At 33.7% G+C, this 41,679-nt stretch carries 37 protein-coding genes; 14 read left to right on the top strand and 23 right to left on the bottom strand.

The features are described 5' to 3' along the window. Window positions 1-378: 378 nt before the first annotated feature. The 7 genes from rimO to DWB61_RS16650 form a co-directional block, all read right to left on the bottom strand. Window positions 379-1,680, bottom strand: a complete 1,302-nt coding sequence (gene rimO / locus DWB61_RS16680; protein ID WP_125032075.1) for a 30S ribosomal protein S12 methylthiotransferase RimO — start codon at window positions 1,678-1,680, stop codon at window positions 379-381. A gap of 274 nt (window positions 1,681-1,954) precedes the next feature. Beyond that, complete coding sequence (gene ftsY, locus DWB61_RS16675; RefSeq protein WP_125032074.1) at window positions 1,955-2,905, bottom strand: signal recognition particle-docking protein FtsY; 951 nt, start codon at window positions 2,903-2,905, stop codon at window positions 1,955-1,957. A 214-nt stretch (window positions 2,906-3,119) separates the two neighbouring features. Continuing rightward, a complete protein-coding gene (locus DWB61_RS16670) occupies window positions 3,120-3,272 on the bottom strand; it encodes a DUF4295 domain-containing protein (protein ID WP_125032073.1) in 153 nt (50 codons plus the stop codon). A gap of 9 nt (window positions 3,273-3,281) precedes the next feature. Then, the gene (gene rpmG, locus DWB61_RS16665; protein ID WP_125032072.1) at window positions 3,282-3,464 is read right to left on the bottom strand and encodes a 50S ribosomal protein L33; all 183 of its coding nucleotides are present in this window, start codon (window positions 3,462-3,464) and stop codon (window positions 3,282-3,284) included. 12 nt (window positions 3,465-3,476) lie between these two features. Then, the gene (rpmB, locus tag DWB61_RS16660; RefSeq protein WP_125032071.1) at window positions 3,477-3,719 is read right to left on the bottom strand and encodes a 50S ribosomal protein L28; all 243 of its coding nucleotides are present in this window, start codon (window positions 3,717-3,719) and stop codon (window positions 3,477-3,479) included. A gap of 254 nt (window positions 3,720-3,973) precedes the next feature. Further along, window positions 3,974-4,579: a MarC family protein gene (locus DWB61_RS16655; protein ID WP_125032070.1), complete on the bottom strand. Its 606-nt coding sequence runs from the start codon at window positions 4,577-4,579 to the stop codon at window positions 3,974-3,976. A gap of 178 nt (window positions 4,580-4,757) precedes the next feature. Continuing rightward, on the bottom strand, window positions 4,758-5,264 hold the full coding sequence (locus tag DWB61_RS16650; protein ID WP_125032069.1) for a hypothetical protein: 507 nt from the start codon (window positions 5,262-5,264) through the stop codon (window positions 4,758-4,760). A gap of 106 nt (window positions 5,265-5,370) precedes the next feature. On the opposite strand from DWB61_RS16650, the gene DWB61_RS16645 reads away from it, so the two are divergent. Both DWB61_RS16645 and DWB61_RS16640 read left to right on the top strand, forming a co-directional pair. After that, complete coding sequence (locus tag DWB61_RS16645) at window positions 5,371-5,889, top strand: DUF6155 family protein (RefSeq protein ID WP_125032068.1); 519 nt, start codon at window positions 5,371-5,373, stop codon at window positions 5,887-5,889. Between the two features lie 835 nt (window positions 5,890-6,724). After that, the gene (locus tag DWB61_RS16640) at window positions 6,725-8,383 is read left to right on the top strand and encodes a phosphoenolpyruvate carboxykinase (ATP) (protein WP_197091215.1); all 1,659 of its coding nucleotides are present in this window, start codon (window positions 6,725-6,727) and stop codon (window positions 8,381-8,383) included. 100 nt (window positions 8,384-8,483) lie between these two features. On the opposite strand, the gene DWB61_RS16635 is transcribed toward DWB61_RS16640, so the two are convergent. After that, complete coding sequence (locus DWB61_RS16635; protein WP_125032067.1) at window positions 8,484-9,191, bottom strand: NRDE family protein; 708 nt, start codon at window positions 9,189-9,191, stop codon at window positions 8,484-8,486. Beyond that, window positions 9,179-9,691 (bottom strand): DinB family protein, encoded by a 513-nt coding sequence (locus DWB61_RS16630; RefSeq protein ID WP_125032066.1) that lies wholly within the window; start codon window positions 9,689-9,691, stop codon window positions 9,179-9,181. The genes DWB61_RS16635 and DWB61_RS16630 overlap by 13 nt, the downstream gene beginning before the upstream one ends. A 169-nt stretch (window positions 9,692-9,860) precedes the next feature. On the opposite strand from DWB61_RS16630, the gene DWB61_RS16625 reads away from it, so the two are divergent. From DWB61_RS16625 to DWB61_RS16615, 3 genes are all read left to right on the top strand, one after another. After that, complete coding sequence (locus tag DWB61_RS16625) at window positions 9,861-10,901, top strand: ATP-grasp domain-containing protein (protein ID WP_125032065.1); 1,041 nt, start codon at window positions 9,861-9,863, stop codon at window positions 10,899-10,901. 145 nt (window positions 10,902-11,046) lie between these two features. Then, window positions 11,047-12,216: a DUF819 family protein gene (locus tag DWB61_RS16620; protein WP_125032064.1), complete on the top strand. Its 1,170-nt coding sequence runs from the start codon at window positions 11,047-11,049 to the stop codon at window positions 12,214-12,216. Between the two features lie 18 nt (window positions 12,217-12,234). Then, the gene (locus DWB61_RS16615; RefSeq protein ID WP_125032063.1) at window positions 12,235-12,636 is read left to right on the top strand and encodes a (deoxy)nucleoside triphosphate pyrophosphohydrolase; all 402 of its coding nucleotides are present in this window, start codon (window positions 12,235-12,237) and stop codon (window positions 12,634-12,636) included. 16 nt (window positions 12,637-12,652) lie between these two features. Here DWB61_RS16615 and DWB61_RS16610 read toward each other — a convergent pair whose 3' ends face one another. Next, the gene (locus DWB61_RS16610) at window positions 12,653-13,375 is read right to left on the bottom strand and encodes an SDR family oxidoreductase (protein WP_125032062.1); all 723 of its coding nucleotides are present in this window, start codon (window positions 13,373-13,375) and stop codon (window positions 12,653-12,655) included. A 961-nt stretch (window positions 13,376-14,336) separates the two neighbouring features. Between DWB61_RS16610 and DWB61_RS16605 the strand changes: the two genes are divergently transcribed. Next, window positions 14,337-14,999: a B3/B4 domain-containing protein gene (locus tag DWB61_RS16605; RefSeq protein ID WP_125032061.1), complete on the top strand. Its 663-nt coding sequence runs from the start codon at window positions 14,337-14,339 to the stop codon at window positions 14,997-14,999. 58 nt (window positions 15,000-15,057) lie between these two features. On the opposite strand, the gene DWB61_RS16600 is transcribed toward DWB61_RS16605, so the two are convergent. Together DWB61_RS16600 and DWB61_RS16595 are read right to left on the bottom strand one after the other, a co-directional pair. Next, window positions 15,058-15,840, bottom strand: a complete 783-nt coding sequence (locus DWB61_RS16600) for an amidohydrolase (protein WP_125032060.1) — start codon at window positions 15,838-15,840, stop codon at window positions 15,058-15,060. Window positions 15,841-15,872: 32 nt separating this feature from the next. Then, complete coding sequence (locus DWB61_RS16595; RefSeq protein WP_125032059.1) at window positions 15,873-16,421, bottom strand: lysophospholipid acyltransferase family protein; 549 nt, start codon at window positions 16,419-16,421, stop codon at window positions 15,873-15,875. 171 nt (window positions 16,422-16,592) lie between these two features. Between DWB61_RS16595 and nadA the strand changes: the two genes are divergently transcribed. The 4 genes from nadA (at window position 16,593) to DWB61_RS16575 (ending at window position 20,639) form a co-directional block, all read left to right on the top strand. Then, window positions 16,593-17,510, top strand: coding sequence for a quinolinate synthase NadA (gene nadA / locus DWB61_RS16590; protein ID WP_231602283.1), 918 nt, complete (start codon window positions 16,593-16,595; stop codon window positions 17,508-17,510). Between the two features lie 164 nt (window positions 17,511-17,674). Then, window positions 17,675-18,490, top strand: a complete 816-nt coding sequence (locus DWB61_RS16585) for a mechanosensitive ion channel family protein (RefSeq protein ID WP_125032057.1) — start codon at window positions 17,675-17,677, stop codon at window positions 18,488-18,490. 211 nt (window positions 18,491-18,701) lie between these two features. Then, window positions 18,702-20,000 carry a cobyrinate a,c-diamide synthase gene (locus tag DWB61_RS16580; RefSeq protein WP_125032056.1) on the top strand — a complete coding sequence of 433 codons (1,299 nt, stop codon included), beginning with the start codon at window positions 18,702-18,704 and terminating at the stop codon, window positions 19,998-20,000. A gap of 33 nt (window positions 20,001-20,033) precedes the next feature. Then, complete coding sequence (locus tag DWB61_RS16575) at window positions 20,034-20,639, top strand: flavin reductase family protein (RefSeq protein ID WP_125032055.1); 606 nt, start codon at window positions 20,034-20,036, stop codon at window positions 20,637-20,639. A 24-nt stretch (window positions 20,640-20,663) separates the two neighbouring features. Here the strand turns inward: DWB61_RS16575 and DWB61_RS16570 are convergent, their stop codons facing one another. The 5 genes from DWB61_RS16570 to DWB61_RS16550 form a co-directional block, all read right to left on the bottom strand. Then, complete coding sequence (locus tag DWB61_RS16570; protein ID WP_125032054.1) at window positions 20,664-21,680, bottom strand: sensor histidine kinase; 1,017 nt, start codon at window positions 21,678-21,680, stop codon at window positions 20,664-20,666. Beyond that, window positions 21,681-24,011: an ABC transporter substrate binding protein gene (locus tag DWB61_RS16565; RefSeq protein WP_125032053.1), complete on the bottom strand. Its 2,331-nt coding sequence runs from the start codon at window positions 24,009-24,011 to the stop codon at window positions 21,681-21,683. Window positions 24,012-24,249: 238 nt separating this feature from the next. Next, window positions 24,250-24,711 carry a DUF4293 domain-containing protein gene (locus DWB61_RS16560; protein ID WP_125032052.1) on the bottom strand — a complete coding sequence of 154 codons (462 nt, stop codon included), beginning with the start codon at window positions 24,709-24,711 and terminating at the stop codon, window positions 24,250-24,252. A gap of 160 nt (window positions 24,712-24,871) precedes the next feature. Next, window positions 24,872-27,352, bottom strand: coding sequence for a DUF5916 domain-containing protein (locus tag DWB61_RS16555; RefSeq protein ID WP_158614453.1), 2,481 nt, complete (start codon window positions 27,350-27,352; stop codon window positions 24,872-24,874). Between the two features lie 171 nt (window positions 27,353-27,523). Continuing rightward, on the bottom strand, window positions 27,524-28,336 hold the full coding sequence (locus DWB61_RS16550) for a prohibitin family protein (RefSeq protein ID WP_125032050.1): 813 nt from the start codon (window positions 28,334-28,336) through the stop codon (window positions 27,524-27,526). Window positions 28,337-28,775: 439 nt separating this feature from the next. On the opposite strand from DWB61_RS16550, the gene DWB61_RS16545 reads away from it, so the two are divergent. Together DWB61_RS16545 and DWB61_RS16540 are read left to right on the top strand one after the other, a co-directional pair. Next, on the top strand, window positions 28,776-29,651 hold the full coding sequence (locus DWB61_RS16545) for a nucleoside phosphorylase (RefSeq protein WP_125032049.1): 876 nt from the start codon (window positions 28,776-28,778) through the stop codon (window positions 29,649-29,651). Between the two features lie 131 nt (window positions 29,652-29,782). After that, window positions 29,783-30,643 (top strand): transglutaminase family protein, encoded by an 861-nt coding sequence (locus tag DWB61_RS16540; RefSeq protein WP_125032048.1) that lies wholly within the window; start codon window positions 29,783-29,785, stop codon window positions 30,641-30,643. A gap of 67 nt (window positions 30,644-30,710) precedes the next feature. Here DWB61_RS16540 and rny read toward each other — a convergent pair whose 3' ends face one another. The 3 genes from rny to DWB61_RS16525 all read right to left on the bottom strand — a co-directional run bounded on the left by rny (window position 30,711) and on the right by DWB61_RS16525 (window position 33,016). Further along, window positions 30,711-32,243 carry a ribonuclease Y gene (gene rny, locus DWB61_RS16535; RefSeq protein WP_125032047.1) on the bottom strand — a complete coding sequence of 511 codons (1,533 nt, stop codon included), beginning with the start codon at window positions 32,241-32,243 and terminating at the stop codon, window positions 30,711-30,713. Between the two features lie 176 nt (window positions 32,244-32,419). Continuing rightward, window positions 32,420-32,713 (bottom strand): cell division protein ZapA, encoded by a 294-nt coding sequence (locus DWB61_RS16530; protein ID WP_125032046.1) that lies wholly within the window; start codon window positions 32,711-32,713, stop codon window positions 32,420-32,422. A 9-nt stretch (window positions 32,714-32,722) separates the two neighbouring features. Then, a complete protein-coding gene (locus tag DWB61_RS16525; RefSeq protein ID WP_125032045.1) occupies window positions 32,723-33,016 on the bottom strand; it encodes a hypothetical protein in 294 nt (97 codons plus the stop codon). Window positions 33,017-33,159: 143 nt separating this feature from the next. On the opposite strand from DWB61_RS16525, the gene DWB61_RS16520 reads away from it, so the two are divergent. Continuing rightward, window positions 33,160-34,905 (top strand): M23 family metallopeptidase, encoded by a 1,746-nt coding sequence (locus DWB61_RS16520; RefSeq protein ID WP_125032044.1) that lies wholly within the window; start codon window positions 33,160-33,162, stop codon window positions 34,903-34,905. Between the two features lie 99 nt (window positions 34,906-35,004). On the opposite strand, the gene DWB61_RS16515 is transcribed toward DWB61_RS16520, so the two are convergent. The 3 genes from DWB61_RS16515 to DWB61_RS16505 all read right to left on the bottom strand — a co-directional run bounded on the left by DWB61_RS16515 (window position 35,005) and on the right by DWB61_RS16505 (window position 40,125). Continuing rightward, window positions 35,005-37,830: a PAS domain-containing hybrid sensor histidine kinase/response regulator gene (locus DWB61_RS16515; protein ID WP_125032043.1), complete on the bottom strand. Its 2,826-nt coding sequence runs from the start codon at window positions 37,828-37,830 to the stop codon at window positions 35,005-35,007. A 427-nt stretch (window positions 37,831-38,257) separates the two neighbouring features. Then, entirely contained in the window at window positions 38,258-39,571 is a 1,314-nt protein-coding gene (locus DWB61_RS16510; protein ID WP_125032042.1) for an outer membrane beta-barrel protein, read from the bottom strand. Continuing rightward, a complete protein-coding gene (locus tag DWB61_RS16505; protein WP_225423412.1) occupies window positions 39,565-40,125 on the bottom strand; it encodes an RNA polymerase sigma factor in 561 nt (186 codons plus the stop codon). Before DWB61_RS16505 ends, DWB61_RS16510 begins: the two co-directional genes overlap by 7 nt. 508 nt (window positions 40,126-40,633) lie before the next feature. On the opposite strand from DWB61_RS16505, the gene DWB61_RS16500 reads away from it, so the two are divergent. Continuing rightward, the gene (locus DWB61_RS16500; protein ID WP_125032041.1) at window positions 40,634-41,344 is read left to right on the top strand and encodes a hypothetical protein; all 711 of its coding nucleotides are present in this window, start codon (window positions 40,634-40,636) and stop codon (window positions 41,342-41,344) included. Window positions 41,345-41,679 lie beyond the last annotated feature (335 nt).

Genomic DNA, 41,679 nt, shown 5'->3' with positions numbered 1-41,679 from the left:
CTTAACTCAACAGCATTTAATTTAAACTCTCTACTAAATTTTCGTCTCTCTTTTTCCATTTTCTAAGATATAAATTATTAAGATAATTATACCTTAACTCACTGTCCAAGTAAATGTAGCAACTCCACCCCGATGGTTTTCCGTCTTCCCCTAGTCTACTTCCACATTCCCCCAGAGGTTTTCCGCATTCCCCCGATGGTTTTCTGTCTTCCCTTGGTCAACTTACACATTCCCTTTTATCATTTTCGAAAAATCTTAAGCAACTGAACTGTGAAAAAGAAAAAACTCCAATCGAGTTTCTAACAAGAAACCCAATTGGAGTTGTATATCTGTTTTACAATCGCCATCAGCAAGTGTAATCTTATCGGTAATTGCTTTTTATGCCACTACAATGGCGAACAAATCGTAATCCTCAACATCGGTAACCTCAACATCGTACATCTCACCTATTTTAAGCTTGAAGTTTTCACTAGAAATTAAAACCTCAGGATCAACTTCATAAGAATCGAACTCAGTACGTCCGAAGTAGAAATCTTCATCCTTGCGGTCGATAATTACTCTCATTCTCTCGCCTATTCGTGCTTGATTAGATTGACGTGAAATCTCTTGCTGAAGTTCCATAATCTCATCTTTACGAGCTTCTTTTACTTCTTGAGGAATATCATCGGTATAATTAATCGCGGCATAAGTATCATCCTCATTAGAATATGGAAAAACACCTAAACGCTCAAATTTCATTTCCTTTACAAAAGCTTTCAAATCTTCCATATCAGCCTCAGTTTCGCCAGGATGCCCAACCAACATGGTGGTACGCAAAGTGATACCTGGAACTTCTTCTCTAATACGGTTGATTAGCTCAACAGTTTGCTCTCGATTAATACCACGACGCATTAAACCAAGCACATTGTCACTCGAATGCTGAAGAGCAATATCCAAATAACGACAAACCTTTGGGTTCTCGCGCATGACCTTAAGTATATCGTAAGGGAATTGTGTTGGATACGCATAATGAAGCTTAATCCACTCTAAACCTTCAACTTCTGAAAGCTTCTCAACAAGTTCTGCCAACATCGATTTGCCATACAAATCGTGACCATAGTACGATAAATCCTGAGCAATAACCAAAAATTCTTTCACCCCTGTAGCTGCCAAATTCGTAGCTTCCTCAACAATCTCCTCAACAGGACGAGAAATATGCTTACCCGTAATTATCGGAATAGCACAATAAGAACAACCACGATTACAGCCCTCTGATACTTTCAAATAAGCAAAATGCTTAGGCGTGGTAATCATTCTCATGTTCGAGAAATCAGGTTTATATTCCTTATTCAGTTCTTTAACAATAGATTTCCACTCAAATTTTCCAAAAAACTTATCAACCTCAGGGATTTCAATAGCTAAATCGTCGCGGTAACGCTCCGACAGACAGCCCATCACAAAAAGGGTATCAATAAGGCCTTCTTTCTTAGCATCTGCAAACTGCAAAATCATATCGATAGATTCTTCCTTAGCATCGCCGATAAATCCGCAAGTATTAATAATAATTGTACGGGCATCGCTATTGTCTTCGTCACAGCTCACCTCAAATTGGTTAGCATCCAACTGCTTCATCAAAAGTTCGGTATCCACAAGGTTTTTAGAACATCCTAAACTTACGATATTGATTTTATTTTGGCTCATGATTAATTGAATATGAGATAATAGATATCTGATTTGAGAAAAAGAGACGAGACGAATTATAAATCGGTCAGCTCTATTTTAGCCGACAAAAATAAGATAAAAAAAGGGCTTTCCCACCTTTTAAACGATATACAGTTTGCTTATTTGAGGAACAAGAAGGAATTTCAGACAAAAGTGTTCTTTTTTCAAATCCCATTCAATATTAGTCTCCCCTAAAAGGATAAAAAAAAGACCCTTACCTTGGTAAGAGTCTTTCCTATATATCTTCTTTTGCTTAATTAAAAAGCGAATCGACAAATTCATCACGGTTGAAAACCTGCAGATCAGTCATCGCCTCTCCTATTCCTATATACTTTACAGGAATCTTAAACTGATCGGAAACACCAATAACTACGCCACCTTTAGCAGTACCATCAAGTTTCGTAATGGCTAAAGCGTTAACTTCTGTTGCTAAAGTGAATTGCTTTGCTTGCTCAAAGGCATTCTGCCCAGTAGAACCATCTAAAACAAGAAGAATTTCATGAGGAGCATCAGGAATCACACGATCCATAACACGTTTAATCTTACTCAACTCATTCATCAAGTTAATTTTATTGTGTAAACGTCCGGCCGTATCAATAATTACCACGTCAATACCTTCTTGCTTTGCCTTAGTTAATGTCTCGAATGCTACAGAAGCAGGATCAGCACCCATACCTTGATCTACAATTGGCACCTGAACCCGATCGGCCCAAATGTGCAATTGTTGGACCGCAGCAGCACGGAAAGTATCGGCTGCACCCAACATAACCTTGCGTCCTGATTGTTTAAATTGATGAGCAAGTTTACCAATAGTTGTCGTTTTACCAACACCATTTACCCCAACAACCATTATCACGTAAGGATAATCGGATTTAGGCAATTCCCAAGTATCATATTCTCCCTTATTATTCTCTTGCAACAAAGCAGAAATCTCCTCCTTAAGAATTCTATTCAACTCCGCTGTTCCAAGAAATTTATCTTCTTCAACGCGTTTTTCAATCCTTTCAATAATTCGAACCGTTGTATCAACCCCAACATCTGATGAAATTAAAATCTCTTCCAATTCATCTAATATGTCTTCGTCAACTTTCGATTTACCTGCAACCGCTCTGGATAGCTTTTTAAATACGCTTTCCTTAGTTTTTGCAAGTCCTTTATCTAGATTTTCTTTTTTTGATTTTGAAAAAATGCCAAATAATCCCATAGTATATTATACAGTTTAGGTCGGCTAAATTACAAAAAAATACACTGCTATCTGTTTATAATTATTCTTTTATTTGGCTGTTTAATACTTTATAAGCCATTATTATAAATCAAACTAAATGTATCCCACTCCCAAGCATAATATTTACCGAACCAAAAGACATAAAAAAAGCTCCTCAAACTGAGGAGCTTTTAAACGATATAGAAACTCTTTACTATTTAGCAAAGAAATCTTTAACATTAGCATTAGGAACGATCTCTTCTTTAAAAGAATATGCTCCTGTCTTAGGTGATTTCACCATCTTGATTACTTTAGCGTAACCACGACCTTCACCTTTTTGTAGGGATGCTACTACTTTCTTAGCCATAACTTAATATTATTTAATTTCTCTGTGAAGAGTAACTTTTTTCAAAATTCTATTATACTTCTTCAACTCCATACGATCAGGAGTATTCTTTTTGTTTTTAGTAGTAATGTATCTTGAAGTTCCAGGCATTCCACTATCTTTATGCTCAGTACACTCAAGAATCACTTGTACTCTATTACCTTTTTTAGCCATTTTATATGCCTTTTAATATTTTTTAATAAATCCTTTTTCTTGAGCTTTTTTCAAAGCACCTTGAACACCTAATTTATTAATTAGACGTACTCCGGCAGCAGAAATTCTTAATTCAATCCAGCGATCTTCCTCAGGAAGATAGAACTTCTTATCGAATAGATTTGGATAAAATCTTCTCTTAGTTCTTCTTTTTGAGTGAGAAACGTTATTTCCCACCATTACGCTCTTTCCAGTAATTTGACAAACTCTTGACATAGTCCAGATTATTTTTTTTCCTTAAATGCTTTTCAAACAGTGCGCAAAATACGCAATAATTTTCGAATTATTCAAATCTATTTGTAAGTTTTTTACAGTGAAATCGCAATTTTTATTTTCTGACTGACATGTAGCATCGAGAAAGCCCAATAATAAAGTAGCACACAGCTTTTTCTTCAAATTATTTGATCGGGCAAAGTTAGCATAAATACCTATTTACAAACCAAAAATCGAAATTATTTCATGCTTATTTTCTACAAGACATCCTTAATCATAGGAATTAAGGTCTTTATTGATACCGCAACATTAGTCATGAAGAGCTTAACAGAGATTGCCAACAAGATGATTCCGAACACTTTTCGAAGAATATGTATTCCTCCTTCTCCCAAAAATCGTTCAACAATCGAAGTCGATCTTAATACCAAGTAAACAATGAATAAATTCAAAACCAAGGCTATTATGATGTTCTCAAGAGCATATTCGGCACGTAATGCTACTACAGAAGTAAAGGAACCTGCTCCTGCAACCAAAGGAAATGCAATTGGAACAATTGAAACTCCTGATGGACCGTCATATTTTATAATCTCAATCCCTAAAGCCATTTCCACTCCCATAATAAACAGGATAAAAGAACCTGCAATAGCAAAACTAGAAATATCTACACCAAACAGTCCCAAAAGTTTCTCTCCTAAAAAAGTGAATCCGATTAAAACAACAAGTGCTACAACACTTGCTTTTAAAGCTTTAATTTCGCCACCTTTTTTCTTTAAATCGACAAGAATTGGAATCGCTCCAATTATATCAATTACGGCAAACAAAACCATGAAAGCAGAAACCGCCTCTATAAAATTAAAATGCATATTATTTTTTTAAGCCCTGAATTAATCAGGATGAAACATATTTTCAACCAAAAAGGAATTATCGTTTTAAATTAAAATCAAACACCAATTGATGTTTGTTAAAAAAAACAACTCAATTCAAAAATCGCACAAATATAACACAGTTTATTTGGATTTTGTTACAAATACAACACTTCTATTAAATTAGATTTTCAACTTCAATCACAAGCTTTGCATTTATACGTAACATCAATACCTTTATTAATTCTAAAAATTTCTCAAAGAATAAATCAGATTCAACCAACTTTTCAAGATGAGACAATTCAATTTCAATTTGCCAATAGTCCTGCTCTGCTTTATTCCATACCTTTATCATTTCAATACTATGAATGGGTAAAACAATCGAAAAACCAAAGATTGGAATCAAAGTCAAATCAATAACATGATCATCAAAAATCTTATCCATCTCCTCACCTACCGCATTCAAATAGCCATTAAAAGTATCAAAGAGATTTTCAAGGAAATCTATATCATTTATATCTAGCTCATCTAATTCTTCAGCAGAATCACAATACAAGGCATGCATCAGCAATAGATACTCTTCAACTTTTTCAAGTTTCCCATCTTTATTCATTCCTGGTTGAACTTTATAAAATTCCAATATATTTTCTAAAATCTCCAAACGCGAGACACTTTCTTGATCCATCAATTCTACATTGTTAATATTACTATTACAATAATACTTATTTTTGAGCGACTGATAAACAATTGCAATGTGTAAATAAATAGCAATTGACTAAAACATGATTCCTATGAGTAAACGCGATTTAAAACTATATGTGCATGATCTTAATAAAGAACAACTACAAGATCAAGTTATAGAACTCTACAGCCGTTTTAAAGAAGTTAAAGAATATTATGACTTTGCTTTTAATCCTAAAGAGAATAAACTTATTGAAGAATGTAAATTTAAAATCTCAAAAGAATATTTTCCACAAACAAAAAGAAAAGCTAAATGTAGGCGCTCAGTCGCCCAAAACTTTATCCGTCATTTTAAGCGTTTGGGTGTTGATCCAACATTAATTGCCGACATCATGCTATTTAATATTGAAATTGCACTAACCTATTCCTCCGAGAAAGAAAACATTCAAGACGCCTTTTGCAAAAGCATATTAAAATCATTTGATGAAGCTGTAAATTACATTTACGAAAATGGCCTATCAAAAGAATACACAACTCGTTTTGAGAAGATTGTAGATGAAAGCTCAAATCAAAATTGGTTTAACCGAGAATCATTTGAAAGATTATTCAACTCAGGAAGAGATAGATAACATATATAAATATTCACATATTTACACTCAAGCATCAACAGACTAACTAGCCACAAAACACGACAAAACAAGCAAATTGCTCGACAAAAACAACCTTGAAAAATCTTAGTCCCTTTCTGAAACGATTATAAACTATAAAATAATCATATAAACCATATATATAATTCAAATATATTTCTAACTTTAGTTCGGAAATTCTATTAAAGATATAGGATTTGCAAACTAAATGATTACAAGCGAAAGCTTGGTTAGTAGGTTAATTAGTCCTTTAGAAGTACTTGCCCGTGTCCCCCCTAAGACATGGGCATTTTTTTATCTCAAATTTTCAAGCCTCTTCTGCAACTATTTTTTATACATTTTATCAAAAATGAAAGAATTACCCAAAATAATTCCAGCCTGAACAAGCTTTATTCATCGTTTGGATTACTCCTTCCTTTTAAGTAAATTATGTATTCAAACTGGAGGATAAAAAAACATTCTGAATAAGTAGATATTTTTTCCTTAGAATTAAAAAAACAGCTTAATTTTCATTAAAATCGTTAATTTCTCGAAATCGTTTGCGTGGAATATGATTAATACCTTTTTTCTCTAATAGATGGATATTAAAAGACAATACGATCTGAAACAATTGATAATAAAGAAGTAAGAGATGATTGTAAAATAGGAAATCAGGGAAAAGCTAACATATCAGGAAGATATCTAACTTCTTCCCCACGTTAAACCTACTAAATATCATTGAGAATAAATTAAAAATAAATATAAAAAATAGATATACATATTAGGATAGTTAAATATCTCATCATAATTTTGGGACTCCAAACCTAAAAAAAATATGATGAGTACAATACAAATTAGCATGATTGAAGAACTAAAAAAAGTTTTAGAAGCGCATCAAGATGTTAGAGAAAATCTTTCCAGAGAAGATTTAATTACAAAGGCTGTTGATAATAAAGATGCCATAGTAACACCCAATGGAGCTCTTGCTACTTGGACACCATCTAACTCAACAGGTCGTAGCCCTAAAGACACATATATTGTTAGAAATCCCGAAAGTGAATCAAATATTGACTGGACATCACCTAATAATATCGGCCTAAGTCCGCAAACGTTTGCACTTATCTATGCAGATGCATTAAAGACGATTCAAAGCAAAGAGACTATATTTACAACAACCAGAGTCATTGGTGCAGATGCTAAATACGCTCTTCCTGTAAGAACAACTTCCGACAAGGCATTAAATCAGGTTTTCATTGATAATATGTTCCGACCTGTACCTGATAATATTAAGGAGTCTATTTTTGCTGATCAGGAATTCCAACTTATTGCACTTCCAAACGACGAGCTTGACAAAGATCGTTATAAAGGGCTAGTTCGTGACTTACCTAATGGCGAAACATCTGGACTTTGTGTCGTTGTTGATGTTGATAGAAGAATTGGTATTGTATATGGTTCAAAATATCAAGGTAGCATGAAGAAATTGATGTTTACTGTGATGAACTACCTACTTCCTTTCAATGGAGTATTACCATTACATTGCTCTGCTAACGAGGGAAAAGGTAAAGATTCTGCTCTTTTATTAGGACTTTCAGGTACGGGTAAAACAACGCTTTCAGCAGATCCTAATCGTGCACTTCTAGGTGACGACGAGCATGGATGGAGTGATAACGGTATTTTCAATTTTGAAAATGGTTGTTATGCGAAGATGATTGACATGGAGCGTAAAAACGAGCCAGAAATTTGGGATGCAGTGATGCACAATGCAGATTATAAGAAACATGGTGCTATTATTGAGAATGCCATGATGTACCCTAATGGGGATATCGACTTCTTCGATACCAGATATACTCCAAACTCACGCGCATCTTATCCCCTTGAGTTCTTAAGTAATATTAAACCAGAATCAACAGCTGGTCACCCTAAAACTATTCTATTTTTAACAGCTGATGCTTATGGTGTATTGCCTCCAGTATCAAAATTAACTAAAGAGCAGGCTATGCTTTGGTTCTTGATGGGATACACATCAAAATTAGCAGGTACTGAAACCGGAGTTACTGAACCTCAGGCGACTTTCTCACGTTTCTTTGGACAACCATTTATGCCATGTAATCCAAATATTTATGCAGATATGCTGGGTAATAAAATGGATGAGCATGACACTAATGTATTCCTTATTAATACAGGATGGAGCGGTGGCTCATATGGCACAGGGTCTCGTATCAAGTTAAAGTATACAAGAGCTATGGTTGATGCAGCTCTTAATGGTGAACTTGACAATGTTGAGTATATTCAAGATGAATTATTCCACGTGAACATTCCGACTACTTGTCCTAATGTTCCTACTGAAATGTTAATTCCTATCAACACATGGGAAGACAAGAAAGCTTATAAAACGACTGCCGAAAACTTAGCGAAGAAATTCTCTGAGAATTACGATAAGGCTTATAGTAAGCAAGATATCGATGCTAATATTATTGCTCAATGTCCTGGTAAGTAAAAACACTTCTGATCTAATCAGAATTTAAACATAAAAAAAAATGGCTATCAATTTAATTTGATAGCTATTTTTTAATTTATAATCGAATTGATCAAATCTCTTATCTGGTTTTGCAAACCTCCTCGTCTGACAAATTGAGATATTTCAATACATGTCCCTGTTCACTCCCAATTATCTGAGTTATACTAACTGTCCTAACAAGATTTCGTCTATTCATAAACAGACCGTATTCCATATTACCAGATCCACCTGTTTTATGGAACCTAATAATAGTATCCTGATTTAACTGGGTTTCATTATTCAACCAATGCCTAAACCATTGTTCACGTTCCAACTTCATTTCCTTTGTATATAAAGTCGTTGATGACCAAAAATGAGCTTCATTGCTTAATAGTTCCCTCACATGTAATTTTTTCTCATCCCAAATTAGTTCTGTTATTTGAATTGCAGATTTGTTTTCAACAACAATCATCGTAAATGCTTCTATCCCTTCAAACTGATAGTTCTCTATAAAGTCATTAAGACCTGAAAATTTAAAAAAATCAAGAAGAATCAATCCTCTACTCTGCCTATAATAAGGTTGACGTTGATGCTTATCAAAAGCCCCATTAAGCAAACATAAACAGGTATCAATACAATTGCTTATTATCCAACTTCCTTTAGCTTTAGAGTCTTTAGGATAAAATAATTCAATACCGTCATGCAGATATTTCTGTGGACTAAAAGCAACACGATTTGGATCCTCATCTCGATTGGTTGTCAAAATGAAATCCTGATCAGAAATTGGAATATAACTTAACGTGCACATTGATCTTTATTATAACGAATTGTAGAATAAGCTAGACCAAATTTTGGATCAATATTTACATGAGGGAATTGTTGATCAAGAGCAATACGAATCAAAGCCATATGATGAATTGCATGCTCCAAATTATAGGCTAGCTCACGCATCAAATTTGATCGAACTTGCTTCACTTCATCATTCTCCAAATTAAATCGGAAATATACACTCATATTTTTATTCACTGATAATACGTCTAACCAAGACAAAATTGAAGCCAATCTACCCTTTGCTGCGTCCAATTCAGTCTCGATCTGAACATTACGAACACGAGTATCATAATTAACTTCTCCAATCTCTGAACCTTCTCTTAATAAATCATAGAATTCAATGATATGACGCATATGCTTTCCAATTGAACTTCCCATTAAAAGAAAAGAGCAATGGGCGTATTCCTTATTATCTAAATTATCACACAGTTGAAATAACTGTTTGCATATTTCTTTAGAAGCATTTATAATTTGCATAGAGTCTATTTTTTTCAAAAACAAGATATTAAAAACAAGTCGTATTATATAATTCTTTAATAATCATTTTTTACTTAAACCTTAATTTAAGACTTTCAAATCTTTTTTCTGTCTTAACTTTACTGATGGATTAATATTTCTTTTATATTTAAATAACTAAACCTAAGTTATGCCCCGAAAGAAATATTATTACCCTCAATTTATAATCAAATGGATCAATTTTGAATTTTGGCCCGCATGGTTATTCTATGCACCCATGTTTTTATATGGTTTTGTTTTAGCCATAAAGAGCAAATCATTTAGCTATTTTACTGCTGCTAATCCCGAAATGGCATTTGGTGGTGCCTATGGAACCGATAAAACCAAGTTACTCAACTTACTTTCTTCAAAATATCACACTAAAGATTTTTTCGTTACAAAAGAAAAATCAAAAGAAGATATTATTAAACTAATGGCTGAAAGGGAGATCGAATTTCCAATTGTTGCAAAACCTAATGTTGGAGAGCGAGGCCGTGGTGTTGAAAAAATCGACAATGAAAAAGAATTGGAAAACTATTTAAATATTATCAAAGAAGATCTTATTATTCAAGAATTTGTTTCTCACCCAATAGAATTGGGCGTGTTTTATCATCGTTTCCCAAACAGCATACAAGATGGTATAAGCTCAGTTGTTATGAAAGAATTCCTGAGTATTACAGGGAATGGACGCGATAGTTTTGGGAAGTTATTATCTAAAAAATTCAGAGCAAAATCTCGTCTAAAATATTTTAGGAAAAGATACCCTAACAAATGGAATATTATCATTCCTGAGGGCATTACATTTAAAGTAGAACCCATAGGAAATCATAGCAGAGGGACCAAGTTCTTAGATGGGACACATCTTATTAATACCAAATTGGTTGAAGTATTTAGAGAAATATCGAAACCTTTAAACGGATTCTATTACGGTCGTTTTGATATAAAAGTCAATAGTATTCGTGATTTGTATGAAGGCAAAAATATTAAAATTTTAGAAATCAATGGAACAAATTCAGAACCTGCTCATATATACGATCCAGATTATTCCTTGCTTAAAGCCTATCGTGAAGTCATAAAACACATGAATCTAGTGTACAAAATAAGTCAAGCAAATATGGCTTTAGGAATTAAACCGATGCCTTTCATCGAATTGATCAGAGGATTATTACATCACCTTTTTGCAAAAAAGTAGTTTTCAGTCCCATATATGGATAATAAAAATCCAGTTAATTATTTCTAAGTGTTACAATTAGGCTGCTATTTTACAAAATCAATTAACTCTTTCCTTTATAAAAATCAAAATTGCTAAATTGCAGTCCAATTTTTAAACACACTTTATGGAATCATTTATTTCTCCCGACAGTCATTTTATACTCTTCTTTATTGTAGCTGGTGCTGCAGCTTTTGGTATCTATTCTGAACACAAAAAATGGTTTGGAAAACTATCTGGCATTCTTGTTACAATGATATCCATGTCAATATTAGCCATGTTGGGCGTTCTCCCTGTAGCTTCTAACCCAAACGTAAAGGTTGAAGTTTACGATATGGTCTTCACCTATTTTATTCCCATATCAATTCCAATGCTTTTGTTTAGCTCTAATTTGCTAAAAATCGTTAAGGAAAGTGGGAAGCTACTCCTAGCTTATATTATTGGAGCAATAGGAATTGTATTAGGATGCTTTCTGGCTTTTTCATTGATTGATTTGGGTGAAGATGCCGGTAATACCGCTGGTGTAATTGCTGCCACTCTAATTGGAGGTAGCGTTAACTTTATTGCTGCAGCAGAGAGTTTAAATTTCAGCACCAATCCAATGTTTACAGCTACTATCGCCGTTGACAATTTGGTTTCAAATCTTTATACGCTATTTCTTTTTCTAACACCATCTCTCATGTTCTTAGCGCGATTCTTTGTAAAACCAAAGAAAGAAAATGAAATTGAAGTTACTGATCAAGATAAAAGAGAAGACTACCCAATCACTATGGAACGCATTGCTGTTTCAGTTTTTATAGCTGCATTTATCGCCGGTGCAGGTACTTTCATAGCTCCGTATTTAGAAAGATTGGTTCAGACCGAAATAAACTTAAGCATTCTACTTATTACGCTATTTGCAGTATTGGCTGCCAACCTTTTTCCTAAACGCCTAAAAGCATTAGAAAATACAGCTTTTTCGGTTGGTATATGGATGATGTATATTTTCTTAGCGGTAATTGGAGCAGCTACTAATATTCATCAGATTTTCGATATCGGTCCTGCAATTCTAGGATTCTACCTTACTATCATGCTATTCCACTTCGTTTTCTTATTGGCACTGGCAAAGCTATTCAAGTTAGATGTATACGAAGTCGTTATTTCTTCGGCAGCAAATATTATGGGACCATCGGTAGCAGCACCTATGGCTGCCTCAATGGGACAAAAGAAACTCATTACTCCTGGAATCCTAGTCGGTATTTTAGGTTATATTATCGGAACATTTATAGGTGTATCTATAGCCGTATTTCTAAGCTAGACATACTCTAAAAAAAATATGAATTCAAAAAAAATAGTTGAAGTCACAGCTGCGATTATCCGAAAGGATAATCGCTTTCTTTGTGCGCAAAGAAAAGATTCCAGCGAACAAGGAGGTAAGTGGGAATTCCCGGGTGGGAAAATAGAAGATGGAGAAACACCAGAAGCCTGTTTAGAGAGAGAACTACAGGAAGAATTCAACATTCAAGCCAAATGTGGCAACTTTCTATGTGAGAATATGCACGATTATGGAAACAAAATCATTAAACTAAAAGCATACTTTGTAGATCATATGCAGGGTAATTTCAAACTTTTAGTACATCAGGACATCAAGTGGCTAGCTTTAGATCAAATTCATGAGCTGGATTGGGCAGAAGCTGATTTGCCAATCGTCAACCAATTAATTAACGATTTAAAATAAAACCATATCCCTCCAATTAAATTAACTGCTCTCCCCCATCGCAATACAGAATTTGTCCTGTAAGAAAATTATTATCCAATATGTAATCAAGCGATTTTAAAATAGGTTGCATACCTCCTGTTACTTTCATCGGTGTTGAGGCAGCTCTGTTTTCAAGATAATTTTCATCTGCATTAGCTGGTGCAATAGTTGAACCCGGAGCAATTCCATTTACTCTAATATCGGGTCCGAATTCCAAAGCCCCCATTTGAGTCAAATGAGATAAAGCAACTTTAGATAGACTATAAGCAGCATAATCAGACGCATATTTGCTTATTCGTGTATCAAGGAAGTTTACAATGACTCCCCTTTTACAGATATTCGCATAATCGCGCATTAAAACAAAAGGCGCTTTAAAGTTGACGTTCATCTGCTCATTAAGCAATTCTAAATTGGTCTCTTTAATCGAACTTGGACTATAAACTGAGGCATTATTAATCAGTAGGTCTATCTGACTAAACTCCTCATTAACCTCATAGATTAGAGATTCACAGGCAATTTCATCGGAAAGATTGCAGCAAAACACCTTAAATACTTGCTTAGGGTACATGGCTTTAAGGTAATCTCTCAAAGCCATAGCTTCCCCTTTTGAAGTATTATAATGAAGAGCCAGATTCCAAGACTGCTTAGCCAAATGTAGAGCCAATTCATTCCCTATTCTCTTAGCTGATCCCGTTATTAATGCTGTTTTACTTTCCATACTTTAATCTTAAAATAAGCTAACCCTAAAAGTACATGAATTATTGATTTTGAACCCATCCTAGCCCAAAGCTTTTTCCACTTTCATTATTAGACGCTAAAATCGCATATTTTGGCACGCTTGGTTTATTGCAATCGAAACCAACAAAAAAAGAGTATGCAGCTTTACCTACATTCTCTTTTACTTCTTAACAATTTCTCATGAGTTCCACTTGTTGTTTCAATTATAGACGTTAAATAAACGTCTGCACTCCAATCATTCTTCGCAAATACTTTCATAATAAGAGTTAGTAATGCACTAATGTCGCCATTGCGACTACTCGGGGTAATTTTCTTAATCAATGTCATTGATTTTAATTTTGGGATTAGTATTTATTGATTATTCAAAAGATCATTTTTTGCTTTGTAAATATTGATATTGGGCAAAAAAGCAGTTTTTCGGTCTTTGTCAGTATTGATATTGAGCAAAAAACTAATTTTTCATGCTTTGTCAGTATTGATATTGGGTGAAAAACCAATTTTTCGAGCTTTGAAAGTATTGATATTGATCAAATAAGCAGTTTTTGAGACTTTACTCGTATTTACATTGCTAAAATTCTGTTTTCATTAGCTGAAAATCACTTGCACTGATCAAAATATAATAAAACACAAAACAAGAACATCTCTATGTACAAGCAATTCAAAGTTTTGCTTATCAAACGCATTTATTATTATTATTATTATTATTATTAAACATCGCAATTATAAACAACTTAGATTTGACATCTATACAGACTTAAAAAACACCCCTATTGGCCCCCCTTAGTGTTCCGTTACGCTCTAATTCCCTAGAGAGTGCTTGAAAACGATAGCTCGAAAAGCCCTAACTAGTATGAGGAATTGAATAAAAACGTTTAGGACACGAATTAACTGGGACATTAATTCAGTGAAATGCTTATTTTTGATCATAAACAAAATCCAATATGAACCATACCATAACAATTGAACAAGGCTTGTCAGAATTATGTCCTTCTCTTAAACTTGGAGTTATTGAGTGTCAGTTAACCATTACTGAGGATAATGACGAACTTTGGAAAGAAATAGACGAATATATCGCACAGATTGAAAAAACGCTGACGGTGGAAGATATCCGTAACAAGTCGACCATTCAATCGTCGAAAGATGGCTACCGTCGTGTTGGAAAAGATCCCAACAGATACAGATTATCGGCAGAATCCTTATTGAGAAGAATCGTTAATGGTAAAGGCTTGTATAAGATCAACAATGTGGTTGACTTACTGAATTTGGCTTCTATAAAATCAGGCTTTTCCATTGGAGGTTATAATGCAGACAAAATTGTTGGAGACATAAAAATGGGCCTTGGAAAAGCCGACGAAGACTATCAAGGTATTGGAAGAGGTCAGCTTAATGTAGAAAACTTGCCTTTGTTTCGAGACGATCTTGGTGCTTTTGGTAGTGCAACCTCTGATTCACTTCGTACACAAATCGATTTAAATTGTCAGAATTTCCTCATGGTATTCTTTTCTTATCAGGAAGAAAAAGAATTGCTTGAAAGTCTAGATTTTGCAGAAGAACTATTAAAAAAATTTGCTGACGCTAAAGAACTCAAAAAGTCTATCATCTAAATTTCAGAATTCGCTATTATATAAATCCTGAGATTATAAATAGGAATCTCAGGATGCATTACAATTTTATCTCAAAATCGTCAGCATCAAGATAAACAGGAAATTTGGTTCTGAAATTTCGTAGTTTATCCAGTGATAGATTTACTGTTTGAATATCGTTCTTATAATCTTCACATTTACCCAAGAGTATACCACGAGCATCATATAATGAAGAATCTCCAGCATAAGATAAATCCATTCCATCTTTCCCCACACGATTAACACCAGCAACATATGCCTGATTATCGATAGATCTGGCTTTTAAAATTGTATTCCAAACATCACGACGAGCATCAGGCCAGTTAGCCACACAAACAAGTAGATCATAATCTTGCTGATTGCGGCCCCAGACTGGGAAACGTAAATCGTAGCATATAATAGGACGAACTCTCCATTCTCCGATTTTTACAATTCCCTTATCGCTTCCACCCACAAAGTGCTCATGTTCGTTTCCCATTCGAAACAAATGTCGCTTATTGTATGTCGAAATATCACCTTGAGGAGAAACCGTATACATTCGATTATAGTAGGCATCACTTTCATTCACAATTATGCTTCCCATGATATGAGCATCTAAATTCTTAGCTTGTTCTCTCAACCAAGCAACGACTGTATCGGTATATGTGGCAATCTTATCTTTACCTGACATCATAAAACCAGATGTGAACATCTCAGGTAAAATGATTAAATCACTTTTCCCTTTCAATCTAGCAAGCTGTTGCGTAAATTGATTCAGATTTGCATTCACATCACCCCAAATCAAATCGGACTGAACCAAACTAAGTCTTAGAATATCTGACATGTCATCGTATTTTAAATTCCTTGTAAATGAAATTAATCTCCTGTAGAAAACAATTCTGGATACTTCGGCTTTGAATTCTTATACCTTGATTTGATATATGCCATATCTGCTTCTACATCTCCTGTAGGATAAAAAGTTTCAAGAAAACTCATCGTTTTAGTCTCATAATTTAAATCTCCCAACAAGATAGGCACATTTGCTTTAAGTGCTATAAAATAGAATCCTCTTTTCCATACGGGTCGTCTACTCCTTGTTCCCTCAGGGGAAAGGGATAAATAGAGCTCATCACGCTTAGCAAATTCCTCAGCTAGCTGATCAGTCAAATTACTTTTTTTACTTCTATCGATAGGCATGACACCCATCGATCTAAAAATGGCACCTAGAGGAAAAAAGAAAAATTCTTTTTTCATTAAAACTGTGGTGTTGATACTATGCGCCACGAAAGCCAGTTTTCCCCAAACAAAATCCCAGTTTGATGTATGCGGTGCTGCAATAACTACCGCTTTTTTTTCTGTAGGAATATCTCCAACATATTTCCACCCAAACAGCTTAAGGATGAATTGACTTATTTTTACTTTCATTCGTTCTTTTATAGTATAATATAATCTTCAATTCTGTAATCTAAAGATTCTTCGCCAAAGGTACTAAAATAAAGACTTCCCCTTTTTTCTGAATCAATTTTGATTTCCCCGACAATTTAAAGATATTTGCATCTTAAATTCTAAACTTTAAGCATAAATATAATGGATGCAATGAGAGACAAAGTCTTAAAATTAGCAAAAGAAAAAAATGCTATCATATTAGCACACTACTACCAGACACCTGATATACAAGACATAGCCGATTTTAAAGGCGATAGTTTAGCATTAGCTCAATATGCTGCAGAGACCAAAGCAGATATCATTTTATTTGCAGGTGTTCATTTTATGGGCGAAACAGCAAAAATATTAAACCCTACGCGTAAGGTTTTAATTCCAGATATGAATGCAGGTTGTTCTCTTGCAGAATCGTGTCCTGGCGAAGATTTTGCTAAGTTTAAAGCCAAATATCCAGATCACATTGTTATCTCCTATATCAATTGCTCAGCTGAAATTAAAACGCTTTCTGATGTCATTTGCACCTCTGGGAATGCTGTTCAAATTGTTGAATCTTATCCAAAGGATCAGAAAATCATATTTGCTCCTGATAAAAACCTAGGAAGATATGTCAACGAAGTTACAGGAAGAGAAATGATTCTTTGGGATGGATCATGCGAAGTACATGATATTCTATCTGCAGAGAAAATGATGCAGATGAAAATTGAAAACCCAGATGCAACGCTTATAGCACATCCTGAATGTCCTCAACCAGTTCTTATTCTAGCAGATTTTGTTGGTTCTACAACAGCCATGCTCAACTACACAAAAAACTCTGACTCTAAGAAGTTTATTGTTGCGACAGAAACAGGTATTCTTCACCAAATGAAGAAAGATTCTCCCGAAAAAGAATTCTTAATCGTTCCTTCCGACGAATCGTGTTCATGTAACGATTGTGCTTATATGAAGTTAAATACAATGGAAAAGATATACTTGGCTCTTAAAAACGAAAAGCCAGAAATTATTCTTCCCAATGGTATCATGGAAAAGGCAAAACTTCCACTTATGAGAATGCTTGAATTATCGATCAAATAAATATGTATTTACAATTTTTGAAACAAGTCATAATCCATTCACATAGATAAATTGGATGTTATTCAAATCATTCATAAAATATTTGACAATAAAATTTAAAGGACGTAATTTTAGTATTCATTTTATAAAATGAATTCAATTACACCATTTATACTATATTAATTATGAATACAGAGAAAATTTTAGAACAATTAACTCAAGTTGGAGTTGAATATGGCCCTAAATTAATTGGAGCAATAGTCGTTCTGATTATAGGAGCTTGGGTTATTAAAGCATTAACCAGAGCAATAGGCAAGCTGATGGATAAAAGTAAGATGGACGAATCCCTAAAACCATTTTTAAAGGGACTTGTTGGCATGTTACTTAAAGCACTTCTATTCATAAGTGTATTAGGAATGGTTGGCGTTGAGATGACTTCCTTTATTGCCATTCTTGCCGCTGCAGGTCTAGCCGTAGGTATGGCTCTTTCTGGTACGCTACAGAATTTTGCTGGTGGCGTTATGATCCTAATATTTAAGCCATTTAAAATTGGTGACTTCATCGATGCCCAAGGTTATTTAGGTGTTGTAAAAGAGATTCAGATTTTTAATACAATTGTAACAACTCCCGATAACAAAACCATTATTATCCCCAATGGAGGCTTATCGAACTCTTCAATGACAAATTATTCTACTGAAGAAAAGAGAAGAGTTGATTGGAAAATAGGGATTGCTTATGGCGATGATGTTGATAAAGCCAAAGCTGTTATCAAAAGACTATGTGACCAAGATTCAAGAATACTTAAAGACCCTGAGGTTTTTATTGCTGTTTCGGAATTAGCTGATAGTTCAGTTAACTTTGCCGTGAGAGCTTGGGTAAATGCTCCAGACTATTGGGGTGTTTTCTTCGCTTTAAATGAGAACGTTTATAAGACATTTGGAAAAGAGGGACTTAATATTCCTTTCCCACAAATGGATGTACATGTTCACAAAAACGATTAATAGATCTAACACAATCATTAGATTACTAATATAAATTTTGACTTAGCCCTAAAGACTTCATAATCTTTAGGGCTTTTCATTTATTATAACACTTATTTAAGATTAAATCTGGTAAAATGGCTTGCAGTAAAAGATCAAGCTCGTATTTTTGTAAAAAGTGAATTTAAAAGAAGTTCACGCCGTACTTTACAAATTATTTCAAGTTTAATATATGCTTCCCCAATTTTTAATTGCAGCTCCCTCAAGTGGTTCAGGAAAAACAACAATTACGCAAGGTTTACTTCGTAGTTTAAGTAATAAAGGATTCTCAGTTCAACCCTTTAAATGTGGACCTGATTATATAGATACAAAACATCATGAATGGGCATCAAGAAATGTTTCAATCAACTTGGATACTTTCATGAGCAACCCAGAACATGTTAAAGAAATCTATGCAAAATACAGTTCTAAGGCAGATGCTTCTGTTGTTGAAGGCGTAATGGGGCTTTTTGATGGAGCTAACAGAATGAAAGGTAGCTCCGCTGAAATTGCTGAATTATTAGATATTCCAATTATTTTGGTCATCAATGCTAAAGCAACGGCATATTCAGTCGCACCTCTACTTTATGGCTACAAGCACTTCTATCCTGGAATTAAGATTGCTGGTGCAATTTTCAACTTCGTTAACAGCGAGTCTCACTATCAATTTATGAAAGATGCTTGCGAAGATGTAGGCGTTCAAGCATTAGGTTATGTTCCCCGTAATGAAAATATTAATTTACCAGAACGACATTTAGGACTACAAATATCAGCCAAGGACAATTATGAAGATACCATTAATGCAATGGCTTTACACCTTGAGAAAACCGTTGACATTGATAGAATTCTAGATATTTGTAAATCTAAGAGACCTAATTATAAGGCTAGCTTAAATAAAACAAATTCAAAAATAAGAATTGGAGTTGCAAAAGATGAAGCATTCAATTTTACTTATCATGAAAACCTAAGATCTTTATCAGAAATTGGTAAAATAAGCTACTTTTCTCCAATAAATGACAGCATCTTACCTGATGTCGATTTCATCTACCTTGCAGGTGGGTATCCTGAATTGTATTTGGAGAAACTATCTCAAAATATAAGTATGAGGAGAGCTATACAAGATTTTGCTAAATCTGGAGGAAAAATACTTGCAGAATGTGGAGGCATGATGTATCTCTCAAAAAATATTATTGACAAGGATGGTAATCTATTTCCAATGGTTGGTTTTCTAGACCAGAATGCCAGTATGGAAAATATGACGCTAAAACTTGGTTACCGAAAGATAAAATTAAAAGAAGAAACTCTATTCGGACACGAATTTCATTATTCTCATTTGGTTGATTCAAAAGAAGAAACCAAAGATATTGAAGTATATTCAGCAAGGGATAAACGCTTAGATACGCAGCTTATAAGAAAGAATAATGTGCTGGCTTCTTATATTCATTTTTATTGGGGCGAAAAGAATATCTATACAACATTTTGGGACAAATAATTAGAATCAAAAAGACAAAACAATTCAATACTCATGGGAAAACAAAATTGGAAACCTGGAACAATGGTCTATCCATTACCTGCCGTAATGGTAAGTTGTGGCGCAAGTAAGGAAGATTATAATATAATAACTATTGCCTGGACTGGAACTATTTGCACTGATCCTGCAATGTGTTATATCTCAATTCGTCCCAACCGTCATTCATATGAAATTATAAAAAAACATGGTGAATTTGTCATCAATCTTACAACAAAGGATTTAGCTTATGCAACCGATTGGTGTGGTGTAAAATCAGGTAAAGACTTCAATAAGTTTGAAGAAATGAACTTAACTCCTGGGAAATCAAAGGAAATAAAGGCCCCTATTATTGAAGAATCTCCTCTTTCTATTGAGTGTAAACTGAAACAGATTGTAGAACTTGGATCACATGATATGTTTATAGCTGAAGTTGTGAATGTGCAAGCTGATGAAAAATATATCGATACAGAAAGTGGACAATTCAGATTAGATAAAGCACAACCGATTGCTTATTCTCATGGACATTACTATGAATTGGGTAAACTTATCGGTCGATTTGGGTATTCCGTTATGAAGAAAAAAACAAAGAAAAAGTTAACTAAAAATAACTCAAACAAATAAGATTTAGGGTTAATGTCACAAGTTCTAACAAGTAACTAGTTCTTGTGACACAGCTTGATCTTTATTAATAAACTTAGGCAAATCAAGCGATATGCGGGTTCCTTTTCCTAGTTCAGATTCGATTGTCACATCTCCATTTAACAAGACAGATAACTCTTTACACAAAGTCAGACCAATTCCTACTCCACCATAAGGTTTAGTGGTTGTCATATCTGACTGAACAAAAGGCTTCAATACACTTAGAATTTCACTCTTATCGATTCCAATACCGGTGTCTTTTACATAGATCGAGACAAAATCGTTCCTCTCTTCATAGCCTAATTCTATAGAGCCTTCTAGTGTAAATTTAATCGCATTACTTAAAAAATGAGTAATAATTTGTTTGATCCTAAATCGATCTGAATTTACTAAATAAGAGTTGTCATTGGGTAAATTTAATTCAAGACTCAAGTTCTTATTGCTATTCATCTCTAGTTCGAATCTGTAGATTGGATATAACTCATGTAATAAACTAACAAGACAAAATTCCTGACTAACCACCTGAGTTAAATTTGATTCTAATTTCGAAATTTCAATTAATTCATTTAGAATTGCTAATAACTGATTACTACCTTCATTTATATAATCAATATATTCCTCCTTTTCATGACACTCTATTCTTGGGCTTTTAAGCAGCTCCGAGAATCCTAAAATAGAATTTAATGGTGTACGCAGTTCGTGAGAAATATTTGATAGAAATGCGGATTTAAGCCTATCTGACTCCTGAGATTTAATAATTGCCTCATTCAATTCTTTTTTCAATTGAACCTCTTTTTTTCTATCAGCCTTTATTAAGGCATGAATTAAAAAACCTGTAACAATAACAAACAACCACCCTTTATAGGTTTGTATTTGAGTTAGAAAATTGGCATCAAAATTAAATAACAACAAAACCTTGTCGGAAGCGATAATCCACAAAGCACCAAAAAAAACAAAAATGGATGCTACCCTATTTTCGATATTTAATTCACGAAAATTAATTCTTTTTTTTAAATTTTGCATTTAACTTAAAGCTTTTAAAGGCAGATCAAAATAGACGCTTGTTCCCATGTTTAAATGGCTTTCAACATGGATAGTCCCCTTATTCTTTTCTAAAAGATCTTTCACAATAATAAGACCTAAACCTGTACCTGATTCCTTATTTGTTCCTTCTTGTTGTATTTTCTTATCGATATTAAACAGATACTGAATATCATCATTATTTATACCAATACCATTATCACGAACTAAAACTTTAACTCTATTATTTTCTACTTCAGCAGATATTTCAACGAATCCACCTTTATGAGTAAATTTTATCGCATTATTAATTAGGTTCAAAACTACAGTTTTAATCATATTTTCATCACCAAATGCTTTTAAATTTAAAGGAATTATATTATTTACTTGAATATCCTTTGCTTTTGCAACGTTTATAAGTGTTTTCAAAACAGAATCAGCAATCTGATTTAAGTCAATTATCTCAGGATTCCATGAAACACCTCCAATTTGAATACGCCCCCATCGTAATAAGTTATCTAGGAGATCATTCATATCCTGAGCTGATTCATAACAATTACCCATAAACACAGTTCTTTCTTCATCTGAAAAAATCTCTGGATTCTTGGTGATAATTTCCAAAAGTCCCAATACAGATGATAAGGGTCCCTTTAAATCATGAGATATAATTGAAAAAAATTGATCCTTCATTTCATTGGACTCTTTTAACTCAGCCGTTTTTTTCTCCAAACTTGCTCTGTTTTCAACTATTTCACTTACATCATCAATCACCCAAATATTGGCATTCTCAATATGGGAATAGAGCATCTCACTAATATATATTTTAGTCCAAAGCACACTTTCATCCATTCTTTTCAGTGGAATTTCATTTCGAATAAGAGCCTTACTACCTTGCAGTTGCTGATATTCATTCATAAGAATATCATAATTACTTTTACTCAAAAAAGTAGACAGAATATTTTTTCCCAAAAGTTCTCCTTTGTCACATCCAAGAATCTCGGATATTCGATTATTTTGATCAATTATTTTACCTTCTCCATCGGTCACAATAATACCTACTAATGAATTGTTTAGGATAGCTTTCAAACGAAGATAGGCTAGTTTCGTCAACTCTTCCTGTTTCGTAATTTCAACATTCTTTCTATTCAGGGTATCATTTGCCTCAAGAAGTTCTCGAGAACGTTCTTCAACTTTTTGATCTAACTCCAGATTTTGCTCTTCTAATAACTCTTTCTGTCTGTGCTTTTGAACTGAATAAACAATTAATAAAAGAATAACGACCAGGCCTATTCGCAGTGTATTCTTGAATAAAGTTATATTCTTCTCAAAAAATGTTTTTTCTCTATTTATTAGGATAGATCCCTCAGGCAAATGACTTTCCTCAATACTATATTTAGATAAAATCGAATGATCGAACTTAATGCTAACTGCTGATTTTTCTAATACTGGAATCATATTTGGATTTGCCCCTTTTACAATAGATAGGGCTAATTCTCCTGCAAGTTTTCCTTGCATATAACCACTGGTTATATAACCTCCAACAATGCCTTTGCCTAAATAAAAGTCCCAAGAACCATAAATGGGTACAGAACTAGCTCTACTAACAGTACCAACAACATCGTTAAATGAATAATAGTCTCCATCAGCATCCATCGTAAAAGGAGCTAAATATATCATCCATTCTTCGGATAAGCTTTTAACTTTATCTTGAATAGCCTTCATATTACTATTATCCAAATACTCAATATGCATCTCTTTCTCGAGATTTGGTAAGGCATTCATGATAATTACCTTATTTGCCAAACCCGTTACGGTTCTATCATTAATAATTAAAATCTTTCTTTCTGAATGAAGCTTGTGCATAAGCATTAAGGTAGAATCAATAGCAGCATACTCTGCTATACCCGTTATCTGACTTTCACCCTTTAGCAATTCTGGATTATAGTTATTAACTCCACAAAAAACAATTGGAATATTCTTAAAAAATCGTGCTCTATTTTTTATCACAAAATTTAAAGCATTATTATCAGATACAATAATAGCATCACAAGTTACTTTAGAGCATAGCAGTTTATATTTTTGCTCAAAAGACTCGATAAATATTGGATCAACAAATCGTTTCGAATCCAAATATTCGTAAAAAGTCTCAATTTCATTTTCAAGGGGAGTTAATACAGACTCAATACCACTCGAAATACTATCGGTCCATACAAAACTCTGATGATAGGAATGTATTACCAAAATATGTTTTTTGTTCTTACTTAAGGAAGTCATACCAAAACTTGAGAAGAAAGAAGCAAATACTAGAAATAAACTTAAAAACAAATAGCGCATATTGGATAATTTTTCGAGTAACTGTAATCTATTTTTATACTTATAGAATTTACAAATAAATAATGTTTTTTACTGCATAAAATTCTTTACGCCCAGTATAAATAGATGATATTTAGTGTTTTTATAAATATCCCTCAATCATATCGTTCATTATATAACAAAAAAAACCTGCACAAGTGCAGGCTTTTTATATACATTCAATCAAAATAAAGTTCAATTATCACTTTAATTTAAAATCTTATCGAATTCTATCCATTGACCGGATCATTGCCTCATCCCTACCAATATTTCGAATTGCCAGATAAGATAAAACGATGCTTACTAGTGGAAAAGCATTAATTATACTGTAGTTAGCAATAGCTTGCATTAATTCTACTTGCGAATTAACATTGTAATACACTAAACCAACTATTCCCAACAAACAGAAAATATTAAAAACCGTTAATCGAATCTGACGAATACGTTTTTTGTATGAGAAAATAGTCACTAAAACATTTAATACAATAACTGCTAATAAAATGGCTACTGGATAGGCTTTAAAAAGCATAGGTTCGCCTTCTGTTAAAGAAGGAATTCCTCGGTATATAAATGAATAAGAATTATTTACTGAATCGATTAATTCTGCCAAAGGAAAAAAGAACATCAATGTCATTAGGACTAAAACACCTAATAGGAATAAAGTTTGAATTCTTTGAATCATAATTTTGTTAAAATTGAAAATTAATATTTTAGGACTTAACTTTTCTTAAAAAAGCATTTCCGAACACAAATTTAATCTTAAAAATAAGAGCAGCAAATTTTCACCCACTACTCTTACCTGTCAACTTACAAACTATAAAATTATCTTCTATCCTTTACACTCAACCCTTCTTTTTTAAAGACATATAATCAATATAATACAAAAGCTTTACTGATAAAGAATTAAATCTTGTTGCATCAAATGTATTTTTCAGGTTGTTTATAAAACGATGTGCTATCTTATCATCGTCGCTTGATATAGAATTCTTCCAAACTAAAGCCAATTCACTTCCTGGAGCAAATCGCCACGAGTATACCATATCGATATTAAAGCTATTAAAGTTGATATCGTGATTATCAGAATAGTCAATCGCTTTTAAACGGCCATTATCCAACAAGGTATTGAAATCTTTATATTCTGCTTTTGCCCAATAATGACGTGCTCTAAAACTCAGAGACATTTTATTATTAAAAATATAATTAGCCGACAATCGATTCTCCAAATAGGCTGTATTCCTTATCCCAATATATACAGTAGTTAATCCATCAATTTGTTCGTCATTTACATAGCCCATATCATCCAACTGCCTATTCCAATTGAGTCTGTATTGCATCGTAAACTTATCGTTGAATCGATATCGGGGTCTTAATGATAAAGAAAACACAATTAAATCGTCAGTAGAAAAACGTTTCCCATATTCCATCTCAACATCAAAAGCAAACTCTTTTCTGTAATCAGAGGAGAACCAAAGACCAAAAAATGCAGAAGAACCTTTTCTTAGTTTCATTCCATCAACTCTAGGCTCAAAAAAATCGTACTGATGCATAGGTCGAACGTTCCCATATACACCAACAGAATTATAGGATTTGAATTTAAATCTTGAATTATAGTAAACGGTAAAACGCGAAAAACGAGCTGGATTATACTGAGTTTCATGGCTAAAAGTCAAATTATTATGCTGAGCCAACAAGATTCCCTTAGGCTTATAGATATGATAACCAAGACTTAAATTATTATTAATGACATTATTCCTATTTAGAAACCCCATATCATTAGGATTATAATTATCTGATATCATCTCGTTGGAGAAACTCCAATTAAACTTCCCGTTAATTTTCTCAAACGAAACTTGATGATGCTGACCAATCAGTCCATCCTCTCCTTTCTCATAGCGTTGAGATAATAAAGCTTTTCCCTTAACTTGAAACATTCTTGTCTTATCCTTTAATAAAAATTCAGTACCGCTTACATTGGCCATATAATCGTCATCAGGAACACTTACATTTGTATTAAACACAGACACATAGGATTCATTCCTCAAACTTTGATCAAAAACTAACATATTGTAGTTTGCAAAGGCCTGAGTCTTGTATTTACGCTTTGAGCCTGTAATGGTATCTTTTATATCAGCATAAGTATTACGAATCATAGAGTTCAAAAAACCAATTCCTAATCCTTTACTAGTTCTACCTGATATTTTGGTCGAATTTATAATTTTGGCTTCTATAGGATTATCGTATACAATCTCATTCTCATCAAGCTGGTCCTCTACATCATATCTATATTTGGGAGATGCTCCTATCCTTTTCGAATAAAAAATGCCACCTCTATTAAAGAGTTCAGTTGCTTCAGTAAAAAACTGTCTCTTCTCATCAAACTTTGTTTCATATGGAGAAAGGTTTAAAATCTGATCGTCTGATTGGATCTGCCCAAAATCAGGAATCAACATCATATCTAGAGTAAAACTCTCATTGATACCATACTTCAAATCAAGACCTCCCCGATAATTCGTCTCAAACGATGATTTATCTGACGATTTATCAACATAAACCGAAAAATATGGGGAAAAAGAAAGACGTGTTGGAGGCTTAATATTCTCTATACCTTTCAGAACACCTGATTGATTAACCCATCCAGATTCTTCTTTATCAATAAAATTCCAACTTACTTTTTCCTTTTCACGTTGTATATTACGAATAATATTGATTCCCCACTCCTGTACATTTTTATTAGGAAAACGCAGTGCGGAATATGGAATTTCAAATTCAGCACTCCAGCCCTCTTTCCCAATATGAGCACCACTTTTCCAGACGCTATCCCAATTACTATCTTCTCTATTCTTAACAACTTTAGCATCAATTTGCACTCCCATAGGCGTCACAATAAATTCGAAGGCATCTAAACCATTATTAAAGGGGTCTATTAGTAAAAGAATGAAATCACTATTATTTAAGTCGTCTCGTTTGCTTAGCTCCTTCAAAATCTTATCAGGCTGATCATCAAACATCATAACGCCTACAACAAGAGAATTATCAGTATAAATAAACTTTGCTTCCGTTCTAAAATTTGAGGGCGTTCCATTATCAGGATCCAATTGCACAAAGTCATTAGCAACAGGAATATCTTTCCAAATAGCATCATCTAAAATTCCATCAATTTTAGGAGTATGATTAACACGTTTTGCTTGAATTTCTTTTTTTGAAAAGGCTTGTGTAGGTTGATAGAAAGCAAACAGCATAGCAAGCGCTAGGAGTAGGTATTTAATCATAGTGGTGTCGTTTTCTTTGGTTAGTCTAAGTCCATTTTTATAATCACTTATCATACCAAACCTCATATAAACCTAATTATCAAACCATATGATCTTTCAAGTCAGAAAAGAAGTGAACGCTTACAGAACAATTGATGTTCGAAAACGAACATCAATTCAAATGTAAAATAAAAAAAAGGCTGTTTCTTACGAAACAGCCTCGAACAAATATTTTATATAAGGAAATTAGTTATTACCCAAAATAAGAGGCATACCTTCTTTTCCACTACCAATAACAACCACTTTCGAATTAGGTGATTTCGACAGTTCAATAGTTGCTTCAATTCCACGCATCTTCAATAGAGCCGTAGTCAAACTACTATTAATAATCTTATTCGCATTAGATTCACCTTCAGCAGCAATACGCTTTCTTTCGGCCTCACTCTTTTCACGGTCTAGTTTAAACTGATAAGCTAAAGCTTCTTGCTCTTGTTGCAGCTTACTTTCAATAGCTGTTTTAATTTTTGCAGGCAAATTAATCGAACGAATCAATAAGGCCTTCATTTCAATATTATTCTTCTTAAGAATTAAAGACGTCTCAGTAATAATAGCATCTTCAACTTCTTTTCTACGAGTAGAATAAATTTCCTCTGCCGTATAGCGTCCAGCTACTTGACGAACAGAAGAACGTACCTCAGGTACAACTAACTGGTTGATATAATTCTTACCAAAAATCTCGTGTAAATATCCAATTTTATTATAGGTTGGATTAAAACGAACAGATACGTCAATATTTACAGACAATCCACTTTTATCCAACACATCCATAGTCTCTTCACTTTTCTGCTCCTTAACATCATACACATGTAAATCATTCCATGGTGCAATAACTAGAAAACCAGGCATAATAATATTCTCCTTATCTAAGCCTGAAGAAAATTTACGGAAGATTACTCCACGCTCCCCAGGCTGAAGAGTTTTAAACATACTCGATCCTGACATAACTAGAATCAGTGCAAAAGCAGCAACTACGATTAAGAAATAAGGTTTTTGTTTCATTTTGTTGAAGTTTAATGCCCAATCAATTAAATATCATTTTAGTATAAGAACAACTAAAATCATCCTTTAAGTATAGGCTTTAGAGTCATTATAATTTTCATTAATAGAAAGGTAAATATAGCATAATATATTCATTGGTGGAATAAGAAATCATTTTAAATCAATGTCTCTTTTTTTAATGTATATCCTATTCTAATTGTCTGAATGATCGATTTATTTGTATATTTGAGAACTCGATGGAAAAATAGAAAAGTTAAACTTCTCATATCTATTCAACCTTCGAGTTCTATAAATTACTCCAAACAACCATAATAAAGTATTGTTAATCTGTAAACTGCTGTTTGCTCATTTTTCTACTTATATTTACAAATAACATTTGTATTTAAAGAATAATATTTTGTGCTAGCTGTCTTTTTGCAATTCAAAATTTTAAAAACATATGGAACCTATTAAATCATCAGAACTAATTATCAATCCAGACGGAAGTATTTTTCACTTGCATTTGAGACCAGAGCATCTTGCTGATACTGTCATTCTTGTGGGAGACCCTGGACGTGTAGAATTAGTAGCCAGTTTTTTCGACGAGGTTGAATTAACCATTTCAAATCGTGAGTTTGTAACTAAAACAGGTAGCTATAAAGGCAAACGTTTCTCTGTATTGTCAACCGGTATTGGTACTGATAATATTGACATTGTGGTTAATGAATTGGATGCTTTAGTCAATATCGATCTTAAAACACGACTTCCTAAAAAAGAGCATAAATCACTAACTCTGGTTCGTATCGGAACTTCTGGTTCATTACAAGGAAATATTCCTGTTGATTCATTTCTTTTATCTAAAAAATCAATTGGATTCGATGGCATGCTAAACTTCTATGCAGGAAGAGATGAAGTGTCAGATCTTGAATTTGAAAAAGCATTTAAAGAAGGTGTGAATTGGAATCCTAAATTGGCTTCTCCTTACTTTGTATCTTCGTCTGAGAAAGTCATCAATAAACTTGATGGCGATGATATGATTCAGGGAATTACGATATCTGCCAATGGGTTTTATGGCCCACAAGGAAGAGTGCTTCGGCTGAACACTTTGGATATGGATTTAAATGATAAAATTGAAGCCTTTGAATATCAGGGACAAAAAATCACCAACTACGAGATGGAAAGTTCTGCAATTGCTGGATTAGCTGCTCTATTAGGACACGAGGCTGCAACTGTTTGTGCAATTATTGCAAATCGAGTAAACAAAGATGCCAGCAAGGATTACAAGCCGGTCGTAAAAAAACTAATCTTAACTGTCCTTGATAGATTAAGTAAATAATCCTAACATATCTAAATTGATAATTTGTCTTTAGCTTAAGACTTTGATATCAAAAAGCTCTGAAACCCACAAGAATTGTTCTTCTTAGTGGGTTTTATTATATTTAAGTAAGAACGAATCTCATAACAGATATGAAGGAAGAGAAATTAAACGCTCTAATATCACTCCTAGATGATTCTGATCCAAATGTTTACATGAACATTAGCAAAGAATTATCTAAGTTGCCAGCCTCAAATATTCCTTATTTGGAAGATATCTGGCTAGAGTCTGACAACCCACTTTTTCAAGAGCGATTAGAAGCAATTATCGATGAGATTCATCACAATTCAATTATTAAGGAGCTAATAAATTGGAAGAACTCTCCCAAACAAAATCTAATTGATGGAGCCATTCTTATCAATAGAAGTATCAGCTACCATCTATCTACAAACAATGTAAAAACAACAATTAATAAGATTGTTGATGAAATAAAACCAGAGATTAAAGAGCTAGAAAGTTATCTGGATAAGATAAAAATTCTAAACCATTTCCTTTATTTTATTCACAATTACATGGTTTTATCTCCCCAAGAAGAAACGAACTGGGGAGGTAATATCAGTACTGTTCTAGCTCAAAAAAAAGGTAATTATATCATCACTAGTATTATTTACGCAGGTATTGCCCAGGCTTTAAAACTACCCGTTTTTGGCATTCAACTCCCTAATAGCATTCTGCTATCTTGTGAAAGATCGATTGATCCTGCATCAAAACGAAATTACTTCTATATAAATCCCATTGATACTGGTGCGGTACTTTCAACTATGCAACTAGAACATGTTATCAAATTCAAAAAACTTAATAATCTACCTCAGTATTATAAACCTTGCACCAATCTTGATCTAATCAAACTACTCATTCAAAACCAAATATTCTGCTATGGTCGCCAGAGTAATTATAAATATGTTGAAATCCTAAAAAAACTTTTAAATGTGCTACTTCTGAAAAAGAATTGATAAAATTTAAATGCAAAAAAAATCTCCAACTCATATGAGTTGGAGATTTTAAATATCTAGCCATTATCTATTTTGCATAGTTTATAGCTCTAGTCTCTCGAATTACTGTAATTTTCACTTGACCAGGATAAGTCATCTCATCTTGAATTTTCTGAGCGATATCCAAGGATAAAACTTCAGCTTCTTTATCCGAAATTTTATCACTACCTACAATCACTCTCAACTCTCTACCAGCTTGAATAGCATAGGTTTTCAAAACACCTGGATGTGAAAGAGCTAAGTTTTCAAGATCTTTCAGACGCTTAATATAAGATTCAACAATCTCACGACGAGCACCAGGACGGGCTCCTGAAATCGCATCACATGCCTGAATAATTGGAGCAATTAAAGTCGTCATCTCAATTTCGTCGTGATGAGCTCCAATAGCATTACAAATATCTGGTTTTTCTTTATATTTCTCAGCCAATTTCATACCTAGAATAGCGTGTGGCAATTCTGGCTCATCGTCTGGGACTTTACCTATATCATGTAAAAGACCTGCACGTTTTGCTTTTTTAGCATTCAAACCAAGCTCTGTTGCCATGATCGCACAAAGGTTCGCTGTTTCGCGAGCATGCTGCAATAAATTTTGACCATATGATGAACGGTATTTCATTTTACCAATCATACGAATCAATTCTGGGTGCAAACCATGAATACCCAAATCGATAGCAGTACGCTTACCCGTTTCAGCCATTTCCTCCTCAATTTGCTTACGAGTCTTATTCACAACTTCCTCAATACGGGCTGGGTGAATACGACCGTCAGTCACCAATTGATGAAGAGCCAAACGAGCAATCTCACGACGTACAGGATCAAAGCCAGAAAGAACAATCGCTTCTGGTGTATCATCTACAATAATTTCGATACCAGTGGCTGCTTCAAGAGCACGGATATTACGCCCTTCACGACCAATAATACGTCCCTTAATCTCATCAGATTCAATGTGGAATATAGTTACTGAATTCTCAATTGCTGTTTCAGTCGCTACACGCTGGATTGTTTTAATTACAATCTTTTTGGCTTCCATATTAGCCGACATCTTAGCATCTTCCATGATATCATTCACGTAAGACATCGCCTCAGTTTTAGCTTCTTCTTTCAAAGAATCAACAATTTGGTTTTTAGCTTCTTCTGCTGACAAACCTGAAATTTTCTCCAATTGCTCAATTTGCTGACGCTTAGCTTTCTCAAGCTCCATCTCTTTTCTCTCTACCAATTCCATTTGAACACTTAAGTTCTCGCGAATGGTATCAACTTCTTTTTTCTTGCGTTGGAAATCTTCTACTCGCTGATTAACCGCAGTCTCCTTTTGCTTTACTTTATTCTCAATCACCAAAAGCTTCGCATTTTTTGCATTAATTTGCTTTTCGTGTTCCGTTCTAAGCTGTAAAAATTTCTCTTTCGCCTGTAGGATTTTATCTTTTCTAAGGACCTCTGCTTCTGCTTGGGCATCCCTTAAGATGCTTTCGCTCTTACGCTTTAATCCGCGTTGCAAAACGAAATAGGATATAAATCCGCCCCCTACTAAAGCAATGGCTCCTATGATTATTTCTGTCATTGTTTTAAATATTTAGTCAATACTGATTTTTATTATTAATAAATAACCCGCACCATTACTCAGAAATCTTAAACCCAACAAAATCGCAACCAGACTATTAAACTGATCTTAAGCGGCTTTCGTGGACAACTAACTTCTAAGAAATAATGCGGGTTATTGTTCTTTCAAAGGTGTTTTTACTGCTCTTCTTTAATAAATTCGCTCAGTTCTTGTTCCAAAGTTTCCAATTCTTTTAAAACTGGGGAAACATCTGTTTTTGCTTCAGACTCCAATACTTTTACTACAAACTGTAGAGAAGCCATGGCTAAAAAATCCTGAATGTCTTTATCTTTATATTTCTGTTGGTATTGCAATACCTTTTCATTTATCGTTTTTGCTGCCTTTCGAATAATCTCTTCCCTATTCCTTTTTATATTTAAAGGATAAAGACGACCTGCTACGTTAACTTTTATCAAAAATTCGTCAGACATAAACAATTCTTATTTGTTTAAAAGAGCAATACACTTGTCAATCTCCCGCACAATTTGGCTAATCTTACTTTTAGCCTGCTGAGAATCACCTGTATTCACAGCAAAAGTCTTTGCCAATTTTAAAGTATCATACTGATGCTTGAATTCTTTATTCTCTTTATTTAAAGTCTCGACCTGTTCGAGTAAGTCCATTTTTTCACGAACTAACTTTTCCTTTTCAAGCTTTAAATCCTGATACAAAGCAATAAGACGAGAGATTTGCCCTCGTAATTCAGATACTATTTCAATTGGCTTTACCTCCATTATCAAAAACTTTCTTCTACAAAATTAACATTGCTGTTAAGATAATCAAAAATATTGCTTTCTATTTTCGATTGAAAGCCTTAAAAAAACACATTTTTATTAGTTTTACACACTTATAGAATGACACCTTAATTTGGAATACCATGAAAATAAAGCATCTAAACATAAATATACTTTTTTTCCTATTATTAATATTATCTCTCCCTCTATCCATAAGAGCTCATAATATACCTAAGAACTATTTCAGATCACCAGTAGATTTTAAAATAACCCTATCTGGAACATTTGCTGAACTGAGAAATAATCATTTTCATTCAGGCATAGACATTAGAACATTTACGACAGGTAAAAAGGTTTATGCCATAGCTGATGGTATTGTGAGTCGAATTAAAATATCCGAAGGTGGGTATGGTAAGGCTTTATATATCGATCATCCCAATGGATATACATCGGTTTATGCACATTTAAACAAATTTTCACCAAAAATTGAAGCTTTTATAAAGTCTCAGCAATACAAAAACAAAAAATTTGAAGTTGACATCGATCTTAGCAAGATGGAATCACATAAAAAAGAACTATTTAAGTTTAAGAAAAGTAATGTTATTGCCTATTCTGGAAATACAGGTTCATCTATGGGGCCTCATCTTCATTTTGAGATCAGAGAAACAAAAAGTGAAAAACCAATCAACCCTTTGCTTTTAGATTTTAAAATCTTAGACACAACAGCCCCTATGATTTATAGTCTATACGTTTATTCTCTCGATAAAAATAGTAGTGTGAATGGCCAAAATGTACGACAAGCTTTCAAACTTAGTACATTGAATAAAAATAATTTTATTTTAAAGACAAATAAAATGATATTGCATGGCAAGATCGGCTTTGCCATTTATACTGAAGATCTTTTGGACAACACATGGGGTAAGTGTGGTATCAATAAACTACAATTAAAGATTAACGATTCTTTAGTTACTAATTATTCACTCAACAAGTTTTCATTCGACGAGAGTAGCTATATCAATTCTCATATAGATTATGAGCTTAATCATGAAATAAAACGCAAGGTGCATAAAGCTTTTATTGAGCCCAATAATAAATTAAGTTTCTATTCAGAGATGAAAACAGATGGCTCTTATAATTTCAATGAAAATAAAAACTATAGTATTGAGTTCTCTGTATTTGATTCCTACCAAAACAGAGCAAAGCTTCAATTTACAGCTAAAGGTGATACGACTTCAGTTAGCTTCCCAGAGAAAACATTTACTCGCTTATTTAAATATGAAGATGAAAACAAATTTTCAGAAGCAGGTATAGATTTAAAATTCCCAAAGGATTGCTTTTATTCGAATCTTGAGTTTGATTATTCAACAAGCACAGATTCGAGCTTTTTATCTGCCATATATCATATACACCAACAGAATGTCGCGCTTAATAAACACTTCAGTTTGTCAATAAAACTTGATGAAATCGATCAAGATTTATCTGATAAATTAGTTGTCGTTCAAATTGATAAAGATGGAAAATTATCATCTGAGGGAGGCGTTTATATTAATGGTTATATCAAGACAAAAACTAAAAATCTTGGTAATTATGCGGTTTCAATTGACACTCTTGCTCCAAGTATCACAACAAAAACTGATTATAAAAATAAGAATATTAAAAATCTAAAATTTATCGACTTTACAATTAAAGATAATTTATCAGGTATTAAATCATACCATGGTGAAATTGATAATAAGTGGGTATTATTTGAATTTGATAAAAAGGAAAATCGCTTATTCTACACCTTCGATAAAAGCAGATTGCCAAGCAACAAGAAACATCAGTTAAAATTAATTGTAACAGATGCTGTTGGCAATATTGGTCAGTACTCTTGCGAATTTACTTGGTAAAAAAAACTAGCAGTATCTTATAGGAAAATTTATAATCATCAACGTTCAATTCGAATCAGAAGAAGCTTCTCAGCGCCTTCTGATTCTATCCAGACTCAATTAGACTCCTACTTTTTCCTCTAAATAAGAATTGATAATACGATATAAAGCCCCAACATTTATTGGCTTTGTAATATAGCCATTACTTCCAACGGCTAATGCGTTTTCTCTTTCTTCAACGGTTGTATTAGCAGTTAAAGTAATCACAGGAAAATCCGGATTCATTAATTTAATCGCCTTAATCGCCTCTATACCATCCATCACAGGCATACGTATATCCATTAAAACAAGGTCAATATCCTTGTGTATTTCAAACAACTTGACTGCTTCAAGTCCATTAACAGCATGTATTAATTTAGCACTTGTAGGGCGCAATATTTTCTGAATGAGATCAAAATTTGAATAATCATCTTCAGCTATCAAAATCGTTTTCTCTTCCCAATTCATGTCAAGTATTATCGGTTCTCTTAATCTAGAACTTGATTTTTGATCCTCATAAGGTAGGGCAAATGAAAACGTACTCCCCATATTAATAGCTGAATCTACTGTTATTGCTCCTCCCAATAATTTAGACAATCGCTGTGAAACGGATAAACCAATTCCAGTACCTTCAATTTTCCTAGAGTATGAATCGTTTAATTGTCTGAAGGGATCAAATATGACTTTCTGATCTTCAGCTTTAATACCAATACCCGTATCCTTTACTTCAAATCTTAATATGGGACTTCCATCTTGGATATCCTGAAAACAATCAAACTTAACATGACCTTGATTTGTATATCTTAAAGCATTTTTCAAAATGTGGATCAGAATCTGCTTCAACTTATTTTTGTCAGTCAGAATTTTCAGATTCGTCACACTGGGATGAAGGGAAAAAATCAAATTTAGGTCCTGCTTTCCAAACCTTAACTGTTCCTTTTTTATAAGATCCCAAATATCCGATAAAAAAGGAGCTATTTCAAAACACTCGTTTTTTATTGTAATTTCCCCACACTCCATCAGAGTGAGACTGAACATATCCTCGAACATTTCGAGCAAACGGTGTCCACTTGTATTAATCATTTTAGCAAAGGTGATCATTTCCTCCACTGAAATATTTTCTTTATACAAATCTGAAAATCCGATTATGGCATTTAATGGAGTACGAAGCTCATGAGACATGGTGGCCAGGAAAGCTGATTTCAAATGATCACTCTCTTCGGCTTTTTCTTTTGCTCGAATAAGTTCCAATTCAACTTTCTTTTTCTCAGTAATATCTAATACAGCCCCTTCATAACGAATAATTTCACCCTCCAAGTTTTTTACAGCGCGGGCTCCTTCATTTACATATATAGTATCACCATTCTTAGTTAGCCAGGCAGATTCAAAACCTGTAACCTCTCCCTTTTCCTCCAATAGTTTCTTGAACTCTTCTCTTTTACTATTATGAACATAACTACTTCGAGACAAATCTCTTTTCTGAAGTTCTTCCAGAGAATTGTAGCCCAACATTTTTGTTATGGCTGGATTTACTAACAAAATCTCACCTTCGGGTGTAGTTTGATACAGTCCCATTGTAGAATTTCGGAATAATCCAGAAAAAAGCTCTTTACTTTCAATCAACTCACTTTCTATCTTTTTCCAATCAGAAATATCTCTTATCGAAACAATTTCAGCTTGATTTCCCATCCAAACTATTTTCGAAATAATAATCTCAATTGGTATATCATTCCCCTCTTTATTTTGAATTTGGGTCTCGAAAACATGTACGCTTTTGGCTGCACAAATCTCCTGTTGTTGTGTATACTGCTTGTAAAAAGATAATTCACGAAAGTTGAGCTGCCTTAATTCATCTATCGAATAACCCGTAATTTCAACAACTCTGCAGTTGGCATATAAATATTTTCCTTCTCTATCATTAACGAGCATCCCATCGAAGGTGTTATCAGCCAGAATTCTTAAAGCTTCTTCTCTCTCCTTAAGGGCAATTGTAGCTATCTTTCTTTCTGAAATATCAGTATGTGTTCCAAGAACTCTGAGGGCTTTTCCATCTTTACTCCAACTAGTTACTTTTCCTCTGGCTAGTATCCATTTATAGGTACGGTCTTTACACAAAACACGGTGTTCACTCCTATAAAAAGTTTTATGCTTATCTAAAAGTGCATTTAAATCACAATACACCTGATCTTTATCATCGGGGTGAATTCTGTTATCCCACTCATCGTAGGAATTCCCTATTTCATTGTCTTCATAACCCAGCATACATTTCCATTGGGTTGAGTAGAAAACCTCGTTGGTTTGAGCATTCCAATCCCAAATACCATCTCGAGCTCCTTCAAAGGCAAAACTTAAACGCTCTTCACTCCTTTTAATCTCATCTCCCTCTAAATCCCTCTTAATCAACTTAAATTCGAGAATGCTGGCCTCGATAATTTGTGAAGCCTTTGTTGCGATAATTTGCAAGACTAATCCAACCGTTTTCGCATCGACCTTAGGGCTTTTATAAATAACGCCTATAAAACCCAAAGAATCACCATTGGCTCGCTTCAACGGCATACTTATGTAACTTTCAGTTTCTAAGAACTTTAACCTATTGTCATGTATAAATAAACATTCAATATCGGAACTATCAAGATCTGGCTTGTTCACTACAAGACCAGCATCAGGAGTCTTAACCAAATTATAATTGATATTCGATAAAAAAACACCTTGATAATAACAAGCTATTCTTTCCACAGCATTGAGATTATCTTCAGAGTAAATATCAACAAAAACACAATCCACATCAAGCAAATCACCTGCAAATTGGACATAACTGTTGACATTCTGTTTCACTTGATTCGCTTCAGCCTCTCCGGAAATAAACCTAATCGCCTTTTCTATTAATTCCAACCTAATACTATCCATTCTAACCCTACTTATCAACTTCTATTTCTCGAATGAATATTAGGATACCCTCCCCTTTAAACACCCTACATTATGCTCATTATCAAGTGAGAACTTATAAGTTATCAACTTTCATAAACCTTATTTTTTTTAGACAAAAAAAAAATCGGTACGAAAATACAAGAGAATTAAATCAGAATATATGACTAAAATCATTATAAATCCCATAAACTAATTATAGGAATACGCCTAGAAAAGAAGGCTTTATAGCTAGTAAACAAAAGAAAGATTGTTTTTTTGAATTGGTTTTTAAAGAGATGCTTTGAAACTATGGCTAGAGTATTATAAACGGTATTGTAATTGGATTAGTCAACATTTATATATGCTATCAGTACTGCGTTTTAGCAGGCGCCTACTCTAACAAACTAAAGCAAAATGTCGTTCTAAACTAGAACTTGTATCGAACACCTGAGTTCAAACCAATTGAGTAGGGCTTATAATTAAAATTAGAGTCTGTATTTATAGAATTTAGATAGTACTTAAAGGCAGGCTCCATTGAAAGACTCAATTTAGAACTTAACTGGTATTCCATACCTAAACTAAAGCTTGTACTGAAGTTTGTAGAACGAATGCCTGATGTTTCCCCGATAGTCTCTCTTGTATTTTTATCATAGACTCTATTGCCAATCATTAAGTTGGTACTTAATCCTCCACTAAGATGCAATCCAAACTTTTTATCCAAAAGTGAATATCTCAAAATAAAAGGTATTTCAATTGCTTCAAAACTCTGAATCATATCAGATGAAGAACTTGAACGCGAAACAAAGGTTTCATTAGAACTATATAGACTAGATCTTCCCTTCATAACAATCTTACCTGCAGAAGACTCAATGACCGGATCTAGATCAACTTGCTTGGTAAAAACATTATTAAAAGTGACCCCATCAAAAATCTGATTGTCATTTGCTAATTGCTGTCCGAATTTATTATAGATAATACCCGTTTGAATAGCCAGTTTTTTTCCTGTTTGCCAATTCAACTTTACTCCACCTCCTATACTTATCAAACCATTTTCAGATTTATCACCTGACTTATCGCCTTTGTACGAAGAATATGATGACGAAACCTGCCCTAAAATTGACCATTCTTTCTTTTTACCCTCAGCTTTATCAAATTGCGCCAGCATCCTCAAGTTACGAGCAATCATCAGTGAATCTTGCACTAATACTGATGATGAAACTTTTCTGTCCTTAATACCAGAGTTAAAAAGCTTCATCGTCAAAGTTGAATTACCTATAATATTCTCTTTCGATTTTGGAAGCACAATTTCAATGCCCCTCTCTCTCTTTTGAATGATATTGCATGAATCATAGCTACTTAAAGGCAAAATTACACTTCTTTGAGATTCAGACTTAGAGTCAGATTGAATTACAGCATCTGCAAGTTGTCCTACTTCATTATCAGTAGCCACAGATTTTATTCTTGCATTCTCTGGATTTGGATTAATCTTAATTTCGGCCAACGCTTTATCCTGATATACTTTAACATTCTGCTGAAATAATAAGTTGTCAGAAAGTGTAAATAATAAGGCTAAAGAGGCAGCTGCTGCCAAAGAAATTAAAATTACTGCGGCACGCTTTCTCCTTCTTCCAAGCTTAATATCTGCATTAATTTTGCCCCAAAGGTCAGCGCTTGGTTGCACCGACAGATCTTTAAGTCCGTCGGAGAATATCTTGTCAATATGTCCTTTATCTCTTAGCATATTCTCAAGTTGCTTTTATGATCCTGCTCATCCCAATATTCCAATAATTTTCCTTTTAAAATGCCTCTGGCTCTTGCCAGATTCGATTTAGACGTTCCAACTGTGATTTGCATTATTTCAGCTATTTCGTTGTGAGGGTAACCATCTAAAACGTACAAGCTAAAAACCATTCTATAACGTTCTGGTAAATCTTGAATCAGCTTCAACAGGACTTCTAAGGATGCATCTTTCACATCCAACTCTTCTTCTTCCACTTCATCAAATTCCTCAACAGGATGAAGCTGCACTTTACTCCTAAACCTTTCTAGTGCTGTATTTACGACAACTCGACGCATCCAACCTTCGAAAGATCCCTCAAATCGAAAAGACTTCAAACTATGAAAAATTTTAATAAAACCATCGTGAAGAATATCCTCAGCTTCATCGTAGGATTTCGCGTACCTCAAACACACACCCATCATTTTGGGCGCATACTCAACATAGAGGCTTTCCTGTGCTTTGGATTTACCTTTAATTGAATCCTTAATTATTCGCTCGAGTTTTTTATCCTTCAAGTTTAATCTTGTCTTAGGTATCCGAATTCAATTACAAGTTGTAAATGAAACCATTTGGTTGCGTCAAAATTAGATATTTTTTTTGATTGAATATTTATTAAGGATAATTTACTCCAATTATTGAAAATTGAACACCTTGATGCTTGATGCTCAACCTAAGAGCTTCACTTATTTTTTCTAATAAATGTTCCTCAATAACAAATGGACATTAAGAACAAATAAGTCTCTTAGCCGTCCGATTTTTTTCAAAAAAAATAGAAACAACACGCCCCCTCTATTTCAGACTTATCTGAGATTACTTATTTCTAAATTTAAAATTTCTCATCCATCCCAACGCAACCTTTCCAGTACTCATCATCTCTATGGTGAGAGACAAAAAGAAATCTCAATGCTTAGAACTAAGACTAAGAAGGTGAATATGGCCAAAATTCCTTTCTACAATTAGAAAAATCACATTAAGAAACAAAAGCTATAGACTATATAATCTACAGCAAACAAATTAGAAAAAATGAAAAGTAAATTTATTTTAGGACTAGGAATCTCTTTAGGAGTTTTATCTGCTTGCGATAATAATGATAGTTTCAATGTCGAATTTGATGCCGTAGGGGACATCTATGTACGTTGCCAAAAAATTGACAATGTTGTTAAATATGCTCCTGTTTACTATGCATACAGCAATATATTCATGTCGGAAGCTGAGGTTGCTCATTCAGATGAGAACAGTCCGGTAGTCACTCTAAGTAAAATTGGAGAAAATGCAAGAAGCTTTGCTTCTACTCCTGCAATCGAAGATTTTAGTGCTACTGATATAAATAATGGTAATTATGAATTTAATTTAATCTCAACAGATTTGGATAGCCTTAGGGTAACAGATAAGCTTCTGGAAGAAAGAATCGATCCTATTGAAATTACAAAATTTGAATACGATGCTGAGAAACACGAGATTGATATAGCTTGGAATACTGTTGAAAACAGAGACATATATCATATTACTATTGCGACAGAAATCGATGGACGAATCGTTTTTAGCTCAGAAAGACTGAATGAAAACAAACTAATACTAAAAGAAACCTCACGAGGATGGGATTCAAATTACGCCATGAAAGCAGGAACCACTTATACAGTTAGTGTTAGTGCTTATAAGTTTGAGAATTCAAATCAACAAAGTGGCTACCACATTAATCAAGAAAGTGTAGAATATCGTGAAATTGAATGGTAGCATTACCATCATTTTGTGAATGACAACACCCAAATTATTACCGACTAATTAATTTTGGGAATGAGCATCAAGAAGTTATTTATAAACTTCTTGATGCTCTTTTTTTTAATTTTTAATAAGAACCTGATAAATCGAGTAGGTAGGGGGATTACTCCCCCGCCCTCTCACACCACCGTGCGTACTCTCGTACACGGCGGTTTCGAATAAAGTTTGAACTGTTTATAGATAACTGACATATTATATAATCCTAAATCTATGAACCATTGTAGATTCATAGCCTGATGAGCTTGAGGACAACCTGATAATCGCCACCATCCTTTTCCTGATAGGGCTAA

The sequence above is a fragment of the Ancylomarina euxina genome (assembly GCF_003863355.1).
GTDB classification, from domain to species: domain Bacteria; phylum Bacteroidota; class Bacteroidia; order Bacteroidales; family Marinifilaceae; genus Ancylomarina; species Ancylomarina euxinus.
This window is presented reverse-complemented; position numbering and strand designations above follow the sequence as displayed.

What these genes read in the sequence shown, in the direction of transcription:
- DWB61_RS16520 (WP_125032044.1), top strand. Translation starts at nt 33,160, where the DNA reads ATGAAAATAAAGCATCTAAACATAAATATACTTTTTTTCCTATTATTA.
- rimO (WP_125032075.1), bottom strand. Translation starts at nt 1,680, where the DNA reads ATGAGCCAAAATAAAATCAATATCGTAAGTTTAGGATGTTCTAAAAAC.
- DWB61_RS16620 (WP_125032064.1), top strand. Translation starts at nt 11,047, where the DNA reads ATGGAATCATTTATTTCTCCCGACAGTCATTTTATACTCTTCTTTATT.
- DWB61_RS16525 (WP_125032045.1), bottom strand. Translation starts at nt 33,016, where the DNA reads ATGGAGGTAAAGCCAATTGAAATAGTATCTGAATTACGAGGGCAAATC.
- DWB61_RS16640 (WP_197091215.1), top strand. Translation starts at nt 6,725, where the DNA reads ATGAGTACAATACAAATTAGCATGATTGAAGAACTAAAAAAAGTTTTA.
- DWB61_RS16575 (WP_125032055.1), top strand. Translation starts at nt 20,034, where the DNA reads ATGGGAAAACAAAATTGGAAACCTGGAACAATGGTCTATCCATTACCT.
- DWB61_RS16565 (WP_125032053.1), bottom strand. Translation starts at nt 24,011, where the DNA reads ATGCGCTATTTGTTTTTAAGTTTATTTCTAGTATTTGCTTCTTTCTTC.
- DWB61_RS16545 (WP_125032049.1), top strand. Translation starts at nt 28,776, where the DNA reads ATGGAACCTATTAAATCATCAGAACTAATTATCAATCCAGACGGAAGT.
- DWB61_RS16555 (WP_158614453.1), bottom strand. Translation starts at nt 27,352, where the DNA reads ATGATAAGTGATTATAAAAATGGACTTAGACTAACCAAAGAAAACGAC.
- DWB61_RS16615 (WP_125032063.1), top strand. Translation starts at nt 12,235, where the DNA reads ATGAATTCAAAAAAAATAGTTGAAGTCACAGCTGCGATTATCCGAAAG.
- DWB61_RS16580 (WP_125032056.1), top strand. Translation starts at nt 18,702, where the DNA reads ATGCTTCCCCAATTTTTAATTGCAGCTCCCTCAAGTGGTTCAGGAAAA.
- DWB61_RS16645 (WP_125032068.1), top strand. Translation starts at nt 5,371, where the DNA reads ATGAGTAAACGCGATTTAAAACTATATGTGCATGATCTTAATAAAGAA.
- DWB61_RS16515 (WP_125032043.1), bottom strand. Translation starts at nt 37,830, where the DNA reads ATGGATAGTATTAGGTTGGAATTAATAGAAAAGGCGATTAGGTTTATT.
- DWB61_RS16570 (WP_125032054.1), bottom strand. Translation starts at nt 21,680, where the DNA reads ATGCAAAATTTAAAAAAAAGAATTAATTTTCGTGAATTAAATATCGAA.
- DWB61_RS16635 (WP_125032067.1), bottom strand. Translation starts at nt 9,191, where the DNA reads ATGTGCACGTTAAGTTATATTCCAATTTCTGATCAGGATTTCATTTTG.
- DWB61_RS16550 (WP_125032050.1), bottom strand. Translation starts at nt 28,336, where the DNA reads ATGAAACAAAAACCTTATTTCTTAATCGTAGTTGCTGCTTTTGCACTG.
- DWB61_RS16560 (WP_125032052.1), bottom strand. Translation starts at nt 24,711, where the DNA reads ATGATTCAAAGAATTCAAACTTTATTCCTATTAGGTGTTTTAGTCCTA.
- DWB61_RS16595 (WP_125032059.1), bottom strand. Translation starts at nt 16,421, where the DNA reads ATGAAAGTAAAAATAAGTCAATTCATCCTTAAGCTGTTTGGGTGGAAA.
- rpmB (WP_125032071.1), bottom strand. Translation starts at nt 3,719, where the DNA reads ATGTCAAGAGTTTGTCAAATTACTGGAAAGAGCGTAATGGTGGGAAAT.
- DWB61_RS16630 (WP_125032066.1), bottom strand. Translation starts at nt 9,691, where the DNA reads ATGCAAATTATAAATGCTTCTAAAGAAATATGCAAACAGTTATTTCAA.
- rny (WP_125032047.1), bottom strand. Translation starts at nt 32,243, where the DNA reads ATGACAGAAATAATCATAGGAGCCATTGCTTTAGTAGGGGGCGGATTT.
- DWB61_RS16650 (WP_125032069.1), bottom strand. Translation starts at nt 5,264, where the DNA reads ATGGATCAAGAAAGTGTCTCGCGTTTGGAGATTTTAGAAAATATATTG.
- DWB61_RS16655 (WP_125032070.1), bottom strand. Translation starts at nt 4,579, where the DNA reads ATGCATTTTAATTTTATAGAGGCGGTTTCTGCTTTCATGGTTTTGTTT.
- rpmG (WP_125032072.1), bottom strand. Translation starts at nt 3,464, where the DNA reads ATGGCTAAAAAAGGTAATAGAGTACAAGTGATTCTTGAGTGTACTGAG.
- DWB61_RS16510 (WP_125032042.1), bottom strand. Translation starts at nt 39,571, where the DNA reads ATGCTAAGAGATAAAGGACATATTGACAAGATATTCTCCGACGGACTT.
- DWB61_RS16625 (WP_125032065.1), top strand. Translation starts at nt 9,861, where the DNA reads ATGCCCCGAAAGAAATATTATTACCCTCAATTTATAATCAAATGGATC.
- DWB61_RS16610 (WP_125032062.1), bottom strand. Translation starts at nt 13,375, where the DNA reads ATGGAAAGTAAAACAGCATTAATAACGGGATCAGCTAAGAGAATAGGG.
- DWB61_RS16500 (WP_125032041.1), top strand. Translation starts at nt 40,634, where the DNA reads ATGAAAAGTAAATTTATTTTAGGACTAGGAATCTCTTTAGGAGTTTTA.
- DWB61_RS16530 (WP_125032046.1), bottom strand. Translation starts at nt 32,713, where the DNA reads ATGTCTGACGAATTTTTGATAAAAGTTAACGTAGCAGGTCGTCTTTAT.
- DWB61_RS16540 (WP_125032048.1), top strand. Translation starts at nt 29,783, where the DNA reads ATGAAGGAAGAGAAATTAAACGCTCTAATATCACTCCTAGATGATTCT.
- DWB61_RS16585 (WP_125032057.1), top strand. Translation starts at nt 17,675, where the DNA reads ATGAATACAGAGAAAATTTTAGAACAATTAACTCAAGTTGGAGTTGAA.
- nadA (WP_231602283.1), top strand. Translation starts at nt 16,593, where the DNA reads ATGAGAGACAAAGTCTTAAAATTAGCAAAAGAAAAAAATGCTATCATA.
- ftsY (WP_125032074.1), bottom strand. Translation starts at nt 2,905, where the DNA reads ATGGGATTATTTGGCATTTTTTCAAAATCAAAAAAAGAAAATCTAGAT.
- DWB61_RS16605 (WP_125032061.1), top strand. Translation starts at nt 14,337, where the DNA reads ATGAACCATACCATAACAATTGAACAAGGCTTGTCAGAATTATGTCCT.
- DWB61_RS16670 (WP_125032073.1), bottom strand. Translation starts at nt 3,272, where the DNA reads ATGGCTAAGAAAGTAGTAGCATCCCTACAAAAAGGTGAAGGTCGTGGT.
- DWB61_RS16600 (WP_125032060.1), bottom strand. Translation starts at nt 15,840, where the DNA reads ATGTCAGATATTCTAAGACTTAGTTTGGTTCAGTCCGATTTGATTTGG.